This is a genomic window from Streptomyces vulcanius, assembly GCF_042653945.1.
In the GTDB taxonomy this organism is placed as follows: Bacteria; Actinomycetota; Actinomycetes; order Streptomycetales; family Streptomycetaceae; genus Streptomyces; species Streptomyces mangrovi.
The window spans coordinates 276,761-332,272 of sequence record NZ_JBHSFK010000002.1; the positions used below are offsets into that span (position 1 = coordinate 276,761).

Below are 55,512 nucleotides of genomic sequence, written 5' to 3' on the forward strand. Positions count from 1 at the left end.
GTGAGCTGGCTGGACCTCGGTCTGCTGGTCCTCATGTACTTCCTCGGCTGCCACGGCGTCACGATCGGTTACCACCGCTACTTCACCCACGGCTCCTTCAAGGCGAAGCGTCCCCTGCGGATCGCGCTTGCGGTGATGGGGTCGCTCGCCGTGGAGGGCCCGCTGGTCCGCTGGGTGGCGGACCACCGCAAGCACCACAAGTTCTCCGACGCGGAGGGCGACCCGCACTCTCCGTGGCGGTTCGGCGAGACGCTCCCGGCGCTGATGAAGGGCCTGTGGTGGGCGCACATCGGCTGGATGTTCGACGAGGAGCGGACTCCGCAGGACAAGTACGCGCCGGATCTGATCAAGGACGGCGCGATCCGCGCGATCTCCCGTCAGTTCATCGTCTGGACGGTCGTCTCCCTGGCGATCCCGCCGCTGGTGGGCGGTCTGGTGACGATGTCCTGGTGGGGCGCGTTCACGGCGTTCTTCTGGGGCTCGCTGGTGCGGGTGGCCCTGCTGCACCACGTCACCTGGTCGATCAACTCGATCTGTCACGCGGTGGGCAAGCGGCCGTTCAAGTCGCGGGACCGCTCCGGCAACGTGTGGTGGCTGGCGATCCTGTCCTGCGGCGAGTCCTGGCACAACCTGCACCACGCCGACCCGACGTCGGCTCGGCACGGGGTGCAGCGCGGTCAGCTGGACTCCTCGGCCCGGTTCATCCGCTGGTTCGAGCTGCTCGGGTGGGCCTACGACGTCCGCTGGCCGTCACGCTCGCGTATCGATTCGCGCCGTAACACGGACGAGGACGGCTCCGGGCGCCGGAAGGCGACCGCGAAGACGGCATGATTGACGGCGTGGCGACCGACTCCAGCAGCACCTCCAGTCCCGGCGGCGAAGCAAAGCCGCGGCGTGCGCGTCGTACCCGTATGACGGGGGCGGAGCGGCGTCAGCAGCTGCTGGAGATCGGTCGCACCCTGTTCGCGGCGAAGGGTTTCGAAGGCACGTCGGTGGAGGAGATCGCGGCGAAGGCCGGGGTGTCCAAACCGGTGGTGTACGAGCACTTCGGCGGCAAGGAGGGCCTGTACGCGGTCGTCGTCGACCGCGAGATGCGGCGCCTGCTGGACATGGTGACCAGCTCCCTCACCGCCGGACATCCCCGTGAACTGTGCGAACAGGCGGCCTTCGCGCTCCTCGACTACATCGAGGAGTACACGGACGGTTTCCGCATCCTGGTCCGCGACTCCCCGATCCCCCAGTCGACCGGTTCCTTCGCCTCGCTCATCTCGGACATCGCGACCCAGGTGGAGGACATCCTGGGCCGCGAGTTCAAGAGCCGCGGCTTCGACCCGAAGCTCGCCCCGCTCTACGCCCAGGCCCTGGTCGGCATGGTCGCGCTGACCGGCCAGTGGTGGCTGGACGTCCGGCGCCCCAAGAAGGCGGAGGTGGCGGCCCACCTGGTGAACCTGGCGTGGCACGGCATGGACGGCCTGGAGGCCAAGCCGCGTCTCATAGGGCGCCGGAAGAGCTGAATCCCTCAGCGCCTCAGTGCTTGAAGGTGTCCTTGGCCTTCTCCTTGGCCTGGCGGGCGTCGCCCTTGGCCTGTTCGGCGCGGCCCTCCGCCTCCAGCGGCAGGTTGCGCGTCACCTTGCCGGCGGCCTCTTTGGTTTTGCCCTTGAGCTGTTCCTTCTTCGCCTTGGCCTTCTGTTCCTTCGCCACGTGGATCACTCCCTGCGGGTCCGTTTCGGCTCCGAGTGACCGTGGCCCCGTCGTTCAAACGGTGGGCTCTCCCTTCCGCGCCACCGCGAACAGCCTGCGGAACGGCAGGACCGTGCCGTACTCGGCGCTCGGGTAGGCCTCGCGGAGGAGGTCGCGGTACTCGGTGACGAAGGCGTCCCGCGCCTCGGGGTCGTCGGCGAGGGCGTCGAGGGCGGGGCGCAGACCGGTGCCCTTGACCCAGTCGAGGACGGGGTCCTCGCCCCGCAGGACGTGCTGGTACGTGGTCGTCCAGACGTCGGCCGTACAGCCGAGGCGGGCCAGCCGGTCGAGGTAGACGCCGGGGGCGTGCACGGAGTCCTCGTGGCGCAGCACGCTGCCGAGCCTGGGCTTCCAGCGGGGCGTGTTGCCGAGTTCGCGCATGAGGGCGTGCAGGGGGGCGTCGATGTTGTACGGCACCTGGAAGGCGAAGGCGCCGCCGGGTGCGAGGCCGTCGAGCCAGGCGGGGAAGGCGTCGAGGTGGCCGGGGACCCATTGCAGCGCGGCGTTGGAGACCAGCAGGTCGTAGGTCTCGTCCGGCGTCCAGGTGGTGAGGTCGGCGTACGCGAAGTCGAGGCGTGCGCCGGCGTACGCCTCCGCGTCGGCGAGCATCTGCGGCGAGCTGTCGTAGCCGGTGACGCGGGCGGCGGGCAGCCGGCCGGCGAGGACGGCGGTGAGGTTTCCGGGTCCGCAGCCGAGGTCGGCGACGCGGGGCGGGTCACCGGGCAGGTCGGGGAGGCGGGCGAGGAGGTCGGCGAAGGGGCGGGCGCGATGGCCGGCGTGACGGAGGTACTGGGCGGGGTCCCAGGAGGGGTTGGTGGTCATGCCCGTAACTTTCCCCTTCTCTTTATCTCGACGTCAAGAGACTTGATCCTAATTAAATCGACATCAAGAGACTTCACGTCGACACAACCACTACACTGATCGCCATGGAGGACGAGGTCGATCGGCTGGTCGCAGCGTGGCGCCGGGAGCGCCCGGACCTCGACGTGGAGCCGCTGGAAGTACTCAGCCGGGTGAGCAGACTGGCCCGGCATCTGGACCGCGCCCGTCGGCTGGCGTTCTCCGAGCACCAGCTGGAGCCCTGGGAGTTCGACGTCCTGACGGCGCTCAGGCGCGCGGGTGCGCCGTATCAGCTCTCGCCGGGGCAGTTGCTGACGCAGACCCTGGTCACCTCGGGCACGATGACGAACCGTATCGACCGGCTCGCCAAGAAGGGCCTGGTGGAACGGCTGCCGGACCCGAGCGACCGCCGCGGTGTCCTGGTCCGGCTCACGGACGACGGCAAGGACCGCGCCGACCAGGCCCTCGCCGGGCTGCTCGCCCAGGAGCGGGCGATCCTCGCCGAACTCTCCGGCGCCCAGCGCGGTGACCTGGCCTCGCTGCTACGCCAGCTGACCGCCCCGTTCGACAACATCCCCGGCTAGGTCCACGGGTCCGACGCCCGCCCGGCGCGCGAGGGCGACCGCGGCGAGGGTCGAGTGGACGCCCAGCTTTCCCAGGACGTTCTGCATATGCGTGCGGACGGTGTGCGGCGAGAGGAAGAGCCGCTCGGCGACGGCCTTGCGGCCCAGCCCCGCGACCATGCAGCGCAGCACTTCCCGCTCCCTCGGCGTCAGGGACTCGACGAGCCGCTCGCTCTCGGTGCGGTGCTTGCGGGCTGCGGTCAGCTCGCGCAGCACACCGGTGAGCAGGGCGGGCGGCAGGTGGGTCTCTTCGCGCAGCACCCCGCGGATCACCGTCAGCAGCCGCGACAGCGAACAGTCCTTCGCCACCCACCCGGAAGCCCCGGCCTGCAGCGCGAGGGCCGCGCGGCGCGGGTCGTCCTTCTCGGCGAGGACGACGATCCGGACGTGCGACTGGGTGGCGCGCACCCCCGCGACCAGCGAGATCCCGTCGACGAGCCCGTCCTCACCGACCTCCTGCACGGGTACGGCGGCCCGTATGCCGGGCTGCCCCCCGCCCAGATCGGCGTCGACGAGCAGCACGTCGTAGCGGCGCCCCTCGGCGGCCGCGCGCTCCAGACTGCGCAGTGCCGCCGGGCCGCTGCCGGCCGCGGACACGTCGACGTCGGGCTCGGCCGCCAGTGCGGCGGCGAGCGACTCGGCGAAGATACGGTGGTCGTCGACGACCAGCACTCGGATGCGAACCACGAAACCCCCTTCCCCGAGCTCCTTGCCGGAGCAGGGGATCACCCCAAGGTCCGGAGAACGATGACCTGCGCGGATACGACGCCCGCAGGGGATGCCGCTGCCGCACGGCCGCCGCCGTGCTGTGACTGCTACCCCCACCGCGGGCGCCGTACCCGACTGTCTCGCCCCCTGATCAGCACCGGCCCCCACCGGTGCTGTTTCAACAGGGTAGGGCCGTGGGCCGACAGCGGAAGGCAAAACGCAGAACTGATTGGCCAGCGCGTTTATGGTGTGCCGCATGTTTCGCCTTGAGACAGAAGTCGACAGGACTCGGCGCGATCTTCTCCGTTCCCGGCTCCTCGCCGCCGACACGGCGGCCTCCCCGGTGCTGCGCGCCCTGCGCGGCACCCCCGCCGGCCGCGAGACCCCCCTGCACGTCTGGGCCTTCGACTCCGCCGACGCCGGCGGCGAACTGGCCGGCGGCCTGGTCGGCCACACCTGGACGACCTGGCTGCACATCGCCCACCTCTGGGTCGACGAACGCCACCGCGGCAGGGGCCTGGGCACCCGCCTCCTCACCGAAGCGGAACACATCGCGGCGCACTCCCGCGGCTGCCACCGGGCCCGCCTGGAGACCTGGGACTTCCAGGCCCCGGACTTCTACCGCCGCCTCGGCTACAAGGTGGCATGCGTGATCGAGGACTACCCCCCGGGGGTCACGGAGTACACGCTGACGAAACGGCTGGGGTGACGGAAAGACCGTCAGCCCCGCACAGACGTACGGGGCTGACGGCACGGGCGCAAAGGAAGGGTCAGTTCACCCGGCGGGCGCCCGGGGAAGGTACCGCCTCGAAGATGCGGGGGGCCGTGTAGCCGGCTGTGGCGAAGGCTACTTCGAAGGCCTTGGTGAGGGTGTCGACCTCGGCCGTCTCCGCGAGGACGATCGCCGAGCCGCCGAAGCCGCCGCCGGTCATGCGGGCGCCGAGGGCGCCGGTGGCGACGGCGGTGTCGACGACCAGGTCCAGCTCCGGGCAGGAGACGCGGAAGTCGTCGCGCAGGGAGGCGTGGCCCTCGGTGAGGACCGGGCCGATGGCGCGGGTGTCACCCGACTCGAGGAGGGATACGACCCGCTGCACGCGCGCGTCCTCCGTCACGACGTGGCGGACCAGGCGGCGGACCTCCTCCTCGTCGCCGAGGCGGGCCAGGGCCGCGTCCAGGTCGTCGTACGGGATGTCGCGCAGCGCGTCGACGCCCAGCAGGGCCGCGCCCTTCTCGCAGCCGGCGCGGCGCTTGCCGTACTCGCCGCCGCTGTGGGCGTGCTTGACCTGGGTGTCGACGACCAGCAGGCGCAGTCCTTCGGCGGCGAGGTCGAAGGGGATCTGCTTCTGGGAGAGGTCGCGGGTGTCGAGGAAGAGGGCGTGGCCCGCCTCGCAGCAGGCGGAGGCCGTCTGGTCCATGATGCCGGTGGGGGCGCCGACGTAGACGTTCTCGGCGCGCTGGCAGAGGCGGGCCAGCTGCCAGCGTTGCAGGCCGAGGGAGTAGAGGTCGTTGAGCGCGAGGGCGACGACGACCTCCAGGGCCGCGGACGAGGACAGGCCCGCGCCCGTGGGGACCGTGGAGGTGAGGTGGACGTCCGCGCCGGTGATCGGGTGGCCGGCCTCGCGCAGGGCCCACACGACGCCCGCCGGGTACGCCGTCCAGTTGCCGTCCGACTCGGGGGCGAGCGCGGCCAGGTCCAGCTCGGCCACACCGCCCTCGATGTCGCCGGAGTGCAGGCGCAGACGTCCGTCCGCGCGCCGGGCGACCGCCGCGAGCGCGGTGTGCGGCAGCGCGAAGGGCATCACGAAGCCGTCGTTGTAGTCGGTGTGCTCACCGATGAGGTTGACGCGGCCGGGCGCCGCCCAGACGCCGTCGGGTTCCGTGCCGTACAGGGCCTCGAAGGCGTCCCGGACGTGCTGCACCTGCTCCGAACCCACTACTGCTCCCTTGCGATGTGCTGGGCGAACTGCCAGGCGTCCGCGACGATTCCCGAGAGGTCCGCGCGGGAGGGGTTCCAGCCGAGCCGCTCGCGGGCGGCCTGGGCGGAGGCGACCAGGACGGCCGGGTCGCCGCCCCGGCGCGGGGCCACGACCTCGGGGATCGGGTGCCCGGTGACCTCGCGGACGGTCTCGACGACCTCGCGGACCGAGAAGCCGTTGCCGTTGCCGAGGTTGCAGATGAGGTGCTCGCCGGGCTTGGCCGCGGCGACGGCGAGGAGATGGGCCTCGGCCAGGTCGGCGACGTGGATGTAGTCGCGTACGCAGGTGCCGTCCGGGGTCGGGTAGTCGTCGCCGAAGACGGAGATGGCCTCGCGGCGGCCCTGGGCGACCTGGAGGACGAGCGGGATGAGGTGCGTCTCGGGGGCGTGCCGCTCGCCGTACTCCCCGTAGGCGCCCGCGACGTTGAAGTACCGCAGGGACACGGCACCCAGCCCGTGCGCCGCGGCCTCGCCGGTGATCATGTGATCGACCGCCAGCTTCGAGGCGCCGTACGGGTTCGTGGGCCTGGTCGGGGCGGTCTCGACGATCGGGACCTGCTCCGGCTCGCCGTAGGTGGCGGCCGTGGAGGAGAAGACGAGCCGGCGCACACCGGCCTCGCGCATGGCGCCGATCAGGGCCATGGTCCCGCCGACGTTGTTGTCCCAGTACTTCTCGGGCTTGACGACGGACTCGCCGACCTGGGAGAACGCGGCGAAGTGGAGTACGGCGTCGAAGGAGGAGTCGAGGTGCTTGGCCGCGTCGCGGATGTCGCCCTCGATGAAGGCGGCCCCGGCCGGGACGCCCTCGCGGAACCCGGTGGAGAGGTTGTCGAGGACGACGACCTCGTGGCCGGCCTCCAGCAGATGCTGGGCGACGACGCTGCCCACGTACCCGGCCCCGCCGGTGACCAGGTACTTCCCGCTGCTACCGCTGCTCATGAACTCGCTACCTCTCGCAGTCGCTCGGCCGCGCGCTCCGGGGGCACGTCGTTGATGAAGACGTTCATGCCGGACTCGGAGCCCGCGAGGAACTTCAGCTTGCCGGACGTCCGGCGGATGGTGAAAAGCTCCAGGTGGAGTGCGAAGTCGTCACGGTTGACCCCCTCGAACTCCTCCAGCTGCCCGAACGGCGCCTGGTGCCAGGCGGCGATGTACGGCGTCGGCGGTTCACCCTCACCGAAGATACGGTCGAAGCGCCTCAAGAGTTCCAGGTAGACCTTGGGGAACTCTGTGCGCGCGTCCGCGTCGAGCCCGAGCAGATCGGGGACCCGCCTCTTCGGGTAGAGGTGCACCTCGTACGGCCAGTGGGCGGCGTACGGCACGAAGGCGACCCAGTGTTCACCCTCCAGGACGACCCGCTCCTCGGCGAGTTCACGCTCAAGGACGGCGTCGAAGAGGTTCTCCCCGCCGGTCATCTCCTTGTGGGTCGCGAGTGAACGCAGCATCAGGGCGGTGCGCGGGGTGGTGAACGGGTAGGCGTAGATCTGCCCGTGCGGATGTCCGAGGGTCACCCCGATCTCGGCACCGCGGTTCTCGAAGCAGAACACCTGTTCAACGGAGGGCAGATGCGACAGCTCGGAGGTCCGGTCGGTCCAGGCGTCGAGGACGAGCCCCACCTGCTCCTCGGTGAGGGAGGCGAAGGACGCGTTGTGGTCGGAGGTGAAGCAGACCACCTCGCAGCGCCCGGAGTCCCCGGCCAGGGAAGGGAAACGATTCTCGAACACGGCGACGTCGTACGACGAGTCCGGGATCTCGCTGAGCCGGTCGCCCTGGGAGGGGCAGAGCGGGCACTCGTCGGCCGGCGGATGGTACGTCCGCCCCTGCCGGTGCGAGGCGATCGCGACCGAGTCGCCGAGCAGCGGGTCCCGGCGTACCTCCGAAGTGGTGACGGTGCGGTCGAGTGGACGCCGGTCCATCGCGTCGCGCACCGAGTCGTCCCGCAGGTCGTAGTAGATGAGCTCACGACCGTCGGCCAAGCGGGTCGAGGTCTTCTTCACCGCGACACTCCATTGCCAAGTATGACTTCAACAGAACCGAACACATAGAAACATAAACTACCGAACGCCCTCAGACAAGGTGAGCTCCGGATGCAGACTCCCTCACGTTCTCTGTACCTGGCGGCCGAGCTGCGGCTCCCCACGAACGCGCTCGACTACACGATCCTCGGCATCTACTTCGTCGTCGTCCTCGGGATCGGCTTCGCCGCCCGGCGCTCGGTGAAGACCAGCCTCGACTTCTTCCTCTCCGGGCGCTCCCTGCCCGCCTGGATCACCGGTCTCGCCTTCATCTCGGCCAACCTGGCCGCGACCGAGATCCTGGGCATGGCGGCGAACAGCGCACAGTACGGCGCGTACACGGTCCACTGGTACTGGATCGGCGCGATCCCGGCCATGGTCTTCCTCGGCCTGGTGATGATGCCGTTCTACTACGGCAGCAAGGTCCGCTCGGTCCCGGAGTTCCTGCTCCTCCGCTTCGACAAGGGCGCTCACCTGCTGAGCTCGGCTCTCTTCGCCTTCGCGGCGATCCTGATCGCGGGCGTGAACCTGTACGCCCTGGCGATCGTCGTCGAGGCACTGCTGGGCTGGCCGCAGTGGGTCGCGATCGTCGTGGCCGGCTTCTTCGTCCTGGCGTACATCACGCTGGGCGGCCTGTCCTCGGCGATCTACAACGAGGTGCTCCAGTTCTTCGTGATCCTGGCGGCGCTGATTCCGCTGTCCGTGCTGGGGCTGAAGAAGGTGGGGGGCTGGGGCGGCCTCACGGACAAGCTGACGGCGGCCCACGGGGACGACTTCGTGACGGCGTGGGGCGGCACGGGCATCGGCAGCCCGAACCCGCTGGGCGCGAACTGGCTGACGATCGTGCTCGGGCTCGGCTTCGTCCTGTCCTTCGGCTACTGGACGACGAACTTCGCGGAGGTGCAGCGGGCGCTGTCCGCGAAGAACCTCTCGGCGGCGCAGCGGACCCCGCTCATCGCGGCGTACCCGAAGGTCTTCATCGTGTTCCTGGTGATGATCCCGGGGCTGGTGGCGGCGGTCCTGGTCCCGAAGATCGGGACGTCGGGTTCCGACCTGCAGTACAACGACGCGATCCCGTACCTGATGCAGGAACTCCTGCCGAACGGCGTCCTGGGCATCGCGGTGACGGGTCTGCTGGCGGCGTTCATGGCGGGCATGGCGGCGAACATCTCGTCCTTCAACACGGTGTTCACGACGGACATCTGGGCGAGGTACGTGGTGCGGGAGCGGGAGGACGCGTACTACGTCGGCTTCGGCCGCCTGATCACGGCGATCGGCGTCGCGGCATCCGTCGGCACCGCCTTCCTGGCCTCCTCCTTCTCCAACATCATGAGCTACCTCCAGACGCTGTTCTCCTTCTTCAACGTCCCGATGTTCGTCGTCTTCATCGTCGGGATGTTCTGGAAGCGGGCGTCGAAGAAGTCGGGCTTCTGGGGTCTGCTGGCGGGCACCACGGCGGCGATGATCAACTACTTCGTCTTCTACAAGAGGGACATCATCGGCATCCCCACCGACCAGGGCGCGAACTTCGTCTCGGCGATCGCCGGGTTCGTGGCGGGCGCGGTGGTCATGGTGGCCGTGTCCCTGTTCACGGCTCCGAAGCCGGCGGACGAGCTCCAGGGGTTGGTCTACGGCACCACCTCCCCCGGCATGTCGGAGGCGCCGGCGGCGGGCGACGACGCGTGGTACCGGAAGCCGGCGCTGCTGGGGTGGGGGGCCGTGATCCTGGCCGCCGCCTGCTACATCCCGTTCTCGTTCTGAGCCCGCCCACCAAAGGAGGGAACACATGTCCGAGCAGTTCGAACCCGAAGAGCGGGCCGAGGCGGCCGAACGGCTGCGGCGCGCGGGGTACTCCGAGGCGGACGTCCAGCGGGAGGTCACCGAGCTGGAGGAGAAGTCCCAGACCGCGGCCCGCATCTTCGACCTGCGGCGCATCATCGGCGGCCTGTTCGTGCTGTACGGCGTGATCCTCACGATCACCGGCCTCACGGACGGCGACGCGGAGATCGACAAGGCCCAGGGGATCAACATCAACCTGTGGACGGGGCTGGGGATGCTGGCGCTGGGCCTGTTCTTCCTCGCGTGGCTGTGGCTGAGGCCGACGGCCCATCCGGCGCCGACGCTGCCGCCGGAGGCGGTGGAGGGGCGCGGGCCGGGGGGCGAGTAGCGCCGGGGGGACGCGGAACAGCTCCGGGATCCGCGGGTACGGATCCCGGAGCCGTCCGATGTCAGGGTGTCAGGGTGTCAGGGGGGTCAGCCCCCGAGCCCGCCCAGGAGGCCGTTGAGGACCCCGCCGGCGGACGAGGACCCCTCCAGGCCGGCGCCCGTGGCGGTACCGCTGGCGTCCCCGTTGACGCAGCTCTGCTGGATCACGCTCTGCTCCGTCAGGCTGCTGAGGATGGGGACGTTGTTGAGATTGATGAGGCCCACGTTGAGATTCGAGTCGCCCTGCTCAGCACCCTGAAGGCAGAGCCGGCCCCCCTCGTCGGCACCGTTGGTGGCGGAAGCGACTCCCGCACCGGTGAGACCGAGGGTTCCGATCATGGCCGCCACGAGAGCGGCGTTGCGAAACTTGCGCATTGCATTCCTTTTCTGTCCGAGTCGTGTCTCGTTACAGAACGAAACATTGCAATTACGCACCGTATTTTACGTTTGTCCCTTATGCATCCGCACACGCCGACAGACCTCGCGGAAGGTCCGTCGGGACGGTGGAGTCCTTGCTTGTGCGTCAGGGGTGGTGAGGCAGTGGCCCCGCGCGGTCCAGCAGCCCTGTGCGGGCGGCCAGGGCCGCTGCCTCCAGGCGGGAGCCGACGCCCAGTTTCATCAGGACGCGCTGGACGTGGGTGCGGGCCGTGGAGGGGGCGATGCCCATGCCGGAGGCGATGAGGCGGGTGTCCTCGCCGTCGGCGACGCGGACCAGGACCTCCACCTCGCGCGGGGTGAGCATCTGGAGGAGGCGCTGGCCCTCGTCGTCCGGCTGCGCCGCCGGGTTGAGGAGTTCGCTGAAGGCGCCCTGGAGGAGCTGGGGGGCCACCGCCGCCTCGCCGGCCCTCGCCTTCATGATGGCGCGCTCCACGCCCTCGATACGCTCGTCGTGGCGTACGTAGCCGGAGGCGCCGGCCGCGAAGGCCGCCGCGATGCCGCGCGGGCTCGGTACCGGGCCCAGGACCAGGACCGCGACCTGCGGGCGCTCCCGCTTGATGCGGACCACCGGGTCGAAGATGCCCGGCTCGGCCGGGACCGCCGTACCCAGCAGGCACACCTCGGGTGCCCGGGTGATCACCAGTTCCGCCGCGCCCGCGGCCGGGGCCGCCGCGGCGAGCACCCGGTGCCCGCGCAGTTTCAGAGCCGAGGCCAGCGCCTCGGCGAGCAGGCGGTGGTCGTCGACCACCATCAGCCGCACTCCCATAGAGCAAACCACCCCCCAGTCCCCACCACGTGCGCTACAGACAAAGGGTGCCCCCCGGCACCCTGACCCTGCCCTTCATGCCCCCGGAAGCTACACGCTTGTTCGACGTTGCGCTCCCCCTACCGGCGAGAAGTGCCCGGATCGCCGAAATTCCTCACGTTCGAGGTTGATGAGCGGTAAGTGCGCGCAGGTCATCCGCCGGTGCCGAAGGCGATCGCCAGGTGCTTGGCGTCGCCGCTGTCGGAGGAGTCCGCGTACGTCTCCGCCATGTACAACCGGCCCTGGGAGTACAGGACCTCGGAGTACTCGGGGGACATGTCGCTCTCCATCTCCTTGTCCTTCTCGGAGCCCGTGTTCTCCAGCAGCCTGGTCTCCTTGAAGGAGGCGCCGTCGATGCTGACGACCTGGCCGCCCTCGCCGTACGACGGCTCCTTGTAGACGATCAGGTTGCCGCCGTCCATCCGCAGCGGGTAGAGCGTGTACGACGTCCCCGAGTCGGCGCGCTGGCCGGTCTGCTTGCCGGTGGCCAGGTCGAAGGCGACGACCTCGTTCACGCTGCCGTCGCCGGACTCGTGCTCCTCGGTCGCGATGTACAGGCGGTCGTTGCCGACGACCAGGCCCGTGCAGGCCTCGACCTGGTAGATGGTGTCGCACTCGGCGGCGTAGTCGTCGCCCGGCGCGGAGATGCGGGTGCGCAGCTTGCCGGTCGCGTTGTCGATGGAGAAGAAGTCCGAGATGCCGCTGCCGTCACCGGCGGCGTCGCCGACGTCGGCGGCCACGACCAGCGGGTCCGTCGACACGACGGCCGCGTACTCGATGTCCGTCCCCAGCAGGTACTCGGACTGCACCTTCCCGGACGTCGGGTCGATGGTCTGGAGGTGCAGCTGGCGGGCGTCGTACGTACCGCACTTGCGGACGGCGACCAGCTTGGCGCCGCCGCCGTAGCCGGCGTCGTAGCAGGTGTCGGAGGCCTTCGGCTTCCACAGCAGCCCGCCGGCGGTGACGTCGAAGGCGGCGCCGCCGTCCGAGCCGCCCACGGCGACCGTGTTCGCGCTGACGGTGACGTTGTCGAAGTCGATCGCGGTGTCACCGGAGGAGACGGTCTTCGTCCACAGGCTGCGGCCCGCGTTCAGGTCGATCGCGGAGATCTGGGTGCAGCCGGCGGTGGAGTTCTTCGCGGGCATCTTCGGCTGGAAGACGATCGCCGTGCGGTTGTCGTCGTTCGTCCTGCGGCTCGCCGCGCACACCGGGCCCGGCAGCTTCACCGTCCACAGCCTGGTGCCCTTGTCACGGTCGTAGCCGACGATCTCGGCGACACCGGTCTTCACATACGCCTTGTCGGTCACCCAGGAGCCGTCGATGGCCACGCTGTCGTCCTTCGCGACGGTGGGCATCGGCAGCTGGAAGAGGGCCTTGGCGGAGGGGTCGGCGGGCACCTTCTCGGTGCCCTTGGAGGCGCTGTCCTTGCCGTCGGCGGAGGGCGAGCCCGAGGCCGTGGGGTCGGCCTGCTTGCCGCCGCCGCCCGAGGACTTCGAGTACCAGACCCCACCGCCGACGATCAGCGCGATCGCCACGACGGCCGAGACGATGATCGCCCACTGCGCGTTCACCCTACGACCGGTGCGGCCGGCCGGCGCCGACTGCAGCGGAACGGTCGGCTGCCCCGGGTACCCGTACCCGTACGGGGGCTGCGGGGCCTGCGGGGCCTGCCCGTAGGGGGGCTGCGGGGCGCCGCCGTACGGCGGTTGGGGGGCGGCGGCCGGGTAGCCGTAGCCGGGCTGGGGTGCGGGAGGCGGCGGGTAGGCATAACCAGGCTGCGCGGGGCTGGCCGGGGGGAGGGGCGCCGCCGGGTGGGGGGCGCCTGCCTGATTGGGGGGAGTTACCGGGTTCGCAGGCAGCACGGGTGCACCGAAGCCGCCCGCGGGCGGAGGAACCGGCGCGCCGAAACCCCCCGCCGGGGGCGGCACAGGCGCCCCGAAGCCCTCCGGTGGCGGAGGTACGGCACCGCCAGAGCCGCCCGCGGGCGGAGGAGCGGCAGCACCGGGATCGCCCGCCGCCGGGGCAGGAGGGGCGCCGAAACCCCCCGCGGGCGGAGGAACCGGCGCGCCGAAACCCCCCGCCGGGGGCGGCACTGGGGCGCCGAAGCCCTCTGGTGTTGTGGAGTCGGCTTCCGTCGGCTCGGGTGGGGTGTTCGCGTCGGGAGGGGGCTGGGTCATGGGGGAGTTCACCTCGGCAAGGCGGGCGGCGGGGACGGGAAGACGGGGAGTCGGCTCACTTGCCGTAGGCCAGCATCAGTTTCTCCCTCGTGTCGTCCTGGCCCGTCAGCCGGGTGGAGGAGAGGTAGAAACGGCCGTCGGCCCAGGCGAGGTCGCGGGACGAGAAGCCGCCCTCGATGTCGACCGTGCTCGCGGGGAGTTGGAGGAGTGTCGTCGGCGCGTGGGCCGAGCCGGACACCGGGATGGACACCACGCGGCCGCCGGCCGACGACGACGGCTCGACGTACGCCACGAGCGCCCCGCCGTCGATCCGCACGGGCGTCATCGACTCGTCCGTGGGTGACTTCGCGCGCCACTTCTCCTTGCCGGTGGAGAGATCGATCGCGACGATCTCGTTCGCGCCGGTCGTCGCCTCGGTCGGCAGATAGAGGGTGTTCGCGTCGGACGCGGTGCCGTGGCAGCCGGTGAGGTCGCCGCCGAGGAGGGCCCAGCCGCAGTCGGGCGCGAAGTTCTCGTCGAAGCCGACCTGGGAGCGCAGCGAACCGTTCGCCTTGAAGGTGGAGATGTTCCAGCTGTTCTTGTCGTCGTTGGTGCTGTAGACCACCAACGGGTCGACGGAGTAGGTCCGTTCGACCGTCCACCCCTTGTCGAACTTCCGGGTCCACTTCACCTTGCCGGTGGCCGGGTCCAGTTCCTGGAGTTCGTCGTGCTCGCCGGGCTTGGTCGCGTCGCAGGACGCCACCGCGATCAGCCGGGTCCCGCCCGCGAAGCCCGACGGGAAGCACGCGTCGCCGTAGCGCTGGTGGTCGTACAGCTTCTTGCCGGTGCGGACGTCGTACGCCGTCCCCGACTGTGAGCGGCCCACCATCAGCGTGTTGCCGCTGAGCGCGAGCTCGATGCTGCTCCCCACGCTGTCGAAGAGCTGGCCGTCCGCGACTTCCGCCGTCCAGCCCTTGGCACCGGTGTTGAGATCGACCTGCTGGAGCAGGTTGCACTTGGCGCGGTCGCTGGTGCCGCTCATGTACGCCACGACGATCTTGTCGTCGGCCGTCTTCTGCGGGGTGACCGCGCAGATCAGCTGGGGGAAGGTGAGGGTGTCCCAGGCGGGGCGGCCGTCGCCGACGCCGTAGGCGACGAGTTCCTTGTACGCCGCCTTCACCGCCGTACTGGACGTGATCCACATGCCGGGGGCGTCGGCGCCGTCGCCGGGTGTGTCCGGCGCCTCCTTGTACCAGAGGACCTTCGCCTCGCCCGTCTTGCGGCCCGCGTTGAAGTCCCGCTTCTCCTGGGCGCCGTCGCCGCTGCCGTCACCGGCGTCGACCGGGCTGTCGCTCGCGTTCGGCTTGCCGTCGCTCTGCTCGGCGACGGGCTTCTTGTCGTCGCCGTCGTCGCCGCCGCTCGTGAACGCGAACGCCGCCCCGCCGATCACCAGCAGCGCCGCCACCGCCGCGCCGACGACCATCGCGGGCCGCCCCTTGAAGGGGTTGCGGGAGCCGCCGGGGGGTGGCGACTGGGGTGGGGGGCCGTAGCCGTAGCCGCCGGGCTGCGGGCCGTACGGCTGTCCGTACGGGCCCTGCTGGGCGTACGGGCCCGGAGTGCCGTACGGGCCTGGAGCGCTGTACGGGCCCGGTTGCTGCGGTTGCTGCTGCGGATAGCCGTAACCCGGCTGGGACGGCGGCTGCGGTGGGCCGAACCCGGGCTGTTGCGGCTGATCAGGCGGCTGGGCCATCAGCGTGTTCCCCCTTGTAACTGATTTTGAGCCAGCCCTTTCTATCATTCGGCGCGCACGCCAAACGGGCCGAATCCTCCCTGTGCCCAAGGGAGGACCAGCCCGTGATGCCGTTGTTATGGGCCTTCACGCACCCTTCACGGCTACGCGTCCTCGGCCAGTTCCAGCCAGCGCAGTTCCAGTTCCTCGCGCTCGCCGGCGACTTCGCGCAGCTCGGCGTCGAGTTTCGCGACCTTCCCGAAGTCGGTGGCGTTGTCGGCGATCTGGGTGTGCAGCTTGGACTCCCGCTCGGAGATCTTGTCCAACTGCCGCTCGATCTTCTGGAGTTCCTTCTTCGCGGCGCGCTGGTCGGCTGCGCTCTTCTCGGTCGTGGCCGGCTTCGGCGCGACCGCGGGGGCGGAGGCCGCCGCGGCCTCCTCCATCCGCGCCCGGCGCTCCAGGTACTCGTCGATGCCGCGCGGAAGCATCCGCAGGCTGGCGTCGCCCAGCAGCGCGAACACCCGGTCCGTCGTGCGCTCGACGAAGAACCGGTCGTGGGAGATGACGATCATCGAGCCGGGCCAGCCGTCGAGGACGTCCTCCAGCTGGTTGAGGGTCTCGATGTCGAGGTCGTTGGTGGGCTCGTCGAGGAAGAGGACGTTGGGCTCGTCCATCAGCAGCCGCAGCAGCTGGAGGCGGCGGCGCTCACCGCCCGACAGGTCCCCGACCGGCGTCCACTGCTTCTCCTTGGTGAAGCCGAACGTCTCGCACAGCTGCCCGGCGGTCATCTCGCGCCCCTTGCCGAGGTCGACGCGCTCGCGCACCCGCTGGACGGCCTCCAGGACGCGGAGGTTCGGGTCGAGTTCGCCGACCTCCTGGGAGAGATAGGCGAGCTTGACGGTCTTGCCGACGGCGATCCGGCCGGCCACGGGCTGAACCTCGCCCTCGCTGAGCGCGGCCTCCCTCATGGCGCGCAGCAGGGAGGTCTTCCCGGCGCCGTTGACGCCGACGAGGCCGATGCGGTCGCCGGGGCCGAGCTGCCAGGTGACGTGCTTGAGGAGCACCTTGGGACCGGCCTGGACGGAGACGTCCTTGAGGTCGAAGACGGTCTTGCCCAGCCGCGAGGAGGCGAACTTCATCAGCTCGCTGCTGTCGCGCGGCGGCGGGACGTCCTTGATGAGCTCGTTGGCGGCCTCGACGCGGAAGCGGGGCTTGGAGGTGCGCGCGGGGGCGCCTCGGCGCAGCCAGGCCAGCTCCTTGCGGACCAGGTTCTGCCGCTTGACCTCCTCGGTCGCGGCGATGCGCTCCCGCTCGGCACGCGCGAAGACGTAGTCGGAGTAGCCGCCCTCGTACTCGTGGACGTCGCCCCGCTGGACGTCCCACATGCGGGTGCAGACCTGGTCGAGGAACCAGCGGTCGTGCGTCACGCAGACGAGGGCCGAGCGGCGGGCCCGCAGATGGGCGGCGAGCCAGGCGATGCCCTCGACGTCGAGGTGGTTGGTCGGCTCGTCGAGGACGATCAGGTCCTGGTCCTCGATGAGCAGCTTCGCGAGCGCGATACGGCGGCGCTCACCGCCGGAGAGCGGCCCGATGACGGTGTCGAGCCCCTGCGGGAAACCGGGCAGGTCGAGGCCGCCGAACAGTCCCGTCAGCACATCCCTGATCTTGGCGTTGCCCGCCCACTCGTGGTCGGCGAGGTCCCGGATGACCTCGTGCCGTACGGTCGCGGCGGGGTCGAGGGAGTCGTGCTGGGTGAGCACGCCCATGCGCAGCCCGCCGGAGTGGGTCACCCGGCCGGTGTCCGCGTCCTCCAGCTTGGCGAGCATGCGGATCAGCGTGGTCTTGCCGTCGCCGTTGCGCCCGACGACACCGATCCGGTCCCCTTCGGACACGCCGAGCGAGATGCCGTCAAGCAGCGCACGGGTCCCGTACACCTTGCTGACGTTCTCGACATTGACCAGATTGACGGCCATTTTTCTCCTGCCAGGGGGGATCGGTCAGCCTCCCAGCCTAGTGGGCGCGGGTAGGTGACCGATCCCCCGCAGGTCAGCGGGCTGCCGCCGCCCGGACCTCGTCGAGGAGGTCGTACATCGTCTGCCCCGGGCACTCGGTCTGCAGGTAGTCGCGGTGGCCGCCGACCGTCGTCACGTCCTTCGTCACGCCGTTGACCGGGTTGGTGTAGGTGATCTTCGCCTGGGGGTCGAGACCCTTGAAGCGGGAGATCACCTTGATCAGCCGGATCAGCGCGGCCTTGGCCGCGTCCGTCGGCGGCCGGTCCGTCAGCGTGCCGAGGAAGGCGATGCCGAGGTTGCCGGAGTTGTAGCCGCCGGTGTGGAAGGCGGTGACGACGTTGCCGTCCGGGTCGAAGGCGGGGATGACGTCGTCGCCGGAGTAGCGGCCCTCGTAGATCGTGCCCGCCTCGTCGATGAGGAAGTGGTAGCCGATGTCGCCCCAGTCGAGGGTGACCGCGTGGTACTCGTAGATGCCCCGGACGGTCGCGGCAGGGTCGGGGTCGTCGTTGGGCGTGTCCGTGTGGTGCACGGTGATCGACTGCAACGGGTAGTACACCTCGGGCGAGTTGACCTTCCCGTCCTTGTACCGCTTCGACTCGTCGGCGCCCCACGCCGGTCGCGGCAGATAGGGCACGCCGCGTACGCGGGTGGGTTCCGACGGGACGTGGAAGGCGCGGTCGGGGCCGTCCGTGGTGTCGATCGCCAGCGAGCGCACGTCACTCGCGCCGTCCGGGACCTTCAGTTCGTAGGTGGTGGCGTTCCCCGCGACGACGAGCGCCGTTCCTCCGCCGTCGACGGTCGCGCAGCCGCCGGTCACCCCCTGCCATGCCCCGCCGTCGGTGAACCGGATCCCGGCGCCGTCCTGGGCGCCGGTCCAGCGCAGCCCGACGTAGGAGGCGGCGAAGGCGGTGGTGGTCCTGTCGGTGCCGGTCGCGGCCTCGGTCCGGGTGGCGGGGAACTTCTCGGTCTTCGTACCGGAACTTCCGGAGTCGGTCGAGGAGTTGCCCGCCTCGTCGGACTCGTTCGCCGCGAAGACGACCGGGGTCAGCGCGGCACCGGCTGCCACCGCTCCGGCGGCGCCGATCGCGCCGCGACGGGAGAGCGACGGCTTCCTGCGGTGCGAGGGGGTGGGGGGTTCGGACACGGAAGTGGCCCTTCCAGCTGTACGCATGACGGGAGCCCCGCCGGATCACACCACGGCAGGCCCTTGAAACATCAAGGACCCTAGCCGCCCCAACCGCCCCGCCCGTACTCCGATCGCAGTATTTCCTTGTGGAGATCAGGCGAAGAAACGCCTGTGACTCCACGCCCCCGCCCGGTCGCTGACACGGGATCAGCGCCACACAGCCGGCAGCCTGGTTACCGCTGCGGCGCGACGACCGTCGCCCCCGGGGCCGGGCCCGCCGCCACGCGTACGTGCTTGCACGTTCCCGAGGCGGCCAGCGCCTCCGCGATCTCCGTGGCGGCGTCGGCGTCGCGGGCGAGGTGGGCGGTGGTCGGACCCGAGCCCGAGACGAGGGTGGCGAGGGCGCCGGCCGCGCGGCCCGCGGCGAGGGTGTCGGCGAGTTCGGGGAAGAGGGAGAGCGCGGCGGGCTGGAGGTCGTTGGAGACGGCGGCGGCGAGGGCGTCGGGGTCGCCCTTGGCGAGCGCGTCGAGGAGTTCCCGCGAGGCGACGGGCTCGGGGATGTCGAGGCCCTCGCCGAGCCGGTCGAACTCCCGGAAGACCGCCGGGGTCGACAGCCCGCGCGGCGCCATCGCGAACACCCAGTGGAAGGTGCCGCCGGTCTCCAGGGGGGTCAGCCGCTCGCCCCGTCCGGTGCCGAGGGCGGCCCCGCCGACCAGGCTGAACGGGACGTCGCTGCCGAGTTCGGCGCAGATGCCGAGGAGTTCGTCGCGGGACGCGCGCGTGCCCCACAGCGCGTCGCAGGCCAGCAGCGCGCCGGCGCCGTCCGCACTGCCGCCCGCCATGCCGCCGGCGACGGGGATGTCCTTGGCGATGTGGAGGTGCACGGCGGGGTCGATGCCGTACCGCTCGGCGAGCGCGAGCGCCGCGCGGGCGGCGAGGTTGGTGCGGTCCAGGGGGACCTCGGCGGCGTCCGGGCCCTCACAGGTGACGCGGAGTTCGTCGGCGGGCGTCACGGTGACCTCGTCGTAGAGGCCGACGGCCAGGAAGACATTGGCCAGGTCGTGGAAGCCGTCCGCGCGCGCGGCACCCACCGCGAGCTGGACGTTGACCTTGGCGGGCACCCGCACGGTGACACTCACACTCACGCGGCGCTCCCCTGCATGTTCCCGCCCTTGTCGTCGCCCTTGTCGTCGGCCTTGCGCTCGCCTTTGTCGTCGTCCTTGCGCTCGGCCTTGTTGCCGGCCTCGTCGTCGCTTTTGCGCTCGCCCTTGCTCTCGCCCTTGCTCTCGCCCTTGCTCTCGCCCTTGTTGCCGACCTTGTTCTCGGACTCGGCACCGGCCTTGTTCTCCGCGATGCGGGCGAACTCCTCGACGGTGAGGGACTCGCCGCGTGCCTGCGGAGAGACTCCGGCGGCGACCAGGGCCGTCTCGGCGGCGGCGGCGGAACCCGCCCAGCCCGCGAGCGCGGCGCGCAGCGTCTTGCGGCGCTGGGCGAACGCCGCGTCCACGACGGCGAAGACCTCCCGCTTCGACGCGGTGGTCCTGACCGGCTCGGTGCGGCGGGTGAGCGAGACGAGCCCGCTGTCGACGTTCGGGGCCGGCCAGAAGACCGTGCGGCCGATGGCTCCGGCCCGCTTGACCTCGGCGTACCAGTTGGCCTTGACGGACGGGACGCCGTACACCTTCGAGCCGGGCGGGGCGGCGAGCCGGTCGGCGACCTCGGACTGGACCATCACGAGGGTGCGCTCGATGCTCGGGAAGGTGTCGAGCATATGGAGGAGGACGGGCACGGCGACGTTGTACGGCAGGTTCGCGACGAGTGCGGTCGGGGCGGGGCCCGGCAGGCCGTCGGAGGTGACCTGCATCGCGTCGGAGTGCACCAGCGCGAAGCGCTCCGCGCGCCCCGGCATGCGCGCCGTGATCGTCGCGGGCAGCGCGCCGGCGAGGACGTCGTCGATCTCGACGGCCGTGACCCGCTCGGCGACCTCCAGCAGCGCGAGGGTGAGGGAGCCGAGGCCCGGTCCCACCTCCACGACCACGTCGTCGGGGCGTACCTGCGCGGTACGGACGATTCGGCGGACCGTGTTCGCGTCGATCACGAAGTTCTGACCGCGCTGTTTGGTGGGGCGTACGCCCAGGGCTGCCGCCAGTTCGCGGATGTCGGCGGGGCCCAGAAGGGCGTCGGGGTCGGTGCTGCTCACCGCACCAGGGTACGGGGGATACCGCTAGAGCCGTCCGCCGCAGTGGGGCCACGGGCTCGCGCCCCTCTTCACATACAGCTTCTTCGCTCGGAAGGTCTGTTCCGAGGCCGGGGCGTCCTGGGGGCGGCCGGTGCCGCCGAGGCTCTGCCAGGTGTGGGTGTCGAACTGGTAGAGGCCGCCGTACGTGCCCGAGGGGTCCACGGCGCCCGGACGGCCGCCGGACTCGCAGGCGGCGAGGCTCTGCCAGTTCAGGCCGTCGGCGCCCTGCACGGAGGCCGGCAGCGCCTTGGTACCGACCCTCACCACCTGGGTGCGCGGCTCGCGCACGGTCTCGGTCCCGATCCGCCTCGGGCGCTGCTTCACGCCGTTGACGGTGCGCAGGGAGTAGGTGATGCGGCGCAGGCCCGGCTGTCCGGCCTGTTCGACGACCTCCGTGCCCTTGAAGAGGGAGGCGTCGGGCGTGCGCCGGACGTCGTACGGGATCGCCTCCTCGCGGATCTCCTGGGTGCCGGTGATCCGCAGGACCGTGACGGTCTGGCCGTCGCGCGGGAAGCTGCCGGAGTCCACGGAGGTGGCGTCCTGGCCGCGCAGGGTGATCCCGGCCTCCTCGACCGCCTCGCCGACGGTCGCCGCGGTGGTGCGGATCGTGCGGGCCCGGCCGTCGGCCATGACGGTCACGGCGCGCTCGGTGCGTACGTCCAGCGCGAGCCCCGCGCGTGCGATGCGCCGGGTGCGCGCGACGGAGAGGTAGGCGCCGTCCGCCCGTACCCCGAACTGTTCGAGCGCCTCCTCCACCGTGCGGGCCGTCGTCCACACGTCGTGCCGCTGTCCGTCCAGGGTGAGCCGTACGGGGCGCCCGTAGTGGACCGCGACCTCGTCGCCGCTGGACAGTTCGGTGCCGGGGGCGGGTGAGACGACGTCGTGCGCGCCCAGTCCCACGCCCTCGTCGGCCAGCAGCTCGGTGACGTCGTCGGCGAAGGTGTGCAGAGTGCGTGAGTTGCCGTCGACGGTCAGCTCGACCGCCTTGTCCTCGGCGACGAAGGCGGTCGTGCCGCCGGCCAGGAAGGCGACGACGAGGGCCTGCGGGAGCAGCCGGCGGATGGTCGACTCGGGGCGCTCGGCGGTGCGCGCCCGGCGCCGGCGCGACCCGATGGGCGCGGGTGCCGGTGGCGGTGGCGGCTGTTGCGGAAGTGTCGGCTCGGGTTCCTCGTAGGCCGGCCGGTAGGTGTCGTCGTACGCCCCGGGGGCCGCGTACACGCCATAGGCCAGCGTCTCGGCGCTGTGCACGTCGACGTACTCGGGGTGCTCGGGGTGCTCGGGGTACTGCACATCCGCCAGGTGCTGGGAATTGCTCACGCCGACACGCTCCAGGGGTCCGGATCGGGCCCCCAGAACCTAGCGGAGCATTCGTCACTCTCCAAAGCGACGCGGCTACCCAGAGTCGTGTTCGAGTGGGTCGGCGAGGGGTCAGTAGCCGAACGCGCGGGCCGTGTTGGCCGCCAGCGCCGTCGCCAGGCTGTCCTCGTCGGTGCCCCGTACTGCGGCCATGGCGCGCACGGTGACCGGGATCAGGTAGGGGGCGTTGGGCCGGCCCCGGTAGGGCGCGGGGGTGAGGAACGGGGCGTCGGTCTCCACCAGGACCAGCTCGCGCGGGGCGACGGCGAGGGCGTCGCGCAGTTGCTGGGCGTTCTTGAAGGTGACGTTGCCGGCGAAGGACATGAAGTACCCGGCGCGGGCGCAGATCTCGGCCATCTCGGCATCGCCGGAGTAGCAGTGGAAGACGGTGCGCTCGGGGGCGCCCTCCTCCTTCAGCACGCGCAGGACGTCGGCGTGGGCGTCGCGGTCGTGGATGACGAGGGCCTTGCCGTGCCGCTTGGCGATCTCGATGTGGGCGCGGAAGGAGCGCTCCTGCGCCTCCTTGCCCTCGGGGCCGGTGCGGAAGTAGTCCAGGCCCGTCTCGCCGACGCCCCTGACGTGCGGAAGGGCGGCCAGGCGGTCGATCTCGGCGAGCGCCTCGTCGAGCGCCGACGCGCCCCCCGGCTCGCGCGCGCCCTGCCGGGACCAGCCGTCGGGGTCTCCGTGCACGATGCGCGGCGCCTCGTTCGGGTGCAGGGCGACCGTCGCGTGGACGTTGTCGTACGCGGCGGCCGTCTCGGCGGCCCACCGCGAGCCCTTGATGTCGCAGCCGACCTGCACGACCGTCGTCACCCCGACGGACGCGGCCTTCGCGAGGCCCTCCGCCACCGTTGCGGACTGCATGTCGAGGTGGGTGTGGGAGTCGGCGACGGGCACCCGCAGGGGCTCCGGGAGCGGCGGCGCCGCTTTCTGGTCGGCGTTCGAAGGCATGCCCCGATCCTACGAAAGGGGCACGCCCCGCCACCGCCCGCGGTCGGCCCTCAGCTCGCCTTGCGCTGGAAGGCGTGCAGGAGGTCGGACAGGTGCCAGTGATGCTCGCCGCTGGTCTGCGCCGGGATCTCGGACGCCTCCGCCCCGGGCCCCGTCACCGGTCCCGCCGGGCGCTGCTGCCGGGCCGCGCTCTGCACCGACGACACCTGTCCGGCGCGCATGATGCGCAGCACGTGGCCGTCGCAGTTCTGGCACGCGGGGCGGCTCAGCGGGGACGGCACGACGCGGCCGTCGGCGACGTACTGGACGAACTCGTGGCCGCCGCCGTCGATGTGGTGCTCTATCGCGTACGCCTGCTCCCACCCGTGGCCGCAGCGCATGCAGGCGAAGGAATACGACTCGTTGACCACGGCGGTCGCCCCGTTGCGAAGGCCGGTGTGCCCTGTGATCTCACTCATGGCCAGCTCCTGGTTGTCCACTGGAGGGAACGGTTCACGTCCCTCACCCAGTGGATGCTCCAGGAGGGTGCGAATGCACCCGACCTGTGCAGTGTTGAAGGCGATTTGGGCGTTTCTTGCCCTGGCACCCCGCGCCCTTGACCCGCGCATGGGGCGCACGCTCATCCGGCATGCGCCCTGCTCAGAGAGGGTGTGAGCGTCTTCACAACACCCCCGGGAACCTCACCGTCCCCCGGCGTTCTTCGCCGCCACGACCGCGTCGAAAACCGTCCTCTTCGGCAGCCCGGCCTCCGCCGCGACCGCCGCGATGGCCTCCTTGCGCCGCTCCCCCGCCTCCTCGCGCACCCGCACCCGCCGCACCAGTTCCCCGGCGTCCAGTTCCTCGGGCCCGCGCTCGGGTGCGCCCGAGACGACGACGGTGATCTCGCCGCGCACCCCCTCGGCCGCCCACTCCGCGAGCTCGCCGAGCGGACCGCGCCTGACCTCCTCGTACGTCTTCGTCAGCTCGCGGCACACGGCGGCGCGCCGGTCGGGGCCGAATACCTCGGCCATCGCGGCGAGGGTGTCGTCGAGCCGGTGCGGTGCCTCGAAGTAGACCATCGTGCGGCGCTCGTCCGAGACCTCGCGCAGCCGCGACAGCCGCTCGCCGGCCTTCCGCGGCAGGAAGCCCTCGAAGCAGAACCGGTCGACGGGCAGCCCGGACAGCGCGAGCGCGGTCAGCACGGCGGACGGCCCGGGGACGGCGGTGACCCGTATGCCGTGCTCCACGGCCGCCGCGACCAGCCGGTAGCCGGGGTCGGAGACCGACGGCATGCCGGCGTCGGTCACCAGCAGCACGCGCGCGCCGCCGCGCAGTTCCTCGACCAGCTCGGGCGTACGGGCCGTCTCGTTGCCCTCGAAGTACGACACCACCCGCCCCTTGGGCGTCACCCCGAGCGCCTGGGTCAGCCGGCGCAGCCGACGGGTGTCCTCCGCGGCCACCACGTCGGCCCCGCCCAACTCCTCGGCGAGCCGGGGCGGGGCGTCGGAGATGTCACCGATGGGGGTGCCGGCGAGGACCAGGGTTCCGGGAGCAACTGTCACGTTTCCATCCTCGCAGGGCCGACCCACGGGACTCGCACAGACCTGTTCCCTACGATGGCGCGGTGACCAGTACTGCGTCTTCCATGGATTCCATGGATTCCACGGACTCCCCGGACTCCCCGGACTCCACGGAGTCCACAGGCTCCACGGGCTCCGCTGACCACCGGCCCGCGCCCCGCCCCGACGACCGTCGGCCGTCGTCGTGGCAGCTGCGGCTGCGCCGTTTCGGCTACACGACGGAGCCCGCAGGCGACGTACGGGAACGGCTGCTGCCGCCGTACGTGGAGCCCAGTCCGAGGATCTGGCAGGTGCTGGGGCTGCCGCCGACGTGGGCGGACCGGATCGCGCGCTGGTCGGGCTGGGGCGGCCCGCTGCTGGTCACGCTGATGGCGGGCGTGCTGCGGTTCTGGAACCTGGGCAACCCGAAGAAGGTGATATTCGACGAGACGTACTACGCCAAGGACGCGTGGGCGCTCGTCCACCGCGGGTTCGAGGTCAACTGGGACAAGAACGCCAACGACCTGGTCCTCTCCTCGAACGGCCACCTCCCGATCCCGACCGACGCGGCGTACGTCGTGCATCCGCCGGTCGGCAAGTACGTGATCGGGCTCGGCGAGCTGATGTTCGGGTTCAACCCGTTCGGCTGGCGGTTCATGACGGCCGTGCTCGGCACGCTCAGCGTGCTGCTGCTGTGCCGGATCGGCCGCCGGATCTTCCGCTCCACGTTCCTGGGCTGCCTCGCGGGCGCGCTGATGGCGGTGGACGGGCTGGCCTTCGTGATGAGCCGCACCTCGCTGCTCGACGGGGTGCTGATGTTCTTCGTGCTGGCGGCGTTCGGTGCGCTGGTCGTGGACCGCGACAAGGCGCGCGAGCGGCTCGCGGCGGCGCTGCCGCCCGACGTGACCGGCCGCTACCGCCCCGACGCGCACATCGCGCAGACCCTGAGCCTCGGTCTGCGGCCCTGGCGCTGGGTGGCCGGCCTGATGCTGGGCCTGGCCATCGGCACGAAGTGGAACGCCCTGTACATCACGGTCGGGTTCATCCTGCTGACCCTGCTGTGGGATGTCGGCTCGCGCCGGGTGGCCGGCGCGCGGCACCCGTACCGGGCGGTGCTGCGGCGCGACACGGGCCTCGCGTTCCTGGCCACCGTGCCGGTCGCGCTGGTCACGTACCTGGTGTCGTGGACGGGCTGGATCCTCTCCCCCAGCGACGGCTCGGGCGGCTACTACCGCAACTGGGCGGCCACCGACGGCAAGGGCGGCAGCTGGACCTGGCTGTTCCCGGACTGGTGGCGCAGCCTGTGGCACTACGAGCACGAGGTGTACGAGTTCCACACGCATCTGACCTCGCCGCACACCTACCAGTCGAACCCGTGGAGCTGGCTCGTCCTGGGCCGCCCGGTCTCGTTCTTCTACGAGTCCCCCGCGCCCGGCAAGGACGGCTGCCCGACGGACGCGGGCGAGAAGTGCGCGCGCGAGGTGCTCGCCATGGGCACCCCGCTGCTGTGGTGGGCGGCCTGCTTCGCCGTCGCCTACGTCCTGTGGCGCTGGCTGTTCCGCCGCGACTGGCGGGCCGGCGCCATCGCCTGCGGCATCGCGGCCGGCTATCTGCCCTGGTTCATGTACCAGGAACGCACGATCTTCCTCTTCTACGCCGTCGTCTTCCTGCCCTTCCTGTGTCTGGCGGTGGCGATGATGATCGGCGCGATCGTCGGCCCGCCGGGCTCGAGCGACACCCGACGCGTCGCGGGAGCGACGGGCGCGGGCGTCCTGGTCCTCCTGATCGCCTGGAACTTCATCTACTTCTGGCCCCTGTACACCGGCACCGCCATCCCGATCGACAACTGGCGTTCACGGATGTGGATGGATACCTGGGTTTGACAGCGGGTGTTAACGATTCCGGCAACTCCTGCCTCATCACCACCCTTTCTGCTTACTGTGAGCCCCGGAACGGGGAGGTTCACACATGCGCAGAGGGGCAAAGGCAGCCATAGTCGGTTCGGTGTTCGCCGTGATGGTAGGCGGGGCCGGGTACGGCGCCTTCAACATCGTGAACGCGGTGAGCGGGGGGTCGGGGACGGGCGGCGGGCCCGCGCCCGTGAAGACGGGGCCGCCGAGCGCCTCGGAGGTGAAGGACACCGCCGCGAAGTTCTTCGCGGCCTGGGAGAAGGGCCGGCCCGCGGCGGCCGCCGAGCTCACCAACAACGCGACGAAGGCGGAGACGCTGCTGTCGTCGTACAGCGACACCGCGCACATCTCCGGCGTGAGCATCACGCCCGGTACGGCGGTCGGCACCACCGTGCCGTACGGCGTCAGGGCGACCGTGTCGTACGACGGGAAGTCGAAGCCGCTCTCCTACAAGAGCGAGCTGACCGTGGTGCGCGGGGTCACCACCGGGAAGGCGCTGGTGGACTGGCAGCCGTCGGTCGTCCATCCCGAACTCAAGGACATGGACGACACCCTGGTCACCGGCGAGTCGTCGGCGCCGCCGGTGGAGGCCGTGGACCGGGACGGCACGGTCCTGACGAAGGAGAAGTACCCCTCCCTGGGGCCGATCCTGGACGAGCTGCGCGCCAAGTACGGCGCCAAGGCGGGCGGTACGGCCGGCATCGAGCTGGCCATCCATCACGCGGCCCCGGAGAGCGCCGACACCCCGCTGCTGACCCTCGCCGAGGGCAAGCCGGGCCGGCTGCGCACGACGCTCAGCGCGGGCGTGCAGGCGGCGGCGGAGAAGGCGGTGTCCAAGTACTCCCAGTCCTCGGTGGTGGCCCTCAGACCGAGCACCGGCGAGGTGCTGGCGGTCGCCAACAACCGGGACGACGGCTTCAACGCGGCCTTCCTCGGGGAGGTGGCGCCCGGCTCCACCATGAAGATCCTCAGCGCGGCCACGTTCATCGACAACGGGATCACCACCGCGAACGGCCCGGCGCCCTGTCCGGCGGACGCGGTGTGGCAGAGCCAGACCTTCCACAACATCGACGGCATGCAGCCGAACGAGAAGGCGACCCTCTCCGAGAGCTTCGCCCGCTCCTGCAACACCGCGTTCATCAAGTACGCGGACGACGTGAAGGTCGACACCCTCACCGACGAGGCCCGCGACCGCTTCGGCATCGGCCTCGACTGGAAGACCGGCATCCCGTCCTTCGACGGTTCCGTCCCCGCCTCCGGCGGCCCCGACACGGCGGCCAACCTGATCGGGCAGGGCCAGGTGCAGATGAACCCGCTGAACATGGCGTCGGTGACGGCGACCGCGATGACGGGCGCCTTCCGGCAGCCGGTGCTCGTGCCGCAGAGCCTCGACGACCGTGAACTCGCACGCGCGCGTGGGCTGTCGGCAAGCACCGTCCAGCAGCTGCGCGGCATGATGAACCGCACCGCGACCAGCGGCACCGCGGCCCAGGTGATGTCCGGTCTCGGCGGCAGCATCGGCGCGAAGACCGGTTCCGCGGAGGTCGACGGACAGGCCAAGTCCAACAGCTGGTTCACCGGATACCACAACGACCTGGCCGCGGCGGCCATGGTGCAGGACGGCGGCCACGGCGTGGACGCGTCCGGCCCGATCGTCGCGCAGGTGCTGCGCGCGAACTGACACCAGCTGAACACCAGGTGACCGATGGGTGGCTGACGTCACACGTGACGTCACCCCCACAGGACGGGACTCTAGGGTGGTTGCCGTCGTTGGGGTGAGTGAGGGCAACGAGGGTACTGGGGCGTGGGGAACCCCCTGGGGATCCGGAGGATCTGAGCAGTGGGCAAGCGAAGGCGCGTCGACGAGCGACGCAAGAAACGACGACCCGCGGTCGTCGGCGGGATGATCGCCGTGGTCGTCGGCGGCGCGGGGTTCGGGGTGTACGCGCTCTACGGCGGCGGCGCCGCGGCCGAGGACGGTACGCCGGCGGCGAAGAAGCCCGCGGTCAGGACCGGCCCGCTGTCGGCGACCGAAGTCACCACCGCCGCACGGACGTTCCTCGCGTCGTGGCAGCAGGGCAGGGTCGCGCAGGCCGCCGCCGGCACCGACGACTCGACGGCCGCGACCGCCCTGCTCACCGGCTACACCAAGGACGCCCACATCACCGGCGTCACCCTCACACCCGGCACGCGTACGGGCGACAAGGTGCCGTTCTCGGTGAAGGGCACGGTGACGTACAAGAAGGTCAGCAAGCCGGTGTCGTACTCCAGCGCGCTGACCGTCGTACGGCGGGCGAAGGACGGCAAGGCGCTGGTCGACTGGCACGCGTCCGTGGTGCACCCCGACCTCGCCGACGGCGACACCCTGGTGACCGGCGAGGCCGGCGATCCGCCGGTCAAGGCGCTGGACCGGGACGGCGGCGAGATCACGACGGCCAAGTACCCGTCCCTGGGCACGGTGCTGGACGGGCTGCGCGAGAAGTACGGCAAGAAGGCGGGCGGTACGGCGGGCGTCGAGCTGCGGGTGGTGCGCGGCAAGGCGTCGAAGGCGAAGAAGGCCTCCGACAAGACGCTGATGGAGCTGAGCAAGGGCACGCCGGGCACGGTGAGGACGACACTGAGCCCGACGATGCAGGCCGCGGCCGAGCGGCAGGTGGCGCAGCGCTCGCGCGCGTCGGTCGTGATGCTGCGGCCGTCGACCGGCGAGGTCCTGGCGGTGGCCAACAGCAGCCACGGCTTCAACGTCGCCCTCCAGGGCTCCCTCGCGCCCGGCTCCACGATGAAGGTCATCACCTCCTCGCTGCTCATCGAGAAGGACCTCGCGTCGGTGGACAAGTCGCACCCGTGCCCGAAGTACTTCACGTACGGCGGCTGGAAGTTCCAGAACGACGACAAGTTCGAGATCAAGGGCGGCACGTTCAAGGCGAGTTTCGCGCGCTCCTGCAACACGGCCTTCATCAGCCAGGCGGGCAAGGTCGACAACGACAGCCTGACCAAGCAGGCGCAGCAGGTGTTCGGCCTGTCGATGAACAACTGGGCGATCGGCGTGCCCACCTTCGACGGCTCGGTGCCGGTGCAGTCGGCGGCGCAGAAGGCGGCGTCGCTGATCGGGCAGGGCGGGGTCCGGATGAACCCGCTGAACATGGCGTCGGTCGCGGCGACCGTGAAGTCCGGCACCTTCCACCAGCCGTACCTGGTCGCCAGGTCGGTCGACGACCGCACCTTCGCGACGGCCTCGCGCGCGATGTCGTCGGCCACCCTCTCCCAGCTCCGCGAGCTGATGAACTACACCGCCGCGTACGGCACGGCGGCGGAGGCGATGTCCGGCCTCGGCCCCGACGACGGCGCCAAGACCGGCTCCGCCGAGGTCGACGGCCAGTCCAAGCCGAACGGCTGGTTCACCGCCTACCGCGGCGACCTGGCGGGCGCGGGCGTGGTCCAGGCGGGCGGCCACGGCGGCGACACGGCGGGCCCGATCGTGGCGTCCCTGCTGAAGCTGGGGGGCTGAGCAGCCGAGGCCCCCGAAGGCTCAGTGGGCGACCGGCGCCGCCGCCATGTAGGTGCGGCGCAGGAAGCGCAGAAGGGCCTTGGTCTCGAACTGGACGACCGAGACGCCGCGCGCGGAGTGGAACTCGACGACGGCCTGGACGCGCCCGCAGGGCCAGACCCGGACGTCTCCGGTGCCGGTGGGGGCGCGCAGGCCCTGTTCGAGGAGCGTGCGGGAGAACGTCCACTCGTGGCGGCCGGGGAGGCGGACCCGCACCGCGCGCGGGTCGTCCTCGGGGTCGTAGCGCAGTACGACGGGGACGGCCGCGCGTTCCTCGCCCACCAGGTCCTCGTCCGTGACGATATGTGCTCGCGCGTACTGTTCGACTACGGGCATCGACCGGCCCTCTCACGCTGCGTTACCTGTGTGGAAGCTGTGTGTTCGCTCCCCTCCCAATGTCGCACATTTTCCGGAACGCGCGCTTCCGGCCAGGCATATCTCACATGTGCGATACACGGAAACCGACGACCAACTCGCTCTTGCGAACCATTCGCATTAAGCCACTATCATCGAACGGTGCACGTACCCGACGGATTCATCAACGCCCCGACCTCCGCCGTGACCGGAGTCGTCGCCGCGGGCGCCATCGCCGTGAGCCTGCGCGGTGCGCGCCGTGAGCTCGACGAGAGGACGGCGCCGCTGGCCGGCCTGGTCGCGGCGTTCATCTTCGCCGTGCAGATGCTGAACTTCCCCGTCGCGGCGGGAACCAGCGGCCATCTGCTCGGCGGCGCGCTCGCCGCGATACTCGTGGGCCCCTACACAGGGGTCCTGTGTGTGTCCGTGGTGCTGCTGATGCAGGGCATCCTCTTCGCCGACGGCGGCCTGACCGCGCTCGGCGTGAACATCACCGACATGGCGATCGTGACGACGGTCGTGGCGTACGCCGTCTTCCGCGGCCTGGTGAAGGTGCTGCCGCGCACCCGCGGCTCGATCACCGCCGCCACCTTCGTCTCCGCGCTGCTCTCCGTGCCGGCGGCCGCCCTCGCCTTCACCCTCCTCTACTGGGTCGGCGGTACCACCGACATCGCGATCGGCAAGGTCGCCACCGCGATGATCGGCGTGCACGTACTGATCGGCATCGGCGAGGCCGCGATCACCGCGCTGACGGTGGGCGCCGTCGTCGCCGTACGCCCGGACCTCGTGTACGGCGCCCGTGACCTGCGGCAGAAGCTCCAGTTGCGGGTGAACGGCGAACTCGTCGACACGCCCGCGCCCACGCCGGCGCCCGTCGCGGCGCGCACCTCCCGGCGCACGCTGTGGGTGACCGGTCTGGTCACCTCCCTGGTCCTCGCCGGCTTCGTCAGCTTCTACGCCTCCGCGAACCCCGACGGCCTGGAGAAGGTCGCCGCCGACAAGGGCATCGACACGAAGACCGAGGAGCACGCGAACGCCGGCTCCCCGCTCGCCGACTACGGCGTGAAGGACGTCGAGAACGCCCGGCTGTCCGGCGGACTCGCGGGCGTGATCGGCGTCGGCGTGACCGTCGTCGCGGGCAGTGCGGTGTTCTGGGCGGTGCGCAGGCGCCGTACGGACGACGTGTCGCCGGCGTCGACCACCAGCGGCGTCTGATGGGTGCGGGCCACGCGCACCGGCTCTACCGGCACGGGCACTCGCCCGTGCACGCCCTGCCGCCGCACACCAAGCTCGCCGCGACGTTCGCCTTCGTGGTGGTCGTGGTCTCGACGCCGCGGGAGGCGATGTGGGCGTTCGGCCTGTACGCCGTCCTGCTCGGCCTGGTCGCGTGGCACGCGCGCGTACCCGCCGGTTTCCTGCTCAAACGGCTGCTGATCGAGGTGCCGTTCGTCGCGTTCGCCGTGCTGATGCCGTTCGTGGCGGAGGGCGAGCGGGTGGACGTCCTCGGGCTGTCGTTGAGCGTCAACGGCCTCTGGGGCGCCTGGAACGTCCTCGCCAAGGGCACGCTGGGCGTCGCGGCGTCCGTCCTCCTGGCGTCCACCACCGAGCTGCGCGAGCTGCTCCTTGGGCTCCAGCGGCTGAAACTGCCCCCGCTGCTGGTGCAGATCGCGTCCTTCATGATCCGCTACGGCGATGTCATCACGGACGAGATGCGGCGCATGCGGATCGCGCGGGAGTCGCGCGGGTTCGAGGCGCGGGGTGTCCGGCACTGGGGAGTGCTCGCGAAGTCGGCGGGCGCCCTCTTCATCCGCTCCTACGAGCGCGGCGAGCGCGTGCACCTGGCCATGGTGAGCCGGGGGTACGCCGGTGCGATGCCGGTGATCGACGAGGTGACGGCGTCCCGGGCGCAGTGGACGTACGCGCTGGCCCTCCCGTTCGCCGCGCTGACGGTCTGCGTGCTGGGATGGGTGCTGTGACTGACGTTTCCCTGGAGGTCTCCGGCCTCGCCTTCGCCTATCCCGACGGCCACCAGGCCCTGTTCGGCGTCGATTTCACGGTCGCGCGCGGCGAACGGGTCGCGCTGCTCGGCCCGAACGGCGCCGGCAAGACGACCCTCGTCCTGCACCTCAACGGCATCCTGACCGGCGGCGCGGGCGAGGTGAAGGTCGCCGGCCTCCCGGTCGGCAAGGCGCACATGGCCGAGATCCGCCGCAAGGTCGGCATCGTCTTCCAGGACCCGGACGACCAGCTGTTCATGCCGTCGGTCCGCGAGGACGTGGCGTTCGGCCCGGCGGCGGCCGGTCTGAAGGGCGCGGAGCTGGAGGACCGGGTGGACCGGGCCCTCGCCCAGGTCGGCATGTCCGATTTCAAGTCCCGCCCCCCGCACCACCTCTCCTTCGGCCAGCGCCGCAGGGTCGCCGTCGCGACGGTGCTGGCCATGGAACCGGAGATCCTCGTCCTGGACGAGCCGTCCTCCAACCTCGACCCCGCCTCGCGCCGCGAACTGGCCGACATCCTGCGCTCGTTGGACGTCACGGTCCTCATGGTCACCCATGACCTCCCCTACGCCCTCGAACTGTGCCCGCGTGCCCTGATCCTCAGCGAGGGCGTGATCGCGGCGGACGGCCGCACGGCCGGTCTGCTGTCCGACGACACCCTCATGCGCACGCACCGGCTCGAGCTGCCCTTCGGCTTCGACCCGCGATCCGTGAGCACGGGCACAATGGGAGTGTGACCAACCAGGAGACCGAGGGCTCACTGCGGCTCGACGACCAACTGTGCTTCGCGCTGTACGCGGCCCAGCGTGCGGTGACGTCCGCGTACCGTCCGCTCCTCGACGAGCTCGGGCTCACCTACCCCCAGTACCTGGTCCTGCTGGTGCTGTGGGAGCGCGGCGAGATCCCGGTCAAGGACCTGGCGGCGGCCCTGCGCCTGGACTACGGCACGATGTCGCCGTTGCTGAAGCGCCTGGAGGCGGCCGGCCTGGTGCGCCGCGACCGCTCCCCCCACGACGAGCGCTCGGTCCTCGTCACCTGCACGCCCCGGGCCCAGGACCTGAAGTCCCGCGCGACCCGGGTCCCCGCGGCCCTCCTCGCCTCCACGGGACTCGACCTCCCCACGGTCGCCCGTCTGCGCGAAGAACTCCGGGACCTCGCGGAGAAGGCCCAGGGAGCGGCGGAACAGGCCCGCTGAGGACCGGAACCATGGGGTGCCATGTGCGCGTCAGATCAGCGTGTTGAGCGAGGTCTGACGGGGGTCACGATGAGCAGGCGACATGTGGACCACTGGCGCCAGGGCGTCGGCACCCTCCTCCACGAGGCCTTCGTACGCCACCTGCGAGACGCGTCACTCACCAGCGGCGTCCTGGAGGCCTGGGAACGCAACACCCGGGCCCAGTCCTCCTACACCCACCACGGCTGGCACCCGGACGGCCCCACCCGCCCCGGCCCGGGCGAAGCGAACTACGTCCGCATGCGCCTCACGCCGTACCCCCCTGCCCCATGACGCCGTACGGCCCCACCTCCCTCACGACAGAGCGGCTGCTCCTGCGTCCCGTCCAGGAAGCGGACGTGCCGGCGATGGCACGGCTGTGGACCGACGTGGAGGTCCGGCGGTATCTGGGCGGGCCGCTCGGCGAGGACGTGGTGCGGGTGCGCGGGGCTTGGTGTCTGGGGGCCGTGGGGCTGTTCGCCGTGGCACGGCGGGCGGACGGTGTGGTGCTGGGGTCCGTGTTCGTGGATCCGGGGGGCCGGGAGGGGCGGACGGAGATTTCGTATCAGCTGCTGCCGGAGTGGTGGGGGCGCGGCTATGCCGGTGAGGCGGTGGGCGCGGTGGTCGGACGGGCCCTGGCAGAGGTGCCGGGTGGTGTGGTGGCTGTGACGCAGGCCGCCGATGTGCGGTCCCGGCGGCTGCTCGAGCGGCTCGGGGCGGTGCCGGTGGACCGGTTCGTCGAGTGGGACTCCGCCCAGGTGATGTACCGCTTCGACGGGTGACCCCGCCCGACCTCGTGTTACCGCCGGTTGCTACCCCCTGGTAGATGCCGACCTCCCTACCGGCCGGTACCTTGTGCACGATGTAATTTGGGCAAGCTGTGGGGGAGGTCCCGCCGTGAGTGAAGGCGCTGCCGTCGACACCCGTCCGACGAAGATCATGTATGTCGCCGAGGCGACCGCACACGGGGGCCGGGACGGGTATGTGACCAGTCAGGACGGGCAGATCGAGCTGAAGGTGGCGATGCCGCCGCAAATGGGCGGGGACGGCAACGGCACCAACCCGGAGCAGCTCTTCGCGGCCGGGTACAGCTCCTGCTTCCACAACGCGCTCATCCTCGTCGGCAACCGAGCCGGGTACGACCTCACCGGGTCGACGGTCGCGGCCAAGGTCGGGATCGGACCGAACAAGACCAAGGGGTACGGCCTCGCCGTCGCGCTCAGTGTGTCGCTGCCCGTCCTCGACGCCGACCTCGCCGCCAAGCTGGTGGACGCGGCGCACGAGGTGTGCCCGTACTCGAACGCCACCCGCGGCAACATCGACGTGACGATCCTGCTGGGCTGAGCTTCCGGCCGGCACCCCAGGAATCCAAGGCACCGGCGCCGTGTTTCACTCACTGTCGTAAGCGAGTGAAAGGGCCCGGCGTGGATCTGATCGTGAACGGTGAGGTGACCGACGGGTTCGAACCGGTCCGGGACGCGTTCGTACGGAACTTCGAGACGCTCGGCGACCGGGGCGCCGCCGTGGCCGTCTACCGGGACGGGCACAAGGTCGTCGACCTGTGGGGCGGCACCCGGGACGTCGACGGCACAGCCCCCTGGGAGCACGGCACCGCGCAGATCGTGCGCTCCGCGACCAAGGGCGTCGCCGCCGCCGTACTCCTGCTGCTGCACCAGCGCGGGGAGCTGGACCTGGACGCGCCGGTGGGGGCGTACTGGCCCGAGTACAAGGCGGCGGGCAAGGACCGGACCCTCGTACGGCATCTGCTCGCGCACCGGGCCGGCGTGCCCGCCCTCGACCGGCCGCTGACGCCCGCGGAGGCCGCCGATCCGGACCTCGGCGCGGCGGCGGTCGCGGCGCAGCCCCCCGCCTGGGAGCCGGGCACGGACCACGGCTACCACGCCCAGACGTACAGCTGGCTGACCGGGGAGGTCGTCCGGCGGGTCACCGGCCGGCCGATCGGCGAGTGGATCGCCGAGGAGATCGCCGGACCGGTCGGCGCGGACCTGTGGCTCGGCCTGCCGGCGGCGCACAGCGCACGCGCGGGACGTGTGGGGCAGATCGCCGCGCCGACGCAGACCGGAGGTCTCCGCACCCGCCCCAAACGGTCCGTCGCCGAGGCCTACGCCGACCCCGGCTCCCTCACCAGCCGCGCCTTCGCCGCGATCACCCCCATGCCCGACGAGAACGACCCCGCCTACCGCGCCGCCGCCCTCCCCGCCTCCAACGGCATCGCCACCGCCGACGGTTTGGCCCGCTTCTACGCCTCGCTGATCGGCGAAGTCGACGGCGGGGTGCGTCTGTTCACGCCGGAGACGGTGGAAGTGGCGCGCGGGGAGCGGTCGGCGGGCCCGGACCGGGTGCTGGTCGTGAACACCCGGTTCGGCCTCGGCTACATGCTGCACGGCGGCGCGTCCCCGCTCCTGTCCCCCGCCTCCTTCGGCCACCCGGGCCGCGGCGGCGCCCTCGGGCTCGCCGACCCCGAGTCCGGTATCGCCTTCGGCTATGTCACCAACGGCTTCCGTACGAGCGTGACGGCCGACCCGCGCGCCCAGGCCCTGCTGCAAGCGGTACGGCTCACACGTTGATCGGGTGCGAGGTCCGCCCCGACGCCCCGTCGATCTCCCCGTGGGCCTTGGTCAGCAGCTGCATGGCGATCTCGTTGAGGGCACGGGCACCGGCTATCTCCTCGCCGACCCGGGGCTGGTCGGCGTCGATGCGGTGCCGGCTGGCGTGCCCGTGGGCCCGGATCTCGGTGCCGTCGGGCAACCGCACCAGCGCCGCCGCGCGCGTGTGCAGCCCGTCCTCCTCGAACTCCAGCTCGACATGCCATCCCACGACGGTGTGCGTCATGACGACCACCTCCGGAATCCCTGCGTCCAGACGTCCAGGCTTCCAGGGTGCTCCTCGGAACTCCCCATCGCACACCCCCCGGCCGGAAACATCGTTGCGGACGGGCTCAGGCGCGCACTAGCGTCGCGGTCATGACTGCCGGGTCGGCCATGGGCCACGCACGCGTGAGGCACCCGGCCACGGCGTGACCACCAGGCGGGCGCGAGGCCCGCCGCTCCCCTCCGTGATCCCGACACCAAGAACACCAGGAACCCCCCTCACGGATCCGGGAGAAACCCGCTCACATGACCACGTCCGTACAGCTCGACCACCACGCCGTGTACGCCACCGACCGCCGGCTGTCGGCGGAGTTCCTGGCGGCGATCCTCGGCCTCGCCGTCGGCGCCCCCTTCGGCCCCTTCCTCCCCGTCGACCTCGGCAACGGCGTCACGCTCGACTACTACGAGAAGCGCGACGAGCCGATCCAGTCCCAGCACTACGCGTTCCTCGTCCCGGAGGAGCAGTTCGACGGCATGATCGCCCGACTGGAGGCGGTCGGCGTGACGTACTACGCCGACCCCCACCACACCGAACCCGGCCGCACCAACCAGCTGTTCGGCGGCCGGGGCGCGTACTTCGCCGACCCCGACGGCCACAACATCGAGATCCTGACCCGCCCGTACGTACGCCCGTAACCGTCCCCGGCAGCGCTTACCCGCCTGCGACGATCAGGCGGTATCCGTAGTCCATGCTCTGCCGGCCAAGGAGGTCGGCGTGGCGGTGGTGCCAGTCGCCGGAGGCGAGGTCGGCGCGGAGCCGGGCGATCGCCGGCTCCACGACGGAGGGCGGCAGCTGGGCGAAGGTGGAGCTGGCCTGCCGGATGACCGGGTCGAGGTAGCACTCCGGCCGGCGCCAGTGGGCGCACTGGAAGCCGTCGGTGAAGTCGTGCGGGATGGCAAACGGCAGCACGGTGTGCGCGTCGAGCGCGTCGAGCGCGTCGGCGACCTCGGCCAGCGGGGTGAAGCGGGCATGGTCCATCTCACGGATCTCCGGCAGGTACTCCTCGAGCAGCCACAGCTCCGGCCGGTGGTCCGGGTCCCAGGTGAAGACGACCTGCCTGCGGGCGACGCGACGCAGTTCGGCGAGTCCGCGGTGCAGGTCGGGCCAGTGATGGACGGTCAGGATGGCCATGGCCGCGTCGAAGGAGCCGTCCGCGAACGGTAAGGCCTCGGCCAGGGCCTTCACCTTCCTCGCCCCGGGGTGTTGGTCGAGCATGACCTGGGATGGATCGACAGCGGTCACGCTGACGCCCTCAGGCTCGTAGGAGCCGGTCCCGGCACCGACGTTGACGACGGTGCGGGCGCCTTCCAGCGCCTGGCCGATCAAGGCGTGCAGTCGGGCATCAGGCCGTCGGATGTCCCTGTAGCCAATGCCGATGCGGTCGTAGGTCGCCGACGGACGGTCGGCAGCTTCGGTGTCCATGGGGCAAGCCCAGCAGAGCGAAGGGGCGGAAGACCAGCGATTCGGCGTGAGCCGGACGTGATGTTCCCACCGAGCGTGGCCGAGCGTGCGGCGACCCGCGCGAAAGAGCTGCCGTACGCACGGGCATCCGACTCCATGCCCCAGCGCGGACGTGACCGGCACGGGCAGCGAGAATCCACGCATCACAACGCCAATGCCGAGGGAGGATCCGTGAACAGACCGGTCCCGCGCCGCACCGCGGTCCTGTATGCGATATCCGCGAGCTGCGCCGCCATCGGCGCCCTGCTGTGGGTGCGCGGCCGGACCGGCTCGCCCCCCAGGGTCTACGGGTCCTTCCTGGCAGCCGATGGCTACACCTCGTCAGCGTGGAGAGTGTGGTCACCGGCCGTGCCCGAGGAACGTCTTGGCCTGTACCTCATCGCGGCCGGGCTGGTGCTGGCCGTGGCGGCGCGCCTGTTCTCCGTCCGGCGTGACTGAGCGGCTCCGGGCGGCCCTGCGCGACCGCGGACGTGACGAGTGGGGTCACGAGGTGTGCTCGCGGACGTCCACGAGGGTGGCGGCGGCGTGTTGCACGAGGTCCCCCGGCGCCATGGGGAAGACGGCGTGCGGATTCCCGGCCGCGGCCCAGACCACGTCGTGCGCCAACAGGCCCCGGTCGGCGAGGACACGCGTGCGTGTGCGGTGCCCGAAGGGCGGCACCCCGCCGATCGCGTAACCGGTCGTCTCCCGTACGACGTCGGCGGCGGCCCGCGTCACCTTCTTCGCGGCGAGTTCCTCCCGCACCCGGTCCACGTCGACCCGGGACGCCCCGTCCATCAGCACCAGGACCGGTTCCCCGTCGGCCGCGAAGATCAGGGACTTGCAGATCTGGGCCAGTTCGCAGCCGATCGCGTCGGCTGCCTCGGCGGCGGTGCGAGTCGCGTCCGGGAAGCGGCGGATACGGGGGGTCAGTTCGTCGAGGCCCAGCTCGTGCAGGGCCTCCGCGAAGCGGGGGTGAGCGCCTGTCGTCGTCATGAACGGCACGGTAGTGGGGAGTGCGGAGGGGAGGCGACGGGGTTTCCCGCAACAGCGACGCGCCCGACCCGGAGGGGGTCGGGCGCGCCTCTGTCAGGCGGGGAGGTCAGTGACGGCCCCCGTGGCGGTGGTCGCCGTGGTCGCCGTGGCGGTCGTGGCCCCAGGACTTCTCGTCGACGCGGCGGCCGTGGTCGTTGCGCAGCGTGGCCGTGTCGGAGCGGTTGTCCCAGACCTCACGGTGACGGTCCTGGAACAGGTCGGTGCGGGTGTCGCGGCCCTCGCCGGTGTGGACGCGGACGGTGGCGCGGGGGGCCAGACGGTAGTGGCGGAAGGTGTAGGTCTCGCCCCGGTCGTCCGAGAGGGTCCAGCCGCTCAGGTTGACCACATCGCGGGTCTTGTTGGTGAGCTCGACCCACTCCTTGTTCAGCGAGCGGGGGGAGCGGTCGTCCCGGCCCGGTGCGTCGTACTGCACGGCGCTGATCTCCACCTGCGGCCGGTTCGGCCGCGAGGTGCTGGTGGCGGACGCCGGCAGTGTCACCGCCCCCGTCACAGCGGCGGCGACGAGCGCGACGGCGGTGAGACGGCGGGCGGAAACAGAGGAAACGGACACTGGGTCTCCTTGCTTGGTGCGGGTAGCGACCCCTCGGCCGCTGGGCCCAACACTTGCGTACCCGACCGGGGCCAAGTGCCCTGATACAGCCTCACGTTACGAATCATCCATATAGCGGTGACAGTAGCCTTCCATGTCCATCTATGTACTGAACGCACCGGGCCCGTTGCCCTACGGGGCATATCCGGCCCTCACGGCGACGGCCCTCACCCGAAAGTGGGTCACAGCGCCTGGTCACAGAAAAATGCCGGTGAGGGCGCCCCGTCCCCACGGAACCCTCACCGGCGGTCTTTCAGCAGCGGTACGTCAGACGCGTACCAGCTCCCGGTCCTCGTCCCCGTCCTTGGACTCGGCGTCGGCCGCCGTACGCAGCCCCTCGCCCTCGACGTCCACGTTGGGCAGCGCGCGGTCCAGCCACTTCGGCAGCCACCAGGCCTTCTTGCCCAGCAGGGCCAGGACGGCCGGGACGATCGCCATGCGGACGACGAACGCGTCGAAGAAGACGGCGATGGCGAGTCCGAAGCCGATCATCTTGATCATCGACTCGCTGGAGCCGATGAAGCCGGAGAAGACGGCGATCATGATGACGGCCGCGGCGGCGACCACCCGGGCGCTGTACCTGAAGCCGGTCACGATGGCCTGGCTCGGGCTCTCGCCGTGGACGTACGCCTCGCGCATCCGGGTCACGAGGAACACCTCGTAGTCCATGGCGAGTCCGAAGACGACGCCCACCATGAAGATCGGCATCATCGACATGATCGGGCCGGTCTCCTCGACGCCGAGGAGGCTCGCCAGCCAGCCCCACTGGAAGACCGCGACGACGGCGCCGAGGGCGGCCAGCACGCTGAGCAGGAAGCCGAGGGCCGCCTTCAGCGGGACCAGGATCGAGCGGAACACCAGGATCAGCAGGAGGAAGGCGAGGCCGACCACCAGGCCGAGGTAGGGGATCAGTGCGTCGGTGAGCTTCTGCGAGAAGTCGATGTTCATCGCGGTGGTGCCGGTGACCAGCACCTTCGCGTCGGTGTCGGCCTTCACTCCGACGCCCGCGTCACGGATGGCGTGGACCAGGTCCTCGGTCTGGGTCGAGGACGGCTTGGAGTTCGGGATCACCGTGATCATGGCGGTGTCGCCGGCCTTGTTGAACGTCGCGGGGGTCACGCTGACGACGTCCTTGAGGCCCTTGACCTCGTCGGTCACCGCGGTGGCCGCGGCCTTGGGGTCGGCGCTGTCCTTGGCGTCGACCACGAGCATCAGGGGGCCGTTGAAGCCGGGCCCGAAGCCCTCCGACAGCAGGTCGTAGGCGCGGCGCTGGGTGGTGGACGTCGCCTGCGAACCGTCGTCCGGCAGGCCCAGTTCCAGCTGGCTGGCCGGGAGGGCCATCGCGCCGAGGCCGACCACGCCGAGCAGCAGCACGGCGAGCGGACGGCGGACGACGAGCCTCGCCCAGCGGGTGCCCATGTTCGGCTTGGCCTCGGAAGAGGCGGAAGAAGCGGAAGAAGCCGAGGAAGCGGCAGCCTTACGGCGTCCGAGCCGCTTGCCCTTCTCGCCGGTCGGCCGGACCTTGCGGCCCGCGTAGCCGAGCAGCGCCGGGATCAAGGTGAGGGCGATGAGGACCGAGATGACGACCGTGCCGGCCGCCGCGAGCCCCATCTTGGTGAGCATCGGTACACCGACGACCGCGAGGCCGGACAGGGCGATGACCACCGTGAGGCCCGCGAAGACCACCGCCGAGCCGGCGGTGCCGACGGCCCGGCCGACCGCTTCCTCGCGGTCGCGGCCCTCGGCGAGTTCGGACCGGTAGCGGGAGACGATGAACAGCGCGTAGTCGATACCGACGGCGAGGCCGATCATCAGGGCCAGGGTGGAGGTGGAGTCGCCGAGGTCGAGCGCGTTGGCGAGGGCGGTGATGGTGGAGACGCCGATGCCGACACCGATGATCGCCGTCAGCAGCGGAAGTCCGGCCGCGACGAGTGAGCCGAGGGTGATGACGAGGACGACCGCGGCGAGGGCGAGGCCGATGATCTCGCCGGTGGCCGCCTGTTCGGGCTGGGCCTGGAGCGCGTCACCGCCCATCTCGACGGTCAGCCCCGCGTCCTGCGCCTTGTCGGCGGTGGCCTCCAGGTTGTCCCGGGAGGCGTCCTTCAGTTCCTGGCCCGGGACGTCGTAGGACACCGAGGCGTAGGCGACCGTACCGTCCTTGCTGACCGCGTCGGTCTTGAAGGGGTCGGTGACGGAGACGACCTCGGAGCCGTCGCCCAGCTCCTTGACGGTCTTGTCGACGGTCGCCCTGTTGGCGGCGTCGGTCATCTTCTCCCCGTCGGGCGCCTTGAAGACGACCCGTGCGGTGGCGCCGTCGGCGCTGGAGCCGGGGAAGCGCTGTTCCAGCAGGTCGAAGGCCTTCTGGGCCTCGACCCCGGGAATGGAGAAGGAACTGGAGCCGGCGGCGGGCGCGGAGGCCGCGCCGACGCCGGCGAGGGTCAGCAGGGCCACCCATATCAGGGCGACGAAGTGTCGTCGCCGGAAGGCGAACCGGCCGAGCTTGTAAAGGAACGTGGCCACGGAGGCGTACTCCCGGTCATGTCGTGGGGTGAGGGGCACAGGCCCCAGGGGCAGGGGTGACCAACCCGGCGGGGAGGCAGGGGTGATCGTCCCGACGACTTGAGCGGTGACGTCAGGTGGGGCGGACCGCGGGGACGGTCAGGTGGTTGCGGGGGCGACGAGTGCGGGGAGAACCACTGCGTCGATGTACGAAAGGAGGAACTCCTGTGTCGGAGGCTTCTCGTCGAGAATCGTGCGGGCGGCGAACCCGCCGATCATCATGTGCATCACGAACTTGATCGCCGGGTTGTCCGCGCGGATCTCGCCGCGGTCGACCGCCCGTTGCAGCAGGATGTGGCATTCCGCCATCTCCGGCTCGATCAGGTGCTCCCGGAACGCTCCGAGGAGATCCGGGTTGCCGTGGATCGCCATGGCCAGACCCCGCATCAGCGCGGAGTTCTGCTCGATGTCGCAGTCGTCCGAGCGCAGCGTGAGGGCGTGCAGGTCGCCCTTGAGCGATCCGGTGTCGATGGCGTCGCCGAAACCGCCCGGCTTGCTGTGCCGTACGGCCTTCGCGACGAGTTCGGCCTTGCCGCCCCACTGGCGGTAGAGCGTGGCCTTGCTGGATCGGGTGCGGGCGGCGACGGCGTCCATGGTGAGGGCGTCGTAGCCGACCTCGCGGAGCAGAGCGAGCACGGCCTCGTACAGCTCGGCCTCACGCTCGGGCGTGATGCGACTGCGACGCGCCGTTGCGACCTCAGTCATCTCAGCTCATCCTCCGGATCCGGCATCGACTCGTCCCCCTACACCCATGAAGATACCCTGAGAATCATCGAAACGAAACGGTTTCGTACGTGCGCTGGCTCACGTCCGTGAAGAGCGCATAAGCGAGGGCGCACGAAGGTGTACGAGTTGCCCTGCCCCTTCCGGGGGAAAAGCATGGACGAGTGAGCTATCTGCGCCTGCCGCACCTCAGCGGCGACCTGCTGTGTTTCGTGGCCGAGGACGATCTCTGGCTGGCCCCGCTGGACCGCCCGGACCGCGCCTGGCGGCTCACCGTCGACCGCGCCAAGGCCGGACCGCCACGCTTCTCCCCCGACGGCCGGCAGCTCGCCTACACCAGTTGGCGCGGAGCCGTCCCGGAGATCCACCTGGTCCCGGTGGACGGCGGACCCGGACGCCGGCTGACGTACTGGGGCAGCCACGACACCCAGGTCCGCGGCTGGACACCCGAGGATTCCGAAGGGAGGTCGGACATCCTGGCGGTCGCCTCCCACAACGAACCGTTCTCCTACTTCACCTGGGCCTACAAGGTCCCCACCGACGGCTCCCCCGGCCGCAAGCTCCCCTGGGGCCCGGTCTCCGACATCCAGGTCGCCGACCTCGACGACGAGCGCAGAACCCTGCTCCTCACCGGCACGCCCCCGCACGAACCGGCCGCCTGGAAGCGCTACCGGGGCGGCGCCACCGGCCGCCTCTGGCTGCACGGACAGCGGCTCCTCGAAGACCTCGACGGCCACCTCCACTCGCCCCTCCTGGTGGGCGGCCGGGTCGCCTTCCTCTCCGACCACGAGGGCGTCGGCAACCTCTACTCGTGCGCCCACGACGGCTCCGACCTGCGCCGCCACACCGACCACGACGCCTTCTACGCCCGGCACGCCGCGAGCGACGGCACGCGCGTGGTGTACCAGTGCGCCGGGGACCTGTGGATCGTGGACGACCTGTCGGCGGGGGCCGAGCCGCGCCGGATCGACGTACGCCTCGGCGGGCCGCGCGCGGGGCGGCGGCCGTACCAGATCCCGGCGGCCCAGCACGTGGACGGCATCTCGGTCGACGAGACCGGCCGGGCGAGCGCCGTCGTCGTACGCGGCAGCCTGTACTGGCTGACCCATCGCGACGGACCCGCCCGTACGATCACCGACACGCCCGGCGTACGGGTCCGGCTCCCGGAGATGCTCGGCTCGGGCGGACAGGTCGCGTACGTCACGGACGCGGAGGGCGAGGACGCCGTCGAGATCGCCTACCTCCCGCGCGCGAGCGGCGACCGCGCGCCCCGGCGGCTGGCCTCCGGCGAAGTCGGCCGCGTCCTGGAGCTGGTCTCGGACCCGGACGGCGAACGCCTCGCCCTCGCCGCCCACGACGGCCGACTGCTCCTCATCGACGCGACCGAAGATTCGAACAGCGAGGTCACCGAGCTGATCGCGTCCGTCAACGGCCCGGTCCGCGACCTGGCGTTCTCCCCGGACGGGGCATGGCTGACCTGGTCGCACCCGGGCATCGGCCGCTCCCTGCGGCAGATCAAGATGGCCCGGATGAAGGACCGGCTCATCGTCGACGTCACCAACGGCCGCTTCGAGGACGAGAACCCGGTCTTCACCCGCGACGGCCGCTACCTCGCCTTCCTCTCCTGGCGCGGCTTCGACCCGGTGTACGACGTCCACACCGGCGATCTCTCCTTCCCGCTCGGCTGCCGTCCCTACCTGGTGCCGTTGTCGTCGGCGACCCCCTCCCCCTTCGCGCTGAACCCGGAGGGCCGCCCGGCCGCAGGGGGCCTGGACCCGGCGGAGGACGAGAACGACGGCGCCGACGGGACGGTGACCGTCGAGACCGAGGGACTGGAGAGCCGGGTCACCCCCTTCCCGGTCACCGCGTCCAAGTACTCCGCGATGTACCCGGTCGCGGGCGGCGGGCTGGTCTGGCTGCGCTGGCCCATCTCGGGCGCGCTCGGCGAGACCTTCGCCAACCCGGACGACACCAGCGGGCGCCCGACACTGGAGTACTTCAGCATCAGCAAGGCGAAGAAGTCCGAACTCGTCGGCGACCTCGACTGGTTCGCGGTCAGCGGCGACGGCACCCGGCTGGTCGTCGTCGACGAGGGCGAGCTGCGCGCGGTGCCGTCGAGCGAGTCCGGGGACCTGGACTCCACGGTCTGGATCGACCTGCGCCGCATCCTGCACGAGGTGGATCCCGGCGCCGAGTGGGGGCAGTCGTACGACGAGGCGGGCCGGCTCATCCGCGCCTACTTCTGGGACCCCGGGATGTGCCGCATCGACTGGGACGGGATCCTGGACCAGTACCGCCCGCTGGTCGAACGGGTCGCCTCCCCCGACGAGTTCGCGGACCTGCTGCGCGAAGTCCTCGGTGAACTGGGCACCTCGCACGCGTACGTCACCCCCGCCCGCCGCAACGAGGGCCCCCCGCACTACGAGCGCCGGCAGGGCCTGCTGGGCGCCAACTTCGTGCACCGGGACAGCGGTTGGACGGTCCGGCGCATCCTCCCCGGCGAGTCCTCGGACTCCAAGGCGCGTTCACCGCTGGCCGGCACCGGCATCCGGGAGGGCGCGGTGCTCACCCACGTCGACGGCCGCCCGGTGGACCCCCTGACCGGCCCGTATCCGCTTCTCGCCGGGGCGGGCGGTACGACGGTGGAGCTGACGTTCACCCCGGCGGAGGGCGAGGCGGGCCGAGCGCGCCGCGTGGCGGTCGTACCGCTCATCGACGAACGCCCCCTGCGCTACCAGGACTGGGTGGCCAAACGGCGCGAGGTGGTACGGGAGTTGAGCGGCGGCCGGTGCGGCTATCTGCACATCCCCGACATGGGCGGCTCCGGCTGGGCGCAGTTCAACCGCGACCTGCGCATGGAGGTGTCACGGCCGGCCCTCATCGTGGACGTGCGCGGCAACGCGGGCGGCCACATCAGCGAGCTGGTCGTCGAGAAGCTGACCCGCACGATCCTCGGCTGGGACCTCACCCGCGACGCCCAGCCGGTGTCCTACGCCTCCAACGCCCCGCGCGGCCCGGTGGTCGCCCTCGCCGACGAGGCGACCTCCTCGGACGGCGACATGATCACGGCGGCGTTCAAGCTGCTGAAGCTGGGCCCGGTGGTGGGGCAGCGCACCTGGGGCGGGGTGGTCGGCATGACCGGCCGCCACCAGCTCGGCGACGGCACGGTGATCACGGTCCCGATGAACGCGGCCTGGTTCGACGAGTACGGCTGGACCGTCGAGAACCGGGGCGTCATCCCCGACCTGGAGATCCTCCGCACCCCCCTGGACTGGGCCGAGGGCCGCCACGCCCAACTCGACGACGCGGTCCGGTTGGCCCTGGACCTCCTCACCACCAACCCTCCCGCATCGCCGCCCGACCACAGCTCCGTACCGGACCGCTCCCGCCCCAAGCTGCCTCCACGACAGGGCTTTTAGGTCTCTGGTCAAGCGCTCGACGCGGACGCACCGGCCGACGCCTGCGGAAAATTGGCCGCGGCCACCACCTCGGGCCGCCGCACATACCCCCCGACACTCTCCACCCGCACCACCAGCGCCAACGGCGACGACATGTCATACGCCCCGGCCAGCGCCCGTATCTCCCCACGAGCGAAGAGCTGGGTCGCAGCCGTCGTGGCCAGCAGCGCGCACCCCGCGACCATCACGAGCCGGCTGGCGGGGGCGAAGGGATTGCGGGCCAGCAGGACGATGGCGTGGTCCACGAGCGTCATCCCGTCCACCGCCGACTCGCCGTACTCCTCGCCACTGTCGACGCAGACGATCCGGTACTCGTCGGGGCAGCGGCGGAACTCGTAGGGCGCGTGCAGGCGGTCGGCCATCGGCTGCCAGATGGCGTTGTGCACCGGCCCGCCGACCACGATCAGGTTCTCCTCGGCGTCGGACGCCATGCGGAAGGCACCGGCCCGGACCATGGCCACCTCGTGCAACCGCAGTTCCTGGGACAGGAACTGACGCAGATTCATGGCCGCCGTGGCGTCCGCCTCGGGGATCTTCGAGTACGAGGACGGAGATCTGCGGGACTCCCCGATGACCATCACCACGCGCCTGCTCCGGTCCAGCCGCCAGACCCGCGCGGCCGGCCGCCTGGTCCGCCGGTAGTGCAGCAGGGCGCGGCCGGCCCAGCCCGCGAGGAACGCGAGCAGCGAGGCGACGAGGTTGATCGTCAGGTCCTGCCCCATCGCCGGCACCCCCCGTCCTCGCGCCTGCGTCAACCAGCAGTGTGCAGCACGGAGTTGCCCACGAGAAGGGGTTCCAAGAGGGGCGCCAAGAGGGGCGCCCTTCCCGAAGGAGAAGGGCGCCCCACGTGAGCGGCCGGAGCCGAGCGCGGCGGCTACGCGTCGCGGTCGAGGCGGTCCTCGTCTTCCCGCCGCATCCGCTCGGTCTCCTCGTCCGTGTCCCGGCGACGGCCCTGCATCTGCTGCTTGGCCTGGTCGGCCTTCTCCTTGGCCTGCTGCTGCATCCGCTCGGCCTTGTCCTGGAACTTGTCCTTCATGCCCATGTGGGTTCACTCCTGTGGGAGATGAGGGGGGTGAGGACCCCGGCACGCCGGGGCCTCGACCAGACTCACACGGGCGGACACACCGCGCATTTCGATCAACTACGCTGCGTAGCGCGAGCCTCCTCGTCGGCCGCGCCCCCGGCCCCCACCAGCCCCGTCCGCATGCCCTCCAGCCGGGGCGCGAACCGCTTCACCTCCCGCTGTCCGACGGTCCCGATGAGCCCGGGGAGGTAGCCGCGCACGCCCTGCATCCCGCGCAGCCACCACTGTCCGTACACATGGCTCGACCGCCGCTCGATGCCGGCGACGATCCGGTCGACGGCGGGCCCCAGCGGGTACGTCTTGCTCGCCGGCCACGGCAGCCGCTGCCGCAACTCCCGCATCGCCTCGTCCTGGTCGGCGCCGCGCACCATGTCGGTGTCGGTCCAGGACAGATACCCGACCCCGACCCGCACCCCCCGGTAGCCGACCTCGGCGCGCAGACAGTGCGCGTACGCCTCCACACCCGACTTGGACGCGCAGTACGCCGTCATCATCGGCGCGGGTGTGATCGCGGCGAGGGAGGCGATCTGCAGCAGATAGCCGCGGCTCTCGATCAGCACCGGCAGGAAGGCGCGGGCGGTCACCGCCGACCCGATGAGGTTGACCTCGATCACCCGCCGCCAGGCCTGCGGATCGGAGTCCACGAAGGGCCCGCCGGACGCCACCCCCGCGTTCGCGACGACGACATCCACCTTGCCGAAGCGTTCCTTCACCTCCGCCGCGACCCGGGACATCGCCTCGTGGTCGGTGACGTCGGCGTACCAGTGGTCGCTGTCGCCGTGCAGCCGCTCGGAGACCTGCTTGAGCACGTCGGGTTCCAGGCCGACCAGCGCGATCCTCGCGCCGCGCGCCGACAGCTTGCGGGCGAGCTGCTCCCCCACGCCCCGCGCCGCGCCGGTCACCACGACGACCTGCCCCTCGAGGCTCACCCTGCTCATGCGCCCTCCTTCAACTGCGGGTACGTGCATACGAGTTCGCGGATCCTGGCGGTGATCAGGTCGGGTGCCTCGACGGGGGTCATGTGCCCGAGTCCGGGCAGTTCGGTCAGTCCGACGCACTGCGGCAGCGCGGCGGCGATCCGGCGGGCGTGCACCGGCGGCGTGAGCCGGTCGGCGGTCCCGACCACGACGGCCGTCGGCACGGTCAACTCCCGTACGCCGTGGTCGAGATCGAGCAGGTGCAGGACGTCCGACCAGGCGTGCCGGACCCGGCGCGGACAGGCGTGCACGATCCGCGCGCACGCCTCCACCATGTGCGGGGCGGCTCCGGCGCCCATCGTGGCGTACCGGAGGATCCTCTTCGCGACCGGTGTGACCGGCCCGAGCGGCGCCCTCGACCCGAGGATGTGCCGGGTCAGCCAGGTCCGCAACCGGCCCGCCCCGATCGGTACGACGGTGGACTCGGCGACCAGCCTCGAGGAACCGGTGCTGCACAGCAGGACGGCCGCGGTGTGCTCCCGGAAGCCGGCCCGCCCGGCCGCCGCCATGACCGTCATCCCGCCCATGGAGTGCCCGGCGACGACCGCCCGCTCGCCCGGCGCGAGCGTCGCCCGCAGCACGGCCTCCAGGTCGTCGGCGAGCGCGTCCGTAGTGCACACGGCGCTCACCGGACTGCGTCCGTGGCCGCGCTGGTCGTAGGCGATGACCCGGTGGTCGGCGGCCAGATCGCGGATCTGGGCGGCCCAGAAGGCGGTGGAGCAGGTCCAGCCGTGGGCGAGCACGACGGCGGGCGCGCCCTCGGGGCCGTGGACCTCGACGTGCAGCGGGGAGCCGTCGGCGGAGACGACGGTCAGCTCGCGCGTCACGCCGTCACCTGGTCCCTCTTGAGCGTGGCGGGCGCGCGCAGCACCTCGTACTCCGCGAGGTCCACCTGCCGTGTCGCCCGCCGGAACTCGCTCGTCGTCCCCGGCCACACGGTGGTGTTGCGGCCGTTCGCGTCGAGGTACCAGCTGGTGCAGCCGCCGGTGTTCCACACCGTCCGTGTCATACGGTCCTGGACGCGCCGGTTCCACGCGTGCACGGCGCCCGGGCGGGCGTCGAGGGCCACGCGCCTTCCCCCAGTGCCTCGAGGGCCTGGGGGGACCCCCAGGACGTCCAGTTGCCGCAGGTAGTCGGCCATGTAGTTCAGCTGGGACTCGATCATCAGGATCATGGAGGAGTTCCCGAGGCCGGTGTTGGGCCCGATGATCGTCATCCAGTTGGGGAAACCCGCGGCGGAGGCCCCGCGCAGGGCCTGCATGCCGTCCTTCCAGCTCTCGGCGAGGGTCCGCCCGTCGGCGCCCACGACCCGGTCGGCGATCGGCATGTCGGTGACATGGAAGCCCGTACCGAAGACGATCACGTCGGCCTCGGCCTCGCTCCCGTCGGCGGCGACGAGCGTGGACCCGCGAATCTCACTGAGCCCGCTGGCGACGACGTCCACATTGGGCTGCGCGAGGGCCGGGTAGTAGGCGCTGGAGAGCAGGATCCGCTTGCAGCCGATGCGGTAGTCGGGGGTCAACTTCGCCCGCAGGGCGGGGTCCTTGATGGCACGGGCCATGTTCCGCTTGGCCAACTGCTCCACGATGCCGAGCTCGTTGGGGCGCTTGGTGAACGCCTGGACCTGCAACTCCCTGATCCCCCACAGCAGTCCGCGCCGCAGCTGGGCGGTGACGGGCAGCGCGCGGTGCAGGGCGCGCTCGGCGCCGCTGATGGGCCGGTCGACGCGGGGCATGACCCAGGGCGGGGTGCGCTGGAAGAGGGTCAGCCGGGAGACGAGGGGCTGGATGGCGGGCACGATCTGGGCCGCCGAGGCGCCCGTGCCGACCATGGCGACCCGCAGGCCGCCGAGATCGTGCCCGTGCTCCCAGCGGGCGGAGTGGAACACCTTGCCGGGGAAGGTGTCGAGCCCCGGGATGTCCGGCACCTTCGGATCAGACAGCGGCCCGGTCGCCGACACCACCACATCGGCGAGGTAGCGTCGCCCGCCGCTCGTCTCGATGTCCCACCGCAGCTCCCGCGGGTCCCAGGTCATCCGCAGCACCTCGGAGTCGAAGCGCAGATGCGGCCGCAGACCGAAGAGGTCGGTCACATGCTCCAGATAGGCCCGGATGTGCTCCTGCCCGGAGAAGGTGCGCGGCCAGTCGGGGTTGGGCGCGAAGGAGAACGAGTACAGATGGGACGGCACGTCGCACGCGCACCCCGGATAGCTGTTGTCCCGCCAGGTGCCGCCGACGCTGCTCGCCCGCTCCAGGACGACGAAGTCGGTGACGCCCTCCCGGCGCAGCCGCACAGCGGCCCCCAGCCCGCCGAACCCGGACCCGATCACCGCGACCCGTACGTGTTCGGTCATGTCGTCCCCTCCTGCCGTGCGACTCTGCTCGACTCTGCCAGTGAACGCTGGCGCAATGGGAGCGTAGAGCAGGTCCGTACCGAGCGGTAGGGTCCGGAAGAGGGAAAGTTACCGTCGGTACAACATAGGCTTCCGGCGTGGCGGACAAGCGCGAATACCGGACGGAGGAGCTGGCCAGGCAGGCCGGCATCACAGTGCGCACCCTGCGCTTCTACCGCGAGCGCAAACTGCTCGCGCCGCCCCGCCGCGAGGGCCGTATCGCCTGGTACGACGACCATCACCTGGCCCGGCTGCGCACGATCGCCGCCCTCCTGGAACGCGGCCACACCCTCACCGGCATCGGCGAACTGGCCGACGCCCTCGACCAGGGCCGCGACGTCGCCGACCTGATCGGCCTCGGCGGCCCCACCGAGGAGGAGCCGATCCGCCTCACCCCCGAGGAACTCGCCGCCCGCTTCGAGGGCCAGGTCACCCCCGAGAACCTCGCCGCCGCCCTCGAACTCGGCTACCTCGGCACCGACGGCGACGAGATCGTCCACATCAGCCGCCGCCTCCTCGACGTCTCGGCCGCCCTGGTCCGCGAGGGCATCCCCCTCGCCGAGGTCCTGGCGGCGGGCGCCCGCGTCCGCGAACACACCGACGCCCTCGCCGAAATCTTCACCGCCCTCGTCCTGCGCCACACGGACGAGGACTCCCTCCCCCGCCTGCGCCCACTGGCCAGAAGCGTGGTCGAGGCAGAACTCTCACTGGCCCTGGACCGACGGCTTCAGGGCCGGCGGCTCGAGGGCCAGGGACTTGAGGGCCAGGGACTTGACGGCCGGGAACTTGACGGCCGGGGACTTGAGGGCGGTCAGAGGTCGTAGACCACCGTCACCGGCGCATGGTCCGACCAGCGCTCGGCGTGCGTGGCCGCCCGCTCCACGAGCCCCTTGACGGCCTTGCCCGCGAGCCGGGGCGTCGAGACGTGGTAGTCGATGCGCCAACCCGAATCGTTGTCGAAGGCCCGTCCCCGGTACGACCACCAGGTGTACGGCCCCTCGACCTCCGGATGCAGGGCCCGCACGACGTCGACGTATCCCCCGTCCGCCGCCTCGAAGACCTGGGTCAGCCACTCCCGTTCCTCCGGCAGGAAGCCGGAGTTCTTCTGGTTGGCGCGCCAGTTCCTGAGGTCGGCGGGCTGGTGGGCGATGTTCCAGTCGCCGCAGACCAGGACCTCGCGGCCGTCGGCGGCGGCCCGCTCGCGCAGGTCCTTGAGGTGGGCCAGGAACCCGGTCATGAAGCGGACCTTCTCGTCCTGGCGGTCCGTGCCGACCTCGCCGGAGGGGAGGTAGAGGGAGGCGACCGTCACACCGGGCAGGTCGGCCTCGACATAGCGTCCGCTGCCGTCGAACTCGGCCGAGCCGAAGCCGATCCGGACCGCGTCCGGTTCGCGGCGCGTGTAGAGGGAGACGCCGGCGCGGCCCTTGGCGGTGGCCGGGGCGTGCGTGACGTGCCAGCCCCCGGGCGCGCGGACCGCCTCGGGCAGTTGCTCCGGCTCGGCACGCACCTCCTGGAGGCACAGCACATCGGCGGAGGTGTCCGCGAGCCACTCCACGAAACCCTTCTTCGCGGCGGCACGCAGCCCGTTGACATTCACGGAGGTCACAGTCAGCACCCGGGCACGATACCGGCACACTGGACGGCGTCCTTGTTCCGATTCCCCTGATTGCGCATAGACATACTGTGAGTGACATGAAGATACGCCGGGTCGCCTTCGACCACCCCGACGCCGTCAAGCTCAACGACGAGGTCCAGGCCGAGTACCACGAGCGCTACGGCGACGGCGGTGACGCCACGGTCCTGGAGCCGTCCGACTTCGCCCCGCCGCGCGGGGTGTACCTCATCGCCTACGACGAGGACGACCGTCCCGTGGCCACCGGCGGCTGGCGCAGCCAGGACGAGAACGGCGAGGGCAACGAGGACGGCGATGCCGAGCTGAAGCGGATGTTCGTCGTGCGGGACATGCGCGGGCTGGGCCTGGCGCGGCGGATGCTCACCGAGTTGGAGGCGGACGCGCGGGTGGCCGGGCGGGTCCGGATGGTCCTGGAGACCGGCACCGAGCAGCCGGAGGCCATCGCCCTGTACACCTCCAGCGGGTACGAGCCGTGCGGCAAGTTCGGCTACTACCGCGCGTACGAGTCGAGCCGCTGCTTCGCCAAGCCGCTCAGCTCCTGAGGTAGGCCAGTACGGCGAGCACCCGGCGGTGGGTGTCGTCGGCCGGCGGCAGGTCGAGTTTCGTGAGGATGCCGCCTATGTGCTTGCCGACGGCCGCCTCCGAGACCACGAGCGTCCTGGCTATCGCGCCGTTGGACTTCCCCTCGGCCACCAGCGCCAGCACCTCCCGCTCACGCGGGGTCAGCCGGCCCAGCGGATCTCGGCGGCGGCGCAGCAACTGCCGTACGACTTCCGGGTCGACGACCGTACCGCCGACCGCGACCTCCTGGAGCGCGGCGACGAACTCCGCGACCTGTCCGACCCGGTCCTTGAGCAGATAGCCGACTCCGGTGCCGTCACCGGAGTCGAGGAGGTCGGCGGCATAGGCGCGCTGGACGTACTGGCTCAGGACGAGGACCGGCAGGCCGGGCCGCTCCGCGCGCAGTTGGACCGCCGCCCGCAGCCCCTCGTCCTGGAAGGCGGGCGGCATCCGGACATCGGTGACGACGACGTCGGGGGTGTGCTCGGCCACGGCGGCGAGCAGCGCACGCGCGTCCCCGACCGCCGCGACGACCTCGTGGCCGAAGCGGGCGAGCAGGGCCGTCAGGCCGTCGCGGAGGAGGACGCTGTCCTCGGCGAGGACGACACGGAGGGTTCGTCCTGATTCGGCATCGGCTCGCAAGGGATCTCCACACGCAGCAAGGTCGGTCCGCCGGGCGGGCTGGTCACGGACAGTGTTCCATCCAGCACTGACACTCGGTCCGCGAGCCCGGTGAGACCGGTGCCGCGCGTGCTGTCGACACCGCCGCGGCCGTCGTCGCCGACCTCCAGCACGAGCAGCCGCCCGTCCCGGTGTTCCGCCCGTACACGCGCGCGTGCCGCCCCGCTGTGCCGGGCCACGTTGGCGAGCGCCTCGCGGACCACGAAGTGGGCGGCCGCCTCCACCGCCTGCGGCAGCCGGGCCCCGGGCAGCGCACACTCCACGTCCACCGGGACCGGCGACCGGTCGGCGGCGTCGGCGAGGGCCGCCCCCAGGCCGTGGTCCGCGAGCACCTTGGGGTGGATGCCGTGGATCAGCTCCCGCAGTTCGGCGAGCACCGCGCCCGCCTCCTCGTGGGCGCGCGCGAGCTGCTCGGCCAGCCGGCCGTCGGGCGGGGCGTCGAGCCGGGCCAGGCCCAACGCCATGCTGAGGGCGACGAGACGCTGCTGGGCACCGTCGTGCAGATCGCGTTCGATGCGGCGCCGCTCCGCCTCGAAGGCGTCGACCAGGCGGGCCCGGGACCGGGTCAGCTCGACCACCCTGGCCTGCCCCTCGTCGTCACCCGGGGCGACCAGACGGCGGGTCAGCGCGGCCCGGGCGCAGGCGGCGGCACCGAGGACGTACGCGCCGGCCGCCAGCAGCAGCACACCGAGCGCGGCGGAGCCGAACGCGGCGGGCTGGCCGGTGACCGTCCACAGCTTCACCACCTTGATCTCCCGGCCGCCGCCGGCCGTCGCCAGCAGCAGCGGGGTCGCGGCCATCGCCGCCGGCAGGAACAGGGCGACGATCAGCACGAGCGCCTCGGCCGGCCAGAGGAGGCAGGCGGTGAGCAGGGTGTGGACCAGCTCGCGCCAGGTCGCGCGGTCCCGCAGACGGGTGGTCAGCCAGGCGCGCACACCGGGCGCGTGGAGTTCGGCGTGCGCGCCGGGCGCGGGCGCCGGGTCGACCCAGCTCAGCCTGCGCCGCTCGAGCGCGGCCACCGGCAGCCCGAGAAGCACGGTGACCGCGAGCAGGGGCAGCCCCACGAGCACGACCGCGAGCACCCCGCCGACGGCCACCCACACCACCAGCCCCACCAGCACGACGGCCCCGCCGAGGGCGCCCGTCAGCAGATAGGCGCCGGCACGCCAGGGCCACGGCGAGAGCAGGTAGCCCGGGCGGGACAACGCCTGCCACATGTTCGGGGGGTGCGTGCGGATCACGGTGGAAGCCGGGCGCGGATGCATGGGGATCACCGTAGGAGGAGCTCATGAGTCCCTGCCATACCCGCAGCCGGAGCCTCGGGGGTATGCCTGGCCCTACCCCGACTCTCGCCCCTGCCCGACAGACCCGCCCCGGGTGCGCGCGGTTTCGTGGACCCATGACCACACACGCCGTCCAACTGACGTCCCTACACCGGCGATACGGCCCTGTCGACGCCGGTGTCGCCGCACTCGACGACGTCACGCTCACCCTCCCCCACGGCTCCTTCACCGCCGTCATGGGCCCGTCCGGCTCGGGCAAGTCGACGCTGTTGCAGTGCGCCGCCGGACTCGACCGCCCGACCTCGGGGTCGGTGCGGATCGGCGGCACCGAGCTGACCGGGCTGAGCGAGCGCCGGCTGACCCTGCTGCGACGGCAGCGCATCGGATTCGTCTTCCAGTCGTACAACCTGCTCTCGGCCCTGACCGCCGCCCAGAACATCGCCCTCCCCCTGCGCCTCGCCGGCCGCCGCCCCGCGAAGGCCGACGTGCGCGAGGCCCTGCGGCAGGTCGGTCTCGGCGACCGCGCGGGACACCGGCCGGACCGGCTCTCCGGCGGCCAGCAGCAGCGCGTCGCCCTCGCCCGAGCCCTGATCACCCGCCCCGAGGTGCTCTTCGGCGACGAACCGACCGGCGCCCTGGACTCGACGACCGGCCGCGAGGTGCTCACCCTCCTGCGCGCCATGGTCGACGACGACGGCCGTACCGTC

General features: G+C 71.3%; 56 protein-coding genes (2 of these 56 only partly in view). 23 read left to right on the top strand and 33 right to left on the bottom strand.

Annotation, left to right across the window (positions count from 1 at the left end):
* A protein-coding gene (locus ACFPIH_RS03680) for an acyl-CoA desaturase (protein ID WP_381168094.1) crosses the window boundary here: on the top strand, positions 1-831 show its 3' portion. The gene continues 180 nt to the left of window position 1, outside the view; only the last 831 of its 1,011 coding nucleotides appear in the window; its start codon lies beyond the left edge, outside the window; it ends in the stop codon at positions 829-831.
* Positions 828-1,514: a TetR family transcriptional regulator gene (locus tag ACFPIH_RS03685; protein WP_381168096.1), complete on the top strand. Its 687-nt coding sequence runs from the start codon at positions 828-830 to the stop codon at positions 1,512-1,514. The genes ACFPIH_RS03680 and ACFPIH_RS03685 overlap by 4 nt, the downstream gene beginning before the upstream one ends.
* Before the next feature lie 13 nt (positions 1,515-1,527).
* Here ACFPIH_RS03685 and ACFPIH_RS03690 read toward each other — a convergent pair whose 3' ends face one another.
* Positions 1,528-1,701 (bottom strand): CsbD family protein, encoded by a 174-nt coding sequence (locus tag ACFPIH_RS03690; RefSeq protein WP_381168098.1) that lies wholly within the window; start codon positions 1,699-1,701, stop codon positions 1,528-1,530.
* Between the two features lie 54 nt (positions 1,702-1,755).
* Positions 1,756-2,562, bottom strand: coding sequence for a trans-aconitate 2-methyltransferase (locus tag ACFPIH_RS03695; protein WP_381168100.1), 807 nt, complete (start codon positions 2,560-2,562; stop codon positions 1,756-1,758).
* Positions 2,563-2,666: 104 nt separating this feature from the next.
* Here ACFPIH_RS03695 and ACFPIH_RS03700 point away from each other — a divergent pair, with 104 nt between their 5' ends.
* Positions 2,667-3,164 carry a MarR family winged helix-turn-helix transcriptional regulator gene (locus ACFPIH_RS03700; RefSeq protein ID WP_381168102.1) on the top strand — a complete coding sequence of 166 codons (498 nt, stop codon included), beginning with the start codon at positions 2,667-2,669 and terminating at the stop codon, positions 3,162-3,164.
* Here the strand turns inward: ACFPIH_RS03700 and ACFPIH_RS03705 are convergent.
* A complete protein-coding gene (locus ACFPIH_RS03705) occupies positions 3,123-3,890 on the bottom strand; it encodes a LuxR C-terminal-related transcriptional regulator (protein WP_381168104.1) in 768 nt (255 codons plus the stop codon). The two genes, ACFPIH_RS03700 and ACFPIH_RS03705, sit on opposite strands and share 42 nt — an antisense overlap.
* A gap of 265 nt (positions 3,891-4,155) precedes the next feature.
* Between ACFPIH_RS03705 and ACFPIH_RS03710 the strand changes: the two genes are divergently transcribed.
* Complete coding sequence (locus ACFPIH_RS03710; RefSeq protein ID WP_381168485.1) at positions 4,156-4,620, top strand: GNAT family N-acetyltransferase; 465 nt, start codon at positions 4,156-4,158, stop codon at positions 4,618-4,620.
* A 61-nt stretch (positions 4,621-4,681) separates the two neighbouring features.
* Here ACFPIH_RS03710 and galK read toward each other — a convergent pair whose 3' ends face one another.
* Genes galK through galT form a run of 3 tightly spaced genes read right to left on the bottom strand, consistent with a single transcriptional unit; the run spans position 4,682 to position 7,883 of the window.
* Complete coding sequence (gene galK, locus ACFPIH_RS03715) at positions 4,682-5,845, bottom strand: galactokinase (protein WP_381168105.1); 1,164 nt, start codon at positions 5,843-5,845, stop codon at positions 4,682-4,684.
* Complete coding sequence (galE, locus tag ACFPIH_RS03720; protein WP_381168107.1) at positions 5,845-6,825, bottom strand: UDP-glucose 4-epimerase GalE; 981 nt, start codon at positions 6,823-6,825, stop codon at positions 5,845-5,847. Before galE ends, galK begins: the two co-directional genes overlap by 1 nt.
* Positions 6,822-7,883: a galactose-1-phosphate uridylyltransferase gene (galT, locus tag ACFPIH_RS03725; protein ID WP_381168109.1), complete on the bottom strand. Its 1,062-nt coding sequence runs from the start codon at positions 7,881-7,883 to the stop codon at positions 6,822-6,824. The genes galE and galT overlap by 4 nt, the downstream gene beginning before the upstream one ends.
* 90 nt (positions 7,884-7,973) lie before the next feature.
* Here galT and ACFPIH_RS03730 point away from each other — a divergent pair, with 90 nt between their 5' ends.
* Together ACFPIH_RS03730 and ACFPIH_RS03735 are read left to right on the top strand one after the other, a co-directional pair.
* Positions 7,974-9,662 (top strand): sodium:solute symporter family protein, encoded by a 1,689-nt coding sequence (locus tag ACFPIH_RS03730; RefSeq protein ID WP_381168111.1) that lies wholly within the window; start codon positions 7,974-7,976, stop codon positions 9,660-9,662.
* Between the two features lie 25 nt (positions 9,663-9,687).
* Positions 9,688-10,068, top strand: a complete 381-nt coding sequence (locus ACFPIH_RS03735) for a hypothetical protein (protein ID WP_381168113.1) — start codon at positions 9,688-9,690, stop codon at positions 10,066-10,068.
* Positions 10,069-10,154: 86 nt separating this feature from the next.
* On the opposite strand, the gene ACFPIH_RS03740 is transcribed toward ACFPIH_RS03735, so the two are convergent.
* The 12 genes from ACFPIH_RS03740 to rsmI form a co-directional block, all read right to left on the bottom strand.
* On the bottom strand, positions 10,155-10,481 hold the full coding sequence (locus tag ACFPIH_RS03740; RefSeq protein ID WP_381168115.1) for a hypothetical protein: 327 nt from the start codon (positions 10,479-10,481) through the stop codon (positions 10,155-10,157).
* A gap of 148 nt (positions 10,482-10,629) precedes the next feature.
* Positions 10,630-11,310 carry a helix-turn-helix transcriptional regulator gene (locus ACFPIH_RS03745; RefSeq protein ID WP_381168117.1) on the bottom strand — a complete coding sequence of 227 codons (681 nt, stop codon included), beginning with the start codon at positions 11,308-11,310 and terminating at the stop codon, positions 10,630-10,632.
* Between the two features lie 191 nt (positions 11,311-11,501).
* Entirely contained in the window at positions 11,502-13,526 is a 2,025-nt protein-coding gene (locus ACFPIH_RS03750; RefSeq protein WP_381168119.1) for an outer membrane protein assembly factor BamB family protein, read from the bottom strand.
* Positions 13,527-13,581: 55 nt separating this feature from the next.
* Positions 13,582-15,255 (bottom strand): outer membrane protein assembly factor BamB family protein, encoded by a 1,674-nt coding sequence (locus ACFPIH_RS03755; RefSeq protein WP_381168121.1) that lies wholly within the window; start codon positions 15,253-15,255, stop codon positions 13,582-13,584.
* A gap of 143 nt (positions 15,256-15,398) precedes the next feature.
* Positions 15,399-17,207, bottom strand: coding sequence for an ABC-F family ATP-binding cassette domain-containing protein (locus tag ACFPIH_RS03760; RefSeq protein WP_381168123.1), 1,809 nt, complete (start codon positions 17,205-17,207; stop codon positions 15,399-15,401).
* 73 nt (positions 17,208-17,280) lie between these two features.
* Positions 17,281-18,390, bottom strand: a complete 1,110-nt coding sequence (locus tag ACFPIH_RS03765; protein ID WP_381168125.1) for an N-acetylmuramoyl-L-alanine amidase — start codon at positions 18,388-18,390, stop codon at positions 17,281-17,283.
* Positions 18,391-18,605: 215 nt separating this feature from the next.
* A complete protein-coding gene (locus ACFPIH_RS03770; RefSeq protein WP_381168487.1) occupies positions 18,606-19,511 on the bottom strand; it encodes a 4-(cytidine 5'-diphospho)-2-C-methyl-D-erythritol kinase in 906 nt (301 codons plus the stop codon).
* Between the two features lie 2 nt (positions 19,512-19,513).
* On the bottom strand, positions 19,514-20,572 hold the full coding sequence (rsmA, locus tag ACFPIH_RS03775) for a 16S rRNA (adenine(1518)-N(6)/adenine(1519)-N(6))-dimethyltransferase RsmA (protein WP_381168127.1): 1,059 nt from the start codon (positions 20,570-20,572) through the stop codon (positions 19,514-19,516).
* Between the two features lie 24 nt (positions 20,573-20,596).
* Positions 20,597-21,928: a ubiquitin-like domain-containing protein gene (locus tag ACFPIH_RS03780; RefSeq protein ID WP_381168129.1), complete on the bottom strand. Its 1,332-nt coding sequence runs from the start codon at positions 21,926-21,928 to the stop codon at positions 20,597-20,599.
* Positions 21,929-22,039: 111 nt separating this feature from the next.
* The gene (locus ACFPIH_RS03785; protein WP_381168131.1) at positions 22,040-22,918 is read right to left on the bottom strand and encodes a TatD family hydrolase; all 879 of its coding nucleotides are present in this window, start codon (positions 22,916-22,918) and stop codon (positions 22,040-22,042) included.
* Between the two features lie 50 nt (positions 22,919-22,968).
* Positions 22,969-23,376 (bottom strand): hypothetical protein, encoded by a 408-nt coding sequence (locus ACFPIH_RS03790; RefSeq protein ID WP_381168133.1) that lies wholly within the window; start codon positions 23,374-23,376, stop codon positions 22,969-22,971.
* Between the two features lie 222 nt (positions 23,377-23,598).
* The gene (gene rsmI, locus ACFPIH_RS03795; protein ID WP_381168135.1) at positions 23,599-24,459 is read right to left on the bottom strand and encodes a 16S rRNA (cytidine(1402)-2'-O)-methyltransferase; all 861 of its coding nucleotides are present in this window, start codon (positions 24,457-24,459) and stop codon (positions 23,599-23,601) included.
* 92 nt (positions 24,460-24,551) lie between these two features.
* Here rsmI and ACFPIH_RS03800 point away from each other — a divergent pair, with 92 nt between their 5' ends.
* From ACFPIH_RS03800 to ACFPIH_RS03810, 3 genes are all read left to right on the top strand, one after another.
* Positions 24,552-26,339, top strand: coding sequence for a dolichyl-phosphate-mannose--protein mannosyltransferase (locus tag ACFPIH_RS03800; protein ID WP_381168137.1), 1,788 nt, complete (start codon positions 24,552-24,554; stop codon positions 26,337-26,339).
* An 85-nt stretch (positions 26,340-26,424) separates the two neighbouring features.
* Positions 26,425-28,047 (top strand): penicillin-binding transpeptidase domain-containing protein, encoded by a 1,623-nt coding sequence (locus ACFPIH_RS03805; protein ID WP_381168138.1) that lies wholly within the window; start codon positions 26,425-26,427, stop codon positions 28,045-28,047.
* 159 nt (positions 28,048-28,206) lie between these two features.
* Positions 28,207-29,874 (top strand): penicillin-binding transpeptidase domain-containing protein, encoded by a 1,668-nt coding sequence (locus ACFPIH_RS03810; protein WP_381168140.1) that lies wholly within the window; start codon positions 28,207-28,209, stop codon positions 29,872-29,874.
* A 21-nt stretch (positions 29,875-29,895) separates the two neighbouring features.
* Here ACFPIH_RS03810 and ACFPIH_RS03815 read toward each other — a convergent pair whose 3' ends face one another.
* On the bottom strand, positions 29,896-30,249 hold the full coding sequence (locus tag ACFPIH_RS03815) for an SsgA family sporulation/cell division regulator (protein ID WP_381168142.1): 354 nt from the start codon (positions 30,247-30,249) through the stop codon (positions 29,896-29,898).
* Positions 30,250-30,429: 180 nt separating this feature from the next.
* Between ACFPIH_RS03815 and ACFPIH_RS03820 the strand changes: the two genes are divergently transcribed.
* From ACFPIH_RS03820 to ACFPIH_RS03855, 8 genes are all read left to right on the top strand, one after another.
* The gene (locus ACFPIH_RS03820; protein WP_381168144.1) at positions 30,430-31,482 is read left to right on the top strand and encodes an energy-coupling factor ABC transporter permease; all 1,053 of its coding nucleotides are present in this window, start codon (positions 30,430-30,432) and stop codon (positions 31,480-31,482) included.
* A complete protein-coding gene (cbiQ, locus tag ACFPIH_RS03825; RefSeq protein WP_381168146.1) occupies positions 31,482-32,243 on the top strand; it encodes a cobalt ECF transporter T component CbiQ in 762 nt (253 codons plus the stop codon). The genes ACFPIH_RS03820 and cbiQ overlap by 1 nt, the downstream gene beginning before the upstream one ends.
* Entirely contained in the window at positions 32,231-33,001 is a 771-nt protein-coding gene (locus tag ACFPIH_RS03830) for an energy-coupling factor ABC transporter ATP-binding protein (RefSeq protein ID WP_381168148.1), read from the top strand. The genes cbiQ and ACFPIH_RS03830 overlap by 13 nt, the downstream gene beginning before the upstream one ends.
* Positions 32,998-33,459 carry a MarR family winged helix-turn-helix transcriptional regulator gene (locus tag ACFPIH_RS03835; RefSeq protein ID WP_381168150.1) on the top strand — a complete coding sequence of 154 codons (462 nt, stop codon included), beginning with the start codon at positions 32,998-33,000 and terminating at the stop codon, positions 33,457-33,459. The genes ACFPIH_RS03830 and ACFPIH_RS03835 overlap by 4 nt, the downstream gene beginning before the upstream one ends.
* 69 nt (positions 33,460-33,528) lie before the next feature.
* A complete protein-coding gene (locus tag ACFPIH_RS03840) occupies positions 33,529-33,771 on the top strand; it encodes a GNAT family N-acetyltransferase (protein WP_381168152.1) in 243 nt (80 codons plus the stop codon).
* Complete coding sequence (locus ACFPIH_RS03845; protein ID WP_381168154.1) at positions 33,768-34,259, top strand: GNAT family N-acetyltransferase; 492 nt, start codon at positions 33,768-33,770, stop codon at positions 34,257-34,259. Before ACFPIH_RS03840 ends, ACFPIH_RS03845 begins: the two co-directional genes overlap by 4 nt.
* A gap of 115 nt (positions 34,260-34,374) precedes the next feature.
* A complete protein-coding gene (locus ACFPIH_RS03850; RefSeq protein ID WP_381168156.1) occupies positions 34,375-34,821 on the top strand; it encodes an organic hydroperoxide resistance protein in 447 nt (148 codons plus the stop codon).
* Positions 34,822-34,907: 86 nt separating this feature from the next.
* The gene (locus tag ACFPIH_RS03855) at positions 34,908-36,065 is read left to right on the top strand and encodes a serine hydrolase domain-containing protein (protein WP_381168490.1); all 1,158 of its coding nucleotides are present in this window, start codon (positions 34,908-34,910) and stop codon (positions 36,063-36,065) included.
* Here the strand turns inward: ACFPIH_RS03855 and ACFPIH_RS03860 are convergent.
* The gene (locus tag ACFPIH_RS03860; protein WP_381168158.1) at positions 36,055-36,330 is read right to left on the bottom strand and encodes a DUF1876 domain-containing protein; all 276 of its coding nucleotides are present in this window, start codon (positions 36,328-36,330) and stop codon (positions 36,055-36,057) included. The genes ACFPIH_RS03855 and ACFPIH_RS03860 overlap by 11 nt on opposite strands.
* Positions 36,331-36,614: 284 nt before the next feature.
* On the opposite strand from ACFPIH_RS03860, the gene ACFPIH_RS03865 reads away from it, so the two are divergent.
* Positions 36,615-37,004 carry a VOC family protein gene (locus ACFPIH_RS03865; protein ID WP_381168160.1) on the top strand — a complete coding sequence of 130 codons (390 nt, stop codon included), beginning with the start codon at positions 36,615-36,617 and terminating at the stop codon, positions 37,002-37,004.
* Between the two features lie 16 nt (positions 37,005-37,020).
* Here ACFPIH_RS03865 and ACFPIH_RS03870 read toward each other — a convergent pair whose 3' ends face one another.
* A complete protein-coding gene (locus ACFPIH_RS03870; RefSeq protein ID WP_381168162.1) occupies positions 37,021-37,791 on the bottom strand; it encodes a class I SAM-dependent methyltransferase in 771 nt (256 codons plus the stop codon).
* Between the two features lie 210 nt (positions 37,792-38,001).
* On the opposite strand from ACFPIH_RS03870, the gene ACFPIH_RS03875 reads away from it, so the two are divergent.
* Positions 38,002-38,268, top strand: coding sequence for a hypothetical protein (locus ACFPIH_RS03875; RefSeq protein WP_381168164.1), 267 nt, complete (start codon positions 38,002-38,004; stop codon positions 38,266-38,268).
* 45 nt (positions 38,269-38,313) lie between these two features.
* Here ACFPIH_RS03875 and ACFPIH_RS03880 read toward each other — a convergent pair whose 3' ends face one another.
* The 4 genes from ACFPIH_RS03880 to ACFPIH_RS03895 form a co-directional block, all read right to left on the bottom strand.
* On the bottom strand, positions 38,314-38,805 hold the full coding sequence (locus tag ACFPIH_RS03880; RefSeq protein WP_381168166.1) for a YbaK/EbsC family protein: 492 nt from the start codon (positions 38,803-38,805) through the stop codon (positions 38,314-38,316).
* Positions 38,806-38,911: 106 nt separating this feature from the next.
* The gene (locus ACFPIH_RS03885; RefSeq protein WP_381168168.1) at positions 38,912-39,415 is read right to left on the bottom strand and encodes a lamin tail domain-containing protein; all 504 of its coding nucleotides are present in this window, start codon (positions 39,413-39,415) and stop codon (positions 38,912-38,914) included.
* A gap of 306 nt (positions 39,416-39,721) precedes the next feature.
* Entirely contained in the window at positions 39,722-41,974 is a 2,253-nt protein-coding gene (locus ACFPIH_RS03890) for an MMPL family transporter (protein WP_381168170.1), read from the bottom strand.
* Between the two features lie 138 nt (positions 41,975-42,112).
* Positions 42,113-42,718: a TetR/AcrR family transcriptional regulator gene (locus ACFPIH_RS03895; protein WP_381168172.1), complete on the bottom strand. Its 606-nt coding sequence runs from the start codon at positions 42,716-42,718 to the stop codon at positions 42,113-42,115.
* Positions 42,719-42,900: 182 nt separating this feature from the next.
* Here ACFPIH_RS03895 and ACFPIH_RS03900 point away from each other — a divergent pair, with 182 nt between their 5' ends.
* Positions 42,901-46,155, top strand: coding sequence for a S41 family peptidase (locus tag ACFPIH_RS03900; RefSeq protein WP_381168174.1), 3,255 nt, complete (start codon positions 42,901-42,903; stop codon positions 46,153-46,155).
* Positions 46,156-46,163: 8 nt separating this feature from the next.
* Here ACFPIH_RS03900 and ACFPIH_RS03905 read toward each other — a convergent pair whose 3' ends face one another.
* The 5 genes from ACFPIH_RS03905 to ACFPIH_RS03925 form a co-directional block, all read right to left on the bottom strand.
* Positions 46,164-46,916, bottom strand: coding sequence for a hypothetical protein (locus ACFPIH_RS03905; RefSeq protein WP_381168176.1), 753 nt, complete (start codon positions 46,914-46,916; stop codon positions 46,164-46,166).
* Between the two features lie 152 nt (positions 46,917-47,068).
* The gene (locus tag ACFPIH_RS03910; RefSeq protein WP_381168178.1) at positions 47,069-47,236 is read right to left on the bottom strand and encodes a hypothetical protein; all 168 of its coding nucleotides are present in this window, start codon (positions 47,234-47,236) and stop codon (positions 47,069-47,071) included.
* Between the two features lie 95 nt (positions 47,237-47,331).
* A complete protein-coding gene (locus ACFPIH_RS03915) occupies positions 47,332-48,216 on the bottom strand; it encodes an SDR family oxidoreductase (protein ID WP_381168180.1) in 885 nt (294 codons plus the stop codon).
* Positions 48,213-49,082 carry an alpha/beta fold hydrolase gene (locus ACFPIH_RS03920; RefSeq protein WP_381168182.1) on the bottom strand — a complete coding sequence of 290 codons (870 nt, stop codon included), beginning with the start codon at positions 49,080-49,082 and terminating at the stop codon, positions 48,213-48,215. Before ACFPIH_RS03920 ends, ACFPIH_RS03915 begins: the two co-directional genes overlap by 4 nt.
* Positions 49,079-50,608: a flavin-containing monooxygenase gene (locus tag ACFPIH_RS03925; RefSeq protein WP_381168184.1), complete on the bottom strand. Its 1,530-nt coding sequence runs from the start codon at positions 50,606-50,608 to the stop codon at positions 49,079-49,081. The genes ACFPIH_RS03920 and ACFPIH_RS03925 overlap by 4 nt, the downstream gene beginning before the upstream one ends.
* Positions 50,609-50,745: 137 nt before the next feature.
* Here ACFPIH_RS03925 and ACFPIH_RS03930 point away from each other — a divergent pair, with 137 nt between their 5' ends.
* Entirely contained in the window at positions 50,746-51,471 is a 726-nt protein-coding gene (locus tag ACFPIH_RS03930) for a MerR family transcriptional regulator (RefSeq protein WP_381168186.1), read from the top strand.
* Here ACFPIH_RS03930 and ACFPIH_RS03935 read toward each other — a convergent pair.
* The gene (locus ACFPIH_RS03935; protein WP_381168188.1) at positions 51,459-52,262 is read right to left on the bottom strand and encodes an exodeoxyribonuclease III; all 804 of its coding nucleotides are present in this window, start codon (positions 52,260-52,262) and stop codon (positions 51,459-51,461) included. The genes ACFPIH_RS03930 and ACFPIH_RS03935 overlap by 13 nt on opposite strands.
* A gap of 77 nt (positions 52,263-52,339) precedes the next feature.
* Here ACFPIH_RS03935 and ACFPIH_RS03940 point away from each other — a divergent pair, with 77 nt between their 5' ends.
* Positions 52,340-52,822 carry a GNAT family N-acetyltransferase gene (locus tag ACFPIH_RS03940; RefSeq protein WP_381168190.1) on the top strand — a complete coding sequence of 161 codons (483 nt, stop codon included), beginning with the start codon at positions 52,340-52,342 and terminating at the stop codon, positions 52,820-52,822.
* On the opposite strand, the gene ACFPIH_RS03945 is transcribed toward ACFPIH_RS03940, so the two are convergent.
* Positions 52,812-53,483, bottom strand: coding sequence for a response regulator (locus ACFPIH_RS03945; protein ID WP_381168192.1), 672 nt, complete (start codon positions 53,481-53,483; stop codon positions 52,812-52,814). The two genes, ACFPIH_RS03940 and ACFPIH_RS03945, sit on opposite strands and share 11 nt — an antisense overlap.
* Positions 53,405-54,787 (bottom strand): sensor histidine kinase, encoded by a 1,383-nt coding sequence (locus ACFPIH_RS03950; protein ID WP_381168194.1) that lies wholly within the window; start codon positions 54,785-54,787, stop codon positions 53,405-53,407. Before ACFPIH_RS03950 ends, ACFPIH_RS03945 begins: the two co-directional genes overlap by 79 nt.
* Positions 54,788-54,921: 134 nt before the next feature.
* On the opposite strand from ACFPIH_RS03950, the gene ACFPIH_RS03955 reads away from it, so the two are divergent.
* On the top strand, positions 54,922-55,512 hold the 5' portion of the coding sequence (locus ACFPIH_RS03955; RefSeq protein ID WP_381168196.1) for an ABC transporter ATP-binding protein. 219 nt of this gene lie beyond the right edge of the window; only the first 591 of its 810 coding nucleotides appear in the window; it begins with the start codon at positions 54,922-54,924; its stop codon lies beyond the right edge, outside the window.

Excerpts from the sequence above, each read along its gene's own strand:
- ACFPIH_RS03685 (WP_381168096.1), top strand. The coding sequence starts at position 828 with ATGATTGACGGCGTGGCGACCGACTCCAGCAGCACCTCCAGTCCCGGC.
- ACFPIH_RS03695 (WP_381168100.1), bottom strand. The coding sequence starts at position 2,562 with ATGACCACCAACCCCTCCTGGGACCCCGCCCAGTACCTCCGTCACGCC.
- ACFPIH_RS03700 (WP_381168102.1), top strand. The coding sequence starts at position 2,667 with ATGGAGGACGAGGTCGATCGGCTGGTCGCAGCGTGGCGCCGGGAGCGC.
- ACFPIH_RS03710 (WP_381168485.1), top strand. The coding sequence starts at position 4,156 with ATGGTGTGCCGCATGTTTCGCCTTGAGACAGAAGTCGACAGGACTCGG.
- galE (WP_381168107.1), bottom strand. The coding sequence starts at position 6,825 with ATGAGCAGCGGTAGCAGCGGGAAGTACCTGGTCACCGGCGGGGCCGGG.
- ACFPIH_RS03730 (WP_381168111.1), top strand. The coding sequence starts at position 7,974 with ATGCAGACTCCCTCACGTTCTCTGTACCTGGCGGCCGAGCTGCGGCTC.
- ACFPIH_RS03735 (WP_381168113.1), top strand. The coding sequence starts at position 9,688 with ATGTCCGAGCAGTTCGAACCCGAAGAGCGGGCCGAGGCGGCCGAACGG.
- ACFPIH_RS03740 (WP_381168115.1), bottom strand. The coding sequence starts at position 10,481 with ATGCGCAAGTTTCGCAACGCCGCTCTCGTGGCGGCCATGATCGGAACC.
- ACFPIH_RS03745 (WP_381168117.1), bottom strand. The coding sequence starts at position 11,310 with ATGGGAGTGCGGCTGATGGTGGTCGACGACCACCGCCTGCTCGCCGAG.
- ACFPIH_RS03750 (WP_381168119.1), bottom strand. The coding sequence starts at position 13,526 with ATGACCCAGCCCCCTCCCGACGCGAACACCCCACCCGAGCCGACGGAA.
- ACFPIH_RS03755 (WP_381168121.1), bottom strand. The coding sequence starts at position 15,255 with ATGGCCCAGCCGCCTGATCAGCCGCAACAGCCCGGGTTCGGCCCACCG.
- ACFPIH_RS03760 (WP_381168123.1), bottom strand. The coding sequence starts at position 17,207 with ATGGCCGTCAATCTGGTCAATGTCGAGAACGTCAGCAAGGTGTACGGG.
- ACFPIH_RS03785 (WP_381168131.1), bottom strand. The coding sequence starts at position 22,918 with ATGCCTTCGAACGCCGACCAGAAAGCGGCGCCGCCGCTCCCGGAGCCC.
- ACFPIH_RS03790 (WP_381168133.1), bottom strand. The coding sequence starts at position 23,376 with ATGAGTGAGATCACAGGGCACACCGGCCTTCGCAACGGGGCGACCGCC.
- ACFPIH_RS03800 (WP_381168137.1), top strand. The coding sequence starts at position 24,552 with ATGGATTCCACGGACTCCCCGGACTCCCCGGACTCCACGGAGTCCACA.
- ACFPIH_RS03805 (WP_381168138.1), top strand. The coding sequence starts at position 26,425 with ATGCGCAGAGGGGCAAAGGCAGCCATAGTCGGTTCGGTGTTCGCCGTG.
- ACFPIH_RS03815 (WP_381168142.1), bottom strand. The coding sequence starts at position 30,249 with ATGCCCGTAGTCGAACAGTACGCGCGAGCACATATCGTCACGGACGAG.
- cbiQ (WP_381168146.1), top strand. The coding sequence starts at position 31,482 with ATGGGTGCGGGCCACGCGCACCGGCTCTACCGGCACGGGCACTCGCCC.
- ACFPIH_RS03830 (WP_381168148.1), top strand. The coding sequence starts at position 32,231 with ATGGGTGCTGTGACTGACGTTTCCCTGGAGGTCTCCGGCCTCGCCTTC.
- ACFPIH_RS03840 (WP_381168152.1), top strand. The coding sequence starts at position 33,529 with ATGAGCAGGCGACATGTGGACCACTGGCGCCAGGGCGTCGGCACCCTC.
- ACFPIH_RS03845 (WP_381168154.1), top strand. The coding sequence starts at position 33,768 with ATGACGCCGTACGGCCCCACCTCCCTCACGACAGAGCGGCTGCTCCTG.
- ACFPIH_RS03860 (WP_381168158.1), bottom strand. The coding sequence starts at position 36,330 with ATGACGCACACCGTCGTGGGATGGCATGTCGAGCTGGAGTTCGAGGAG.
- ACFPIH_RS03865 (WP_381168160.1), top strand. The coding sequence starts at position 36,615 with ATGACCACGTCCGTACAGCTCGACCACCACGCCGTGTACGCCACCGAC.
- ACFPIH_RS03870 (WP_381168162.1), bottom strand. The coding sequence starts at position 37,791 with ATGGACACCGAAGCTGCCGACCGTCCGTCGGCGACCTACGACCGCATC.
- ACFPIH_RS03880 (WP_381168166.1), bottom strand. The coding sequence starts at position 38,805 with ATGACGACGACAGGCGCTCACCCCCGCTTCGCGGAGGCCCTGCACGAG.
- ACFPIH_RS03895 (WP_381168172.1), bottom strand. The coding sequence starts at position 42,718 with ATGACTGAGGTCGCAACGGCGCGTCGCAGTCGCATCACGCCCGAGCGT.
- ACFPIH_RS03905 (WP_381168176.1), bottom strand. The coding sequence starts at position 46,916 with ATGGGGCAGGACCTGACGATCAACCTCGTCGCCTCGCTGCTCGCGTTC.
- ACFPIH_RS03910 (WP_381168178.1), bottom strand. The coding sequence starts at position 47,236 with ATGGGCATGAAGGACAAGTTCCAGGACAAGGCCGAGCGGATGCAGCAG.
- ACFPIH_RS03915 (WP_381168180.1), bottom strand. The coding sequence starts at position 48,216 with ATGAGCAGGGTGAGCCTCGAGGGGCAGGTCGTCGTGGTGACCGGCGCG.
- ACFPIH_RS03925 (WP_381168184.1), bottom strand. The coding sequence starts at position 50,608 with ATGACCGAACACGTACGGGTCGCGGTGATCGGGTCCGGGTTCGGCGGG.
- ACFPIH_RS03940 (WP_381168190.1), top strand. The coding sequence starts at position 52,340 with ATGAAGATACGCCGGGTCGCCTTCGACCACCCCGACGCCGTCAAGCTC.
- ACFPIH_RS03950 (WP_381168194.1), bottom strand. The coding sequence starts at position 54,787 with ATGCATCCGCGCCCGGCTTCCACCGTGATCCGCACGCACCCCCCGAAC.